This window comes from Chryseobacterium sp. MYb328 (assembly GCF_037572595.1).
GTDB lineage: Bacteria > Bacteroidota > Bacteroidia > Flavobacteriales > Weeksellaceae > Chryseobacterium > Chryseobacterium pennae.
The window spans coordinates 115343-173013 of sequence record NZ_JBBGZQ010000008.1; the positions used below are offsets into that span (position 1 = coordinate 115343).

Here is a 57671-nt window from a genome sequence, read left to right on the forward strand (position 1 = left end):
ATATTGGAATAACGGAACAGAATATGGAGGCTATGTTGGCTCTGCTGGAAATGCATCTGTGATTCCTGTCGGAGTATGGGGTGGTTTTAGAGAGTCAAATAATTGGTTTGCAGGTTCTTACTGGGGAAATGAAGGGATATTAGATGCGTCGAATGGCGGTCCTGAATATAGAAGGTATTCCTGGATTGATGATAGCAGTGATTCAAAAGTAGAATACTCTGCATTCATAATGGCTGGTGCCCCTACTAGTGGATCTTCAATCCCTAATTCTACAAAAGTCTTTATAAAAATAGAGCAGGTAACAGCTCCTTAGCCTACTATTTATTATATAATAGATTTTAAAGATATTTATATAGGACAATTAATTGAAATATGGTTGCAGAAAACGAGATAGAAATATCTCGTATCTGTAATTTTATGGGCTGTTCTAAAGATGAAATAAATAAAATGTATACACTAAAAAATTTGGATACTCATGCTCTATTAGGTTGGAGCAAGCTGCTGAAATATGATTTTTTTAGAATTTATAGTCAACGTCTTATCTTGTATGTGCTACATAAACTAAATATTGAATGAGCTTCAATTCCGGTTTCTTAGGTTTTTATACTGTGTAAAGTCCCTGCAATTCCGTACTTTTGTACTTATCAAAATGACATACAATAAATGAAGCCAAGTTTAGCAAAAGGAACGAGAGATTTTACAGCACAGGAAGTATCCAGAAGAAAATATATCATCAATATTTTACAGAATAATTTTGAGTTATTCGGTTTTCAGCCTTTGGAAACACCAAGCTTTGAAAATCTTTCCACTTTAACGGGAAAGTACGGAGAAGAAGGGGATCGTTTGATTTTTAAAATCCTTAATTCAAGTATTAACGAAGCAAAGGATGAGAAAAAGGATCAGATGCTTAATGATTTCCAGAGAGCATTGGAAAAACCTTTCAGTTCAGAAAGCTTAACAGATAAAGCGCTTCGTTATGACCTTACTGTACCTTTTGCAAGATTTGTGGCGATGAATCATGGAAAATTAACGTTTCCGTTCAAGCGTTTCCAGATCCAGCCGGTATGGAGAGCAGACCGACCTCAGAAAGGAAGATACAGAGAGTTTTATCAGTGTGATGCAGATGTGGTAGGAAGTGAAAGTTTACTACAGGAAGTAGATCTGGTTCAATTGTATTTGAAATCATTTGCTGATCTGAAAGTACCTGTTACCATTCACATGAACAATAGAAAAATTCTTTCCGGATTAGCTGAATATGCAGGAATTACTGATAAACTGATCGATTTTACAGTAGCTTTAGACAAGCTGGATAAAATTGGAAAAGAGGGAGTTGTTAAGGAATTATTGGAAAGAGAAATCTCTCAGGAATCTATTGATAAATTAGACTTTTTATTCAGCCAGTCTGATGATGCTTTGGAAAGCTTACTTCAGTTGAAAGAAAAATTTGTAGGTAATGAGATTGGACTGAAAGGAGTAGAGGAATTAGAGTTTGTTCTTACACAATCTCTGAACCTTGGCGTTGATATGCAGAATCTTGTATTCAACATTACTTTAGCCAGAGGTCTTGATTATTATACCGGAGCTATTTTCGAAGTGAAAGCGGATGAAGTGGCAATGGGTTCCATTGGTGGTGGTGGTAGATACGACAACCTTACAGAAGTGTTTGGGGTGAAAAATATCCCTGGAATTGGTATTTCTTTCGGATTAGACAGGATTTATCTGGTGATGGAAGAACTAAATCTTTTCCCTGAAGAAGCTGCTTCTAAAATAGAATATCTGTTTGCTAATTTCGGAGGTGAAGAGACTACAGAAGCTTTGAAACTAATCATGCAATTAAGATCAAAAGGGATTTCAGCAGAACTGTATCCTGAAAATGCAAAAATCAATAAGCAGTTTACTTATGCAGAGAAAAAAGGAATTAAAAACCTTGTTTTCTTGGGTGAAGAAGAACTTAAAAATGGTACAGTAACCTTTAAGGATCTTGTAGCTGGAGAACAGAAAACGCTTTCTTTGAACGAATTTTTAGGATAGTATTAAGCAAATCGAAGTTCATTGTGGAAAAATGCATAGGCTGTCTTGCTCCGTTTCAAAATACAGGTTTTTTCTCTACGAAAGAAGAGCTGGCGGATCATACTTATGTATGTAATAGCTGTGGAGAGCAAGCGCGTAAAGCTCTTGCAAATATGTATATTAGTACCACTATATTTTCCAGTTGTACTGCTTTTCAGGTTCGGGAGCTTTTGATAAAAGGTGAGCAGTTTGAAAAATTTTATTGTCAGATTGTGAATGATTACACTAGTATTTCTCTTTTCCAAAGCTCATTAATTAATAAATTGTTTATTTCTCTTTTGGAAGGAGAAAAGATAGTGATTGGTGATAAAGCTGTATATGAGAATAAATCCGGTGCTTTGTTTGTAACCAATAAAAGACTTCTGTTTGTGACGGAAAGCTCACCTGTCGGTTTTCCTGAAGTCATTGATTATCATGATATCGTTTCAGTAGATATGATTAACTCCGATAATGAAATAAGAATCATTACTTCAGACAATGCTTTGCGATTTTTGAAAATTTTATGGACAGAAAAATTTCAAAAACAAATAAAAAAACAAATAGAGTTGTCAAAAAAAAGTAAACAGGAGAAAGTGATACCTTCACAAAATAACAACGACTCTTCACTTTTTGATATCCTTGAAAGGCTTGGCAGCTTCAGGCAAAATGGTGTGATCACTGATGTAGAATTTGCTGAACAAAAGAAAAAATTACTTGAACGACTTTAAACCTTATAATTGTAAAAATGAGTAGTTGTGCTATTTGTAATAATAAGATTTCATTTTGGGGTGGGAGTAAACTTTTAAATAAGATTGAGATTTGTGAAGACTGTAAATCCAAAATGAATAAAATATATCGTGAATTTTCTTTATACAGCAATGAATTTAGCCTTTATCAGGTCAGGACTTTGTTAAAAAAAGAATCTCAATTTGAAGAATTCAAAACCGTATTATTCAGGATCAATCCAAGCCTTTCTGATTATTCAGATATAGCATTACGAAAGATTTTTAGAATGGTCAATGATGAACGGTTTATTCACGGAATATTTGGGAAACACGATCAGCGAGGATATGGAACACTTATTTCAACCGATAAAAAATTGATTTTCATTGATGCCGGAAATGATTTTAGTTTTGTATTTAAAGAAATTATTCCTCTTAAAAATATTACATCCATCGATTTTTCATCTTCAAATAATTTAATAACAATAAGTACTTCTGAAAAGAATATTATTGTTGGGTCTGAAAATCAAGGATATGGAGCTGATTTCTGTGAAGCAGTCCAACAGCTTTTGGGTAATTCTGATGAGACAAAACCTCAGGAACAATCAGCCTCAGGAATTTTGGATATGATAGAAAGGCTCGGGAAATTGAAAGAAAACGGTATTCTTACCCATGAAGAATTTAGCGATCAAAAGAAAAAATTATTGGATAAATTATAATTTGCCTGAAATCCATATAAGAAATAATCAGCCACAAAAATATTTTTGTGGCTGATTTACTTGATGAATCATAAGTTTTGAATACTTTGCCCTCCAGAATCGGTTTAGAATTTGTAATTTGGGGCGATTAATAGAACAGTAGAATTACCTTCTACCTATATGAAACTTTTAAACATAAAAACCAAATGAATACTATTTGTGCATTGTGCGGAACTCCGCTGACGTCTACGGATATGCTTGTTGGAAAAAATAAACTTGCAGATGGCGGCTATTTGTGTGCTGAATGTTTTAATAAAGCCATTACAATCAATAGAGATCTTATCAATAATTTGCATCAGTTTTATTTTGCTGAAATAACAGGAATGTTCCTTAAAAGCAAAATTGATGGGAGCCAGAGTCCAGGAACTTCATCTTCAGGAACAGGCAACTATGAATATGATGCTCCCACCAGATTAGACGAAATAAAAGATCAGATTGTAGCGCTGAAAGCGAGATTGAGCGTTTTAGCCAATGAAGAAGTAAATGAACTGGATAAAGTCCTGGATCCAAATGAACGATTGATTGCTATTGCAGAATGTATTAATCTTCGTAATAACAGGGAAGGAATTATTTTCTCAACCCAATGGAGAGTAATTTTCATGGATAAAAAATTCTTGGGTGGTGTGGTAAAAAATGAATATACCCATAAAGACATTACCGCTCTGGATCAGGTTGAAAACCTTCTATATTCAGTATTAAGAGTAAATACAAGCGGTGGTGCTGTAGAGTTTAAACTGCATAATAAAAGTGATGGCAGATCATTCTGTGATATTGTAAACGGTCAGATCAGAGGATCCGAAAGACAAACATTTCAGAAACCGTCACAAACACAGTCATTTTATCAAAATACTCCAAGCCCAGCACCTCAAAATTCATCCAATACTCCAAAAGGATCTACAGAAGATATTTTTGAACAATTGGAAAAGCTTGGTAAGCTAAGACAGATGGGCGTTTTAAGTGAGGAAGAGTTCTCATTACAGAAAGCAAAACTATTGGAAAGACTTTAAAAAAGATAAGTTAATCCAGAAAAATATCCTTATTTGTAATTGGGATGGATACAAAACAGAACAATAGGAATTGTCTGCTCTGATGTAAAAACTTTTAAACATAAAACTAGAATGAACACGAATTGTGCTCTTTGTGGAACCCCATTAAGCCTTATGGATACCGTTCTGGGTGAGAATAAGCTCTCAGATGGTGGACTCTTATGTAATAAATGCCTGAATAAAGCAACGGCTATTAATAAAGATCTGGTGCACAGTCTTATGAATTACACTTTGGCGGAGATCAGAGACTTGACTTGGGGTGAAAGTATTGAAGAAGTGGAGGAAATTGAGGAAGAAACTGTAGTAGAGACTTCAGTGTCCCATACCAGCATAACATTTTCCCATACGTCTGTGCGATTTTCCATTGACAAAACAAACCCTACAAGATCTGACGAAATTCAAGAACAGATTCTTGCTTTAAATACTAAACTCAGTTCTTCTGTGAATGATGAAGTAGATGAGCTTGTGAAGGTTCTGGATACAGATGAGAAAATTGTTGCAATCGCTGATGCCAGGTATTTACACAATAATACGAATGGCCTTCTGTTAGCAACACAACGGAAAGTGCTTTTTCTTAATAAGAAGTTTTTTGGAAACATATATAAGAAGGAATTTCCACATCAAAATATCAATACTGTACTGGATGATACAAGGGGAAAAGATTCTACACTAAAGATATTAACGCATGGACCTACGGCTGATTTTATTCTTGATGGCAGTAATTCAGCGCAATTATTTTGTGAAGCTATAGAAAGGTATATAAAAAGTTCAGAAAACAAAGAAAAACAAAAGTTAACTCAACCTGAATTAAAGGCTTCTGCATTTCAGCCATCTCAACCGATACAGGAAGAAGATCCGTCAGTAGTTTTTGATAAGCTCGAAAAATTAGGCAGATTAAGAGACAATGGAATTTTAACAGATGATGAATTTGCAGAACAGAAGAAAAAACTGCTGGATAAATTATAAAAAATAAAAGAATGAGTAATATTTGTTCATTGTGTAATACAGAATTAACCTCTATGGATAAGCTTTTGGGAGAAAATAAACTTTCAGATGGCGGAGTATTATGCAATAAATGTTTAGATAAAATAAGTTACATCAATCAGGAGGTGCTGTATAACCTTAATCAGTTCAATATTGAAGATATTCAGAGGATCATTCAAAATAAAGATACAGAACAGAATCCGCCTGCTGTAATACAGGAAAATCTCCCTATGGCTATGGAGGAAGAGCCTCAGAATATTTCTAAGGAAGTATATAAAATAAGAAAGCAGAAGATAAAAGCAGAGCTGGAAAAGCTTAATGCCAGTCTTTCCGTATTTACCAAAGGTGAGATTAAAGAACTTCCTTATCTGATTTCTGAAGATGAGAAGATCATTGGTATTACAGATGCTCAGTTTGTGAATACCCTGGCTGCAGGAATATTGGTGGCAACCTCCAAAAGAATGATCTCTGTTTCAAAAGCAATGTTTGGAGATGCTAAAATCAATGATTATCCTAATGAAACCATCAGGTCTGTAAGTTTTGTAACAGATCCGAGGTCACCTGTCATTAAACTCCATCTTGATGAAAGAGTGGTAGAGTTTGAATGTTTTATGGATAAAGAAGATGCAGAAAAGTTCTACGGTATTATAAGTCCTATTTATAACAATCCGGTACAGCAATCTCAGCCGGAGGCAAGTCCTGTAAATACTAATATGGATACAGCTGTAAGCGCAGCACGTTCCCTTGAAATTCTCGAACAGTTGGAAAAACTGGGTAAATTGAGAGAAGGTGGTATTCTTACCGATACCGAGTTTACAGAACAAAAAAGAAAATTATTAGAACAATTAAAATAAAAATTGTTTACCCCAAATCATGAAGGATAAAACGGAAATCGTAAAAAGCTGGCTTAAAGGATGGTGCTTATCAAGAGAAGTAGCCTTTCCTGTGCAATATAAGTCTGGATTTAATGTATTCGTGGGAGACGAAAAACAAAAAGAGCGTTACGTATTTCCTGACCTTAATGAAGACTTTTTTCAGCTTGCCCGGTCAATTGATGAACCCTGGGTTTATCTGAAAGTAAGTACCTCTCCTGATCAGTTTATAGGAAGTATTCCTGAAAAATGGCAGCTGCAGGCACAAGGATATCTGATGACTTGTTTTCATCCTATGATTTTTCCGGAAACCAGTCTGGCAGAAGGATATCATCTGGAATTTTCAGAATACAATACAACATTTGTTGTAAGAATTGTAGCGGAAAATGGGGAACAGGCTTCAATAGGACGTGTATCTTTAATAGATGATGCTGCTGTTTATGACAGAATCATTACCGAAATAGAGCATCAAAGGAAAGGGTTGGCGTCTTTTTTACTGAAAGAGCTGGAGAAGATCGCTTTATTGAAAGGGTTTCATAATAATCTTTTGGTAGCTACAGAAGAGGGGAAGCTATTATATGAAAATTTAGGCTGGAAAGTGTATGCTTTGCATTCCTCTATTGTTATTCCTTCTAAAGATTAATATTTTTATTGAATTAAAAGAGTAGTAATTTAGACTTATAAGCTATAACCATGGGATCAAGACTTGACGAAATAAAAGAAGAACTCGAAAAACTGGATATCAATCCTACCATATTTGCCAGAAAAGAGATTCGTGCTTTGCCGGATATTCTTTCAGCAGATGAAAAAATTGTTTACCTCGTTGAAGGTAGAAATAAAGTAAACAATCATCATATCATTTTAGCAGCTACAGACAGAAGATTGATCTTTGTAGATAAGGAATTCATGTATGGATTAACCGTACAGGATTATTCCTATACTAAAATAAGCTCTATACAATATGAAACTGCAGTAATGTTGGCCTCTATAGATATTCAGGTTACAGATGATATCGTAGAGATTGATGGGGTAGGAAGATACCATGCTGAGCTGTTTTGTGAAAAAGTAAGAGACTTCATGTCCCGTCCCAAAGAAAGTTTCCATAAGGCAGAACCTACTTCTTTAGATGAGTTGGAACAATTGGGACGATTAAAAGAAAGTGGAATTTTGAGTGAAGAAGAATTCAATGAACAAAAGAAAAAAATTATGGACAAATTATGATAAAAGAAGTTGTTTTTAGAGCATTAAACTGGAGATGGTATTTTACCTCTTTAATCTCATTATTTATAGGTGTTTTCTGCTGGTTATTGATCCTTATTTTACCTATTAGCAGTTTTACATGGAATTTTTTCACGGCCATCCCATTTCTGGTTGTGGTAGTAAGCTTTCTATTGGGAATTTCGAGGATGTTCAAAAAAGATGAATTTAAAAACGGTCTTTGGCAATGTTTTTTAAGCATTATTATCCTTTCTATCCTTGGTATACTGTTTGGTCTTTACCCGCCTAAAAGTCCTTATAAGCCTTATAATAACGATATTAAAAACCCAAAGAATGCAAAGTTTTCAATGCCTTTAAAGATATTTTCAGATGAGAAAGAACTCGTAGAGGTTACTCAACCTGATATCCTTATTTATGATTACTTACAGCCGGGAACTTATAAATACGATGTTTTTCTGAATAAAACAGAAAAAGGGAAAGTGTATTTAAAAGTATATGATTTCAATACCAACAGGATTCTTTCTGAAAAAGAAATTAAAAAAGAATCAATGAGAGTTGTCTTTAATCCCAATGATGAATTGAAAGAATTTTCAAGTGGTAATGATGGTTTTACAGTGAAAGAAGGAGATTGGGGAGATTATTATGGAAGCAGGATCGAAGTTTGGTTTAAACCGGATAATTCCAACGAGTCTGAAAGAAAATTAGTGGAAAAAAATTATATTATTCAGGGAAATTAAAATTTTTCTCCTATATAAACAAAAAGTCATCGCAAACTACTACGATGACTTTTTCTATATATGAATGTTAAAAAAAACTACTGTCTGTTTTTAGTTTAAAGAATCTTCGGCTTTTGTTTTTACCTCATCTACTTTATTTTGAACCTGAGAAGCAACATCATTCGCTTTACTCTTAAGGTCATTTCCCCATTTGTTAAGATTATCCTTTGCCGTATTTAGCTTATCTTTTACCGCTTGTTGATCTTCAGGGCTTGAATTCTTATATTTCCAATAAGCTAAAGCACCTAATCCTAGTAAAGCTAATACACCTTTTGTTTTGTTTCCCATGATTTCTATTTTTAAAAGATATTAATATTAAAATTTGTTATTAATACTTATGTAAAATACGTGCCAAAAAATTAAGTTGAATGATAAAAAAATGTTAAAATTAAGAAAAGATATCAAAATTTTCTCCGTCAAAACTGGCGAAAACCATAGTAGGATAGGAGTCCTGATGATAGATATTTCCATCTTTATCAATAGCAATAGCACCCGCAAATCCGTCAATCGTTTTAAGTTCGTCAAAAGTTTTAGTGAAAGCTGCTTCAAGGCTCATCCCATCCGTTACGCGGGTAACAATTTTTGCAGAAGTAGCATTGCTTACAATATCTTCACCTACTCCTGTACAGCTTACTGCACAGAAAGCATTGGCATAATTTCCGGCCACAGTGGCAGAGTCTGAAATCCTTCCCGGAATCTCAAAACCTTTTCCCCCTGTAGAAGTAGCAACAGCCAGTTTTCCATCCTTATCGATGGCTACACAGCCTACCGTACCCTTCCCGCCGTTGCCAAGCTTCGCTTCGTATTCTTTTCTTCTCTGTGGAATTTCTGTAGAAAAATTTTCAAATCCGTTTTCTGTGGCATATATTTTTGCGCCATGTCCGCCTAAAACCCTGTCATCCTCTCCGATGAGGTTCTTTGCCACAAAAATAGGGTTCTTCACATCCTGAATATTGATAACACCGCTTAGTTTTTGCGTTTCACCATTCATGATGGCTGCACTCATACGGATGATACCATCACTTTGAATTTGCGAACCTATTCCTGCATTGTATAGAGGATCATCTTCCAGCAAAGAAACTGCATAGGCCACTGTATCAAAAGCAGAATGCGTCTGAAGATAGTCAAAGGCTCTTTGAGCAATTTCCTTTAAAGAGTTTTGTTTCGCTGTTTTTACTTCATGGCTTTGGTCACTTTCCGAAAAAAAACCGCCGTGGATGATGAGTTTCATAAATAAAGTTTAGTTTTTAAATTATTATTTGTTCTGGAATGGTGCTGTCCTTCTGAAATGAACCTTTAATTCCTGACAGAGTTTCGAAATACTTTCCAGATTGTGCTTTTCAATAATTATCAGCTGTAGTTCATCGGAATAGCTATCTGCAAGCTCAATAACTTCCAATGGGGGGTCTTCCTGATTAAGCTTAGGCTGTAACCATACAAAATAATCCGGTGCATATCTTACCCCTGCCGGGAAGTCTCCTAGCGTATTATTCAAGCTTTCATCAATGAGTTCATGAACCTCATCTATTTTATCTCCGCGGATCAGAAAATTAAAAAGTTCATTGGTCACAGAAAACTCAAATGCTCCATCCTCGTCACCTTCAATTACCCATTCTGCTTCATTATTGGCTATATATTGATCCGGATTGGTATAGCAAAAAGAACAGTTCAAAATGATTTCCTCTTTATTGCTGACGTCATAACCTTCCAGAAGAAGATTTATAAGCTGTTCAATTTTTTCTTCTGCCATTTAGCTGTTTATTTAAAAACTAAAATAAGAATAACTTTCGAATTGAACTTTTAAAACTATTTGTCCTGAGGAATTGGATTGAATTGTGAATTTTCAATGGTAAGAGCTTTGGTCGTAAGATCATAATGATCATTCATAGACATTACGTGAACCGTTAAATTATCAATAGAGATAGGCTCTCCAAGGTTAATATTGGTAAGGTTAGTATCCTTAATAAATCTTCCGTCTACCAGAATCACCAGCCCGGAACCTACAGCGGTCATCACATCATTATGAATGAAAAGTCCAGTATCTTCCCCAAGGCCAATTCCCAGTGTTCTTGGATTATTCACCACAGCCTGGAAAAGACGCCCGATTCTGCCTCTTTGTACAAAATGGGTATCAATGATAACATTATCAATTAATCCCAACCCTTGTGTTGTTTTAATTTCTCCCTTTAATAAAGCTTCAGAGCTGCTTCCCTGATAAATCATATTTTCAGAAGCTGCTGCAGCACCTGCTGAAGTTCCGGAATAAATAAAGTCCTGTTCCTGATATTTCAATAAAATGGTATCGTGAAATCTGGTTCCTCCAAGAATAGAGGTTAGTCTCAGCTGATCTCCTCCTGTAAACATCATGACATCTGCAGCATTCGCTCTGGCTACCATGGCGTCAGAGTTGGCTTCTTCACGGTTATGAATATCAATAACATTTACATTTTTAGCACCCAGAAATTCAAATGCTTTTTTGTATTCAGAACCTACAATCTGAGGAATTTGAGAGGCTGTTGTTACGATTTCAATGACAGAATCTTCCTTATATTTAGATTCGTTGATGATCTTTCGCAGAATCCCCCGCTCAAAAAAGTTAAGATTCTTTTCAATATTCTGATCGTAGTCGGTTTCTGCAAAACTTCCTTTATTTACAGCTCCTCCGATTACTATTAATTTTCCAGTAGGTTTAGTCATGGTACAAAATTAAAAAATAATTAACATATTTGGCGAATTTCGTGCCATCTTTAGTTGATTTTTAATGTTTTAGAAATGTGAATAAAAATTATTTTTTTTTTGATAAATCTTCAAGTGTGCTATAGTTTCGTTTAGGGTTTTATATTATATTTGATTATAAAATAAGTTATTATTAACTGTTAAAATGCCAATAGACTATGAAAATCGAAAAGATTCAGGCACTACGCGGTCCTAATATCTGGAGTATCAGAAGAAAGAAGCTGATACAGATGAGGTTGGACCTTGAGGAAATGGAGAATTATCCTACCAATAAAATAGATGGATTCAGGGAAAGAATAGAAAAATTAATCCCGTCACTGATTACCCATAGGTGTTCAGAAGGAGTGGAAGGTGGTTTTTTCCATAGGGTGGAAACTGGAACCTGGATGGGACATGTCATTGAGCATATTGCTTTGGAAATACAGACCCTGGCGGGGATGGATGTTGGCTTTGGAAGAACCCGGGAAACCAAATCACCGGGAGTGTATAATGTGGTATTCAATTACCTTGAAGAAAATGTAGGAATTTATGCTGCTGAAGAAGCCGTAAAGATTGCAGAAACATTAATTGAAGGAAAAGATTATGACCTGAATGCCTGTATTCAAAAGTTAAAAGAGATCAGGGAACGTGTTCGTTTGGGGCCATCAACCGGAAGTATTGTAGAAGAAGCTGTTTCCAGAAAAATACCATGGATCAGATTGGGAACAAATTCATTGGTGCAGCTTGGATATGGGGTCAACCAACAGCGTTTTCAAGCCACAATTACGGGAAAGACAAGTTCTATTGCGGTAGATATTGCCTGTAATAAAGAATTAACCAAAAGAATGCTTCATGATGCAGCCATTCCGGTACCCATCGGTGATCTTATTGTAGATGAAGAAGGTTTAAATACAGTAATCAAAAGAATAGGATATCCAATTGTTTTAAAACCTTTGGATGGAAATCATGGAAAAGGGTCATCCATCAATGTCAATGACTGGGAGGCTGCTAAAACAGGACTGGAACACGCCCAGAAATATTCCAGAAAAGTAATCGTTGAAAAATACATTACAGGTTATGATTTCAGGGTTTTGGTGATCGATAATAAAATGGTAGCTGCGGCAAGAAGAGTTCCTGCTCACATCGTTGGAGATGGAGAACTGAATATCCAGCAACTTATTGAAAAAGAGAATAAAGATCCGCGAAGAGGCTATGGTCACGAAAATGTCCTGACCGAAATTGAAGTGGATAAAGATACTCTGGAGTTGCTTGAGAAGCTTCAATATACTCTGGAAACTATTCCGCAAAGGGGAGAAATTGTTTACCTGAAGTCTACCGCTAATCTTTCTACGGGAGGAACTTCAATTGATGTGACCGATATGGTACATCCGGAAAATATCACAATGGCAGAAAGAATATCCAAGATTATTGGCCTTGATGTCTGTGGGATTGATATTATGGCAGAAAACCTTACACAGCCATTAAAAGAAAGTGGCGGAGCCATTATAGAAGTTAATGCTGCTCCCGGATTCAGAATGCATCTGGCTCCAAGTGAAGGGCTGCCAAGAAACGTTGCAGCTCCGGTTGTCGATATGTTATATCCACAGGGAAAACCTTTTACTATTCCGATTATTGCAGTCACAGGTACAAACGGGAAGACAACCACAACAAGACTGATCTCGCATATTGTAAAAAGCAATGGATACAGGGTAGGGTTTACTACTTCAGACGGAATTTATATCCAGAATACCATGTTGTCAAAAGGGGATACTACAGGTCCGCTTTCAGCAGAATTTATTTTAAAGGATCCTACCGTGGAATTTGCAGTTTTGGAGACTGCCAGAGGAGGGATTCTTCGTTCGGGATTAGGATACTCGCAGTGTGATATTGGGGTTTTAACCAATATTGAGGAGGATCATTTGGGAATGAATGATATTCACAACCTAAGAGACCTTACCAAAGTAAAGCGGGTGGTATTAGACAGTGTGAAGAAGACAGGATGGAGCGTTCTGAATGCAGACAATAAATATTCTATGAAAATTGTAAACGATCTTGATTGTAACGTTGCGATTTTCAGTATGGATGAAAATAACCCACATATTGTAAAATTTGCCAAAGAGGGAAGAATCACCTGTGTTTATGAAGAAGGATTTGTAACCATCAAAAAAGGCGACTGGAAGATCAGAATCGGTAAAGCAAAAGATTTCCCGATTACGATGGAAGGAAAAGCCAGATTCATGATTGAAAATGTATTGGCAGCCAGTTTGGCAAGTTATCTTCATGGATTTGGGATTGAAGATATTTCCAATTCATTAAGAACCTTTATTCCAAGTGCGCAGCTTACCCCGGGAAGATTAAATGTCTTTAAGTTTAAAAGCTTTAAAGTGTTGATTGATTTTGCCCACAATCCATCCGGATATGAAGCCATTGAAGATTATCTTAAAAATGTTGAGGCAACAAAGAAAATAGGAATTATTTCCGGTGTTGGAGACAGAAGAGATAGTGATATTAGAGAATGCGGAAAGATTGCAGGAAGAATGTTTGATCATATCATCATCCGAAATGAAAAACATCTTCGTGGGAGAACAGAAGAGGAAATCAACGGATTGATTATCGAAGGAATGCAGTCTTCAGGAAAAGATGTCAGCTACGAAATTATTCCTAAAGAAATTGAAGCATTGAAGCATGCCATGGGCATGGCTGAAGACGGAACATTTATTACCGCTTTAAGTGACGTAATTTCCAATGCTATTGATCTTGTTCAGGAATATCAGGCAAGAGAGCTGCTGGAAGACGATAAAAACGGATAAATAAAATTTTTATAAGCTTATTAAAATTGCAATACGAAATCTATAAAACGTATTGCAATTTTTTTATATCATAGTATAGAGATGCTTTTTAAGAGGAAAATATTTTTAACTTTTCTTTAAAAGTGATAAAAAATAAAAATTATTAACTTGCCATACGATCAGTTTTTATGAAAAAGGTATTCTTTATTTTCTTTCTTTACTTTTCTATACAGTCTTATTCTCAAAACTATACCCCGGCAAAGTTAGATAGTATTACGAGTATTTATAAAAATAAAGGAGAGTATGAAAAGGTATTTCAATATAATATAGCTGCACTTCGATATTATAAAGAACATGATAATGCTGAAGGCAGTGCTTTAGCTAATATTAATATTGCCAATGCATTTTCTACATTCGATGAACACCAGAAAAGCCTTCATTATCTGGATGAAGCAAGAAAGCAGCTTAAACATATTAGCAACAATGGGCTGAATGCCAGATTATGCAATGAAATTGCCAGAAATTATGCTTTTCTTGGTCTTTATAACCAATCCAATATTCAGTTGAACCAATCTGTAAAATATCTTAAACATGCTCCTGATACAAAAGAGAACAAAAATTCTTTATTTTTTGTTTATCTCTGGAAGTGGTCCAATTTTGAGGATTTAAAGCTTCCTGATTCTATTAATGTGATGCGTAAAAAAGGATTGAAAACCTTTCCTGATGAACCTAAAATTTATGTAAGAATTGCAGAACAGTTTTTATCACAAAAACAACAGCTGGACTCTGTTGAATATTATCTGAATAAAGCATCGCTGTTAGCCATGAAAAATAACAGCTCTCTTCATACATATGGAGCTATTGCAACAAGGCGTGGAAATTTATACACCCTGAAAAAAGAGTATACAAAAGCACTTACCTATTATCAGGAATCTTTACCCATCTATCTGAAAATAAACCGTGGCGCAGATATCATAAATACGTATAAAAAGATTTATGAAACTTATCTGGCCTTACATGATATTCCAAAAGCGAATGAATATCTGACAAAATATACTCAACTCAATGATAGTGTTCAATCCGGGGAAAGAAAAGCAGTTGCTTCTGTGATTAATAATCTGGCTATTGAGCAGGAAAAAGAAAGGAATGACCTCTATGTCATTATTTCTGCAATTGCGGGCATTGCTGCGGTATCTCTTCTCGCTGTGTTTATGATTAGGAAACGGAATAACAACAAAAATAGAGGAAGAGATCAGCTGCTTGAAAAACAGAAAAAAATAATTGATGAAAAAACAATAGAAACAGATAAGCTGAAAAAGAAAGTAGATACTTCCATTAATGATTTATCTAAGATGGCAACATCAAATAACCCCTTTTTTATTAGCAAGTTTAAAGAAGTTTATCCGGAATTTCATGAAAGACTTATTTTACAATATCCTGAACTTACCAATCATGATATAAAATTTATTGCTTATTTGAGGCTTAATCTTACCAATAAAGAAATCGGGCAATGTGGAAATGTGACAGTAAGAGCTGTTGAAACCAAAAAATACAGACTTAAAAAGAAGCTCGAATTACCCGCTGATGTAGATTTAGGAACCTGGGTTTTAGAATTGTAATAAAAAATACCTCAACTCTTGCTGAGGTATTTTCAATTCATTATAAACTCATATTCTTTTCTACATAAGATAAAATTTTATATGCAATGTCAATCCTTTCAGAATTAGGATAATTTTTATTGGCAAGAATTACAATTCCAATTTTTTTTGAAGGAACATACATCACATAGGATGCGAAACCATTGGTAGCTCCTGTTTTATTTATCAGCACATCAGTTTGTGGTTTTTGATGGGGTATTATTTCACTTACAGGATTGGGTTTATAGATCAGGTCATAGGAATTTCCTTTTTGAAGCTGTTCCAATGTTACCGGATAATTATATTGTTCCCAGATAAGGTCCTGAGTCATTTCTGAAGTGTTAAAATAACCGGTATGGGTCTTCATTAACGCCGCAGATAACTTACTGTCTATTTTTCCAATTCCCATATTGGCATCTACAAATTTGATCATATCCTGTGTACATGATTTTACCCCATATGCCTCATCAGCCAAAACTCCTGGATTTAAGCGTATCGGTTTGTCATTATTATCATAACCCCATGCGTAATCATTCATGTTTTTGGCAGGGATTTTATAAAATGTATTATTTAAACTCATTTTAGCAAATACATTTTCAGTCATGGCTGCTGTGAAGGGCTGTTGCATTGTTCTCCCGGCGATAACCCCCAATAAACCTATACTTGGATTGGTGTACATCCTTTGAGTACCTGCTGGATAATCGGGTTTCCAATTTTTATAGTACTCGATAAGCTGTTCGTTATTGGTGACTTCATCAGGCAGCTGCAAAGTGAATCCACCTGCAGTATGTGTTCCCAGATTGTACAGTTTTATATGATCAAAAGCTGTGTTTTTGAGTTCAGGCATATACTTACTCACGGGATCAGAAAAATTGAGCGTTCCGTTAACCTGTGATAAACTAGCTAGGGTAGCCGTGAATGTTTTACTTACGGACCCCAGTTCAAATAAGGTTTTATTGGTAATTTCTATATGGTTTTCTTTTGAAGCTAATCCGTAATTGAAAAATGTATGTTTACCCTTTACACTTACAGCAATACTTATACCTGGAATTTTATTTTTTTCCATGACAGGTTTTACCAAAGTATTTAAATAGTTAGTAAAGCCTGACGTATTTTCTTTTTTTGAATGAGTGCAGTTTGATAAAAAGGATAGACATAATACCGCAACAGATATACTTTTTAAACTTTGCATATTTTAAGATTTTATAATTGAACTTTTTACTAATACTTATTTCGAAAAATTGTTTAGCAAAAGTAAAAGAAATTTGCAGATAAAGCTTTACTACAATTCTACTACAATAATTTAAGTTGTTTAAAATCAGTGCTATGTGGATTGTAAAGAAGAGCTCTTGAAACGCGTATAAATAATATTACAGAACCATTTGAAGTGATTTTATCAGAGTTTTATCCTAAAAAGGACAGGTTTTTTTGTGAAAAATAATCGGCTGAACCAAAAGTTCAGCCGATTATTTTTATTGCGTTTAAAATGTATTGATCTGTTAGATAATCGTACTCAATGAGTTTTTATCCTTCCGCAAAAAAAGCATTAGAACTTCCAATCCAGATAGCATCTTTCTTATTGAAATCTACATTTACCATGGCTGCTTTTGTCATTCTTCCCAGATTTTCCAGAAGGATAGGGCGTTCATCATTTTCTTTCCAGATATACAATAAACGGATCTCTGTTTTTGAAAACTGACCATTAATATCTTCAATAGCATCAGCTATTTAATTTACATCTTCAGTAATATTTTTGCTTGGTGAAGTACTGCATCCTGATCTTCGGAAAATGTTAGAAAGTACTTCGTTTGCCAGTCCTGCGTTTTTTGAGCCTGTTTACTTTCTGCTTTATCCCAGGCCGGGTAAACTCGGATTCCCCGTTTTCCTATCTTTTTTCCATGAGATAGAATTCCTTTTTCCGCTAAAATATGCGTAGGGAAAATAAATATCCCTGAAAGATTATTTTTAAAAGCTGCAACGAGATAAAAGTCAATGTCATCTGTACTATTGAAAGGAGCAGTTTCTCCATTTTCACTTCTTTTCCAGATCGTTACGAACTGACCTGTTTTCGTAGGGGTTATTTTGGAAATGCGGAACTTTATTTTCCAGTCATTCAAAGTAAGGTTAAAACCTGAATATTCTTTGCATTCTAATTCTTCTTCTACATTTGAGCAGCTGAATCCAAGAGGTTGAAACAGTTGTTCTTCTATGGTCTTTAAATTCAAGATTTTATATGTTTAAAGTTCAAGGTTTAAAGTTGGTTTCCATAATTATATTTAAGATAATCTGTTATTTGATGTGTGTAGCTATATTTCACTCCTTTGGAGGGGGACCTAAGATTTGACGGGATAGTTCTGTAATGTGCAATATCAACCTTTATTTATTCCTTTCCAAAAAAAGCATTAGAGCTTCCAATCCAAATGGCATCCTTTTTATTGAAATCTACATTGACCATAGCTGCCTTTGTCATTCTTCCCAGGTTTTCCAGAAGGATAGGGCGTTCATCATTTTCTTTCCAGATATACAATAAACGGATTTCTGCCTTTGAAAACTCTCCATTGATATCTTCAAAAATAGGTTCATAAGTTACTTTTCTTTGCAGAATATAATTTTCTTTGTCTTCAATAGCATCTGTAATCTCCTTTGTTGGGTTTAGATTAACACCGCTTCCCGCAAATGAGAACAAGGGTTTCAGTACAAATTCTTCCAGGTTTTCATTTTCCGGAAACTCATGAAGGAAATAACTTTTCGGAACAAATTGATGTTTTAATAAAGGTAAAAGAAATTTAGATATTTTAAAGAACCAGTTCGGATGAGTGATCCATTTTACATCAGCTTCTTCACGGAAATCAAATTCGGTTTTAAGATCCGGAATTCTGTCCAGTTCATCAAATATCACACGATTGTAGATTCTTTTGATTTCAACAACCTTACCATCATTCTCATAATATAGTTTTTTGCCCTCTTTTTTTACTTTTGTAAGACAAACGGTTTTTATTCCTAATAGCTGTTCTGTCAAAACAAAATCAATAGCTGTTTTCTGTTTTTCAGGGAAAATTTCGAGAAGAATAACATTTTCAGGATTTTCATCACCCACAATCAGATCTTTTAAATGTTGTTTAAAAGTCTCATGGGGCATAGTATTGCGAATCTCTGAAAGAAAAGGATAAACTTCGCAGAAAGTATCTTCAAACGTTTTTTGGAAGGCATATAATGACGGAAAAGCCTGAAGCTCGATCAGTTGTGGTTCGATTTCTCCATTTTCACTTTTGCAGATTCCAAAATCAATGGTAAAAAAGTGAGGCTGATCTGTATCATTGGGAACCCGGCAGTTGTCTGGGATTGCTTTCTGAAGAGTCTCTGCAGGAAGCGCCTTGATCTGGTTGATGATACTTTCACTGGCATCAAGCAATTTACCTTCAAATTCTTTGGTAAGGAAAATCGGACTTTCGGAAACCCTGAAACCTTGCTCCACACCTCCTGTTTGCGCTAAAACTTCCTTCAGCTTTTTATATTTTTCATCTGAAAACTCCTGGTTAAACTGTTTTCTGTATTTTGGGATCATATTTTTTTTCTTTTGTGATGGTAAAAAATCGAGCAGCAATGCCCGATGCTTTATAAGATGGAAGCTAGAAGCTGGAGGATGGAAGTTTTTGAAGCCGGAATTTTAAAATAAGTTCAATTTTACTTATACCTAATTAAAATAAAGAGTTTACTAGAAGTTTAATCACTACTAGTAACTTCCAGCCTCCTTCTTCCCGCCTTTTTAAGCCAAAGACTCAACTTCTTTCAAAATGTTTTTTTTTGCGAACTGAAGAAATCTAGGAAGGATCTGGTTTCTGGTAAGGATGATTTTATCTTCATCATCTATCCTGTCCACCGTTTCAAGATATTTTTCCATGCCGAAGTTTTCAATCATGGCTTCTCTGTTCTTATCATCTTTAAGGTTTTCGATTAAAGCCTCAGGGCTTGCTTCCGGATGAAACTGGGTTCCAAATATCTCATCAGAAAAACGAACAGCCATTACTGCTCTTTCCAGGTTGATGTGCGGACGGAATTTTTCAATTGCCATTACAGTCATTCCCAATTCTTCAAACCGATCATGATCCGGCTCAATGAACTGATACGCTCTGGAATCTACTGCATAAAAAGGATCCTGAAGATTCTTGAATAAAAATTCTTCTCTGCCTTCCTTTGTTTTGTGTACCGGCATTACCCCAAAAGAATAGGATTTTCTTTTACAGATATTTCCTAATTTCCAGTGAATACTTGCCAATTGGAAGGAATGGCAGATCAGGAAAAGATACTTCTTATCTTCATTATATTTGTTGTGTTCAAAAACTGAATCTAAAAAATGAGCAAACCTGTTTTCCCACTCGAAACCTTCACGGTGTGGAGTACCTGGCCCCCCTGAAGAAATAAAAATATCAAAGTCTCCAATCTCCGGCATTTCATCTTTAAACCTCACATCAAATGTCTGGATAATTACATTTTCTTCAGAGTTCTGCTGAAATGTTTCAGAAATTTCTTTAATGTTTCTAAAGCCTTGATTGACATGGTTGTTGTTCATGTCCAGCAGAGCAATTCGAATATCTTTCATTACATCATATTTTTTGTAAAGTTACCAAAAATATTATGAAGCAGTTTCGCCATGCGTTATGCCATACTCTGTTTCTGAAATCATATAATCCACAACCTTAGTAAGATCGCCGGTTTCCTTAAAGATCTGAAGCTGCCTGTCTGCACCGGTTCCGTTTTCAAGGATTTTCCAGGCATATTCAACCTCCTGACGGCATCCTAAATCGTCTACCACATCATCAATGAATTCCAAAAGTTCTTTTAATAAAATAGGATAAGGAACAGATTCTTCTTTCCCAAAATCAATCAGATGGGCCTCGATGCCGCTTTTGGAAGCACGCCATTTATTTTCATTCAATAAGAGTCTTCTGTAACTTCTGAAGCTAAGGTTTTGCTGGTGAAGCTTATAAATTTTAGCCACTAAACTCTGCATAATGGCTGCAAGACATACGGTTTCATCAATTCTTAGGGGCATATCGCAAATCCTGAACTCAATGGTAGGGTAGAATGGGTGGACTCTTAAGTCCCACCAGATTTTCTTAGCATTATCGATGGTTCCTGTTTTTACCAGAAGATCAACATAGCTGTCAAACTCAGCCAATGAGTTGAAGTAACTCGGAATACCGGTTCTCGGGAATTTTACGAAAATTTCCTGTCTGTAAGATTTAAAGCCTGTATATCTTCCGATCCAGAATGGTGAATTGGTAGAAAGAGCATACACGTGTGGCAGAAAATAGCGCATTACATTCTGAATTCTTACGCCTTCCTCACGATTGGGAATTCCAATGTGTACGTGAAGTCCAAAAATAAGGTTTTCACGGGCTACATCACCCATATCATCAACAATTTTGATGTATCTCTCTCCTTGAGTAATTGTATTGTCAGACCAATGAGAAAAAGGATGGGTTCCGCCACCGGAAACACGCAGTCCCTGTTCGTGGGCGGTGTTGATCAGGTGTCTTCTTAAATTCGTTAATTCTGCTCTGGCTTCCTGAATATTCTGACAGATTCCGGTTTCCATCTCGATCATGGATTCGTGCATTTCGTGCTTTAGATTTTCACTCAATACCGCTTTTCCGCCTTCAATGATTTTGGATACATGAGAAATCAGATCTCTGCTTTCAACATCAATGATCTGATATTCTTCTTCGATTCCAATAGTAAACTGATGATGCATTGTCTTGTGTTTTTTTATTCTTTTTCAATATTATTTTATGGAATCTTTCACAAAGGTTCCCCAAGTGATATTTGGTTTCCCGGGAGTATATTCCTTCGCTTTTTCAATAGCCAGCTTAGCAGCATGCTCTATGATCCATGCAAAATTTTCTTCTCCTACAGAATTTTTGTCCGCATCCGGAGCAGGATTGCAGAAATCGATAGCATAAGGAATACCATCTCTTACAGCAAATTCCACTGTATTGAAATCATATCCTAGTGCTTCATTCATTTTGATCGTATAATCATGAATGGTTTTCAATAATTTTTCAAGTTTTTTGCCTTGTGTCTGGTGAGTAGTGGCATACCTTAGGTGAGGCGCATTTCTAGGCTCATACGGCATGATGTGAACATATTTTCTACCTAGGCAATATACTCTGTAATAGTCATCAAAGATAATTTCCTCCTGAACCATCATCACCAGCTGTTCCGTTTCCCCAAGTTTGTTCCAGAGATCATCAGGGTTTTCCACTCTGTAAACACTCTTCCAGCCACCACCATCGTGAGGTTTCATATAGGCAGGGAATCCAACATAATTAAAAATATATTCCCAGTCATGTGGAAATTTCAGGTTTCTGAATGAAGTTTCCGAAGTATTGGTTGGTCTCTCATGAGATGGAAGCAATACAGTTTTCGGTAATGGAATTCCTAATTTGCTCATGAGGGCATTATTGAAAAATTTTTCATCAGCACTCCACCAAAACGGATTATTGATTACATAAGTTCCGTTAAGTGCTGCATTTTTCAGATAGGCTCTGTAAAAGGGAACATCCTGCGAAATTCTGTCGATGATTACTGCATAACCATAATCTGCTCCTTGTTCTAATTTGTCAATAGTAACAGGTTCAGCCACGATATCTCCACCTCCCAATTTATTTACTTTATCTATAAATGCCCAGGGAAACGTGTCTTCCATACCGAATAGAATTCCTACTTTTTTTGTCATAATTTTTGTTTTTAAATGGGTATATTATTTTTCAGCAGAATCAGTGATTCTTCAGATTTCTTAAAACTTAAGCGTTAAAACATTGATTCTCTTTTTAATTTAAAAATCGTTATTTTAAACACTTAAGCTATTTTATCAACTATTTTTTTTATTTGGAGGCTTTTTAAGAGAAATAAGTTCCTATAAATGTGGGGAATACCATTCTCCATAATGGCCAGTCGTGGCCGATCCATTTTCTTTCATCATACCAGAAATCAATGCCTTTTACTCTTAGAATTTCTGCCATTTCAATATTTTTATCCTTACAGATATCCTGGTCAGAAGTACTAAGCACAATATGCATATGCTTATACTTCCAGGCTTCATCATTTCTTATAAATTCCCTTGGACAGTTAAAATACACCAGGTCATCGGAATATCCATCCATAAAATTTCTTATACTGAAAGCCCCTGAGAGACAGAACAGATGAGAAACTACATCCGGAAACCTAAAAGCAAAATTAGCAGCATGATAGCCTCCGAAACTAGCTCCCGCAACGGCTACACGATGGGTCTTATGGATTTTCTGAATGTATGGAACAAATTCCTTGATCAGGAACTGAACATACCTTTCATAGTTTCTGATTCTTTGTTGTGGTGATATTTTTTCATCATAAAAACTCCAGCTGTCAATGGTTTGAATATTATAGAGTTTTATTTTTCCCTGCTCTATGAACCAATTGATACTTCCGTTAAGGTGAAAATCATGGTTTTGGGTATATTGTCCTTGGGAAGTGGGGAACATGATGATAGGATAGCCGGAATGTCCCGTCACTTCTACTTTAAGACTTGTTCCCAATAGGTTGGAATAATAATCAGTATGTTCTATATGAGGCATTTATATTCTACTTTTATGTTTGTGTATAATTAACTGCTCAGTTTGCCGGCTTTAGGAGGAAGAACATTCAGCATTTCTGCATTGATCTTTTCCGCAGCACTGTCCAGTCTGTCTTCTATCACTGAAGCATCACTGGATTTGTAAACAATTCCGGCATGGTAGTCTATAGGAAGAAATTTTACAACTTCCTCACATTCAAACTTAGTATAGTCCGGTTCTTTATCTTTAATAAGAGCAATAATAAGCCCTGCGTAATATCCGGTAGGTGGGGAGACGCTGTAGTTGTTGTTTCTTAAAAGAGCATCTTCGATCTTAGCCCATTCTCTCCATATATTAATGTTGCTTGAAGCTTCCACCAAATCAGGAATATGGGCACCGCCTACTCTTGAGGAGGTTTCCAGAAAATACCATTTTCCATCTTCCTTGCCACGGATGAATTCCGTATGGGTAGCTCCATTGAGGAGTCCGAAGTTGGAAAGTACTCTGGAATTGATCTCTTCCAATGCTTTGAACTCATCGGAATATCTTCCTAAAGTTTTAGATCTGAAAACACCTCCTTCATGAGAAACCTGCATGGGAGGAGCCAGATATTTTGATGCAGAAGTAAATATAATTTCTTTATTGAATGTAAGGCTGTCTACATGATAAACATCCCCTGGTTTAAAGCTTTCCAGCAGGAAAAGATGGCGCTCTTCCCCAAGCACTTCAAGGGCTTCATGAAGCTGCTCTTTGGTCATGATTTTTTTAATTCCTGATGCTGATGCTTCTGAACGGGGTTTCAATACCCATGGTGCAGGAACTCTGTCTACGAATTCATTCACGGTATCATCATTGAAAACAGCTGTGAATTCAGGAACACTGATCCCGGAATCTTTTGCCTTTTGGCGCATGGCCAGCTTATCTCTGAAATAACGGTGGGTAGTTTGTCCCATACCCGGAATACGAAACGTTTCCCTGATCAGGGCAGCCTTTTCCACATCGTAGTCATCAAGAGCGACTACAGCATCTACTTTTCTGGTTTTCATCAGGTGTGAAAAACCTTGGATCAGATGCTCCAGATCCCATACGGAAGGTTTGATTTCAGGCATATAAAATACCTCATCAATGGCATGCCAGGGCCAGTTTTTTTCTTTAAGATTTTCTGATGTTACTAAGATGATTTTATTACCAAGCCTCTTCATTTCATCCATGAAGTCATAGCCCTTGTAATAGCACGAAATACATACTATAATTTTCTCCTCCATATAATGTTTTTTAAGTTTTAGTGAATTTTCAAAAATAAATGCAATTCTTTATTGTTTGATTAATATCAAAAATTGGAATATGATGCGCTTTTATGAATCACTAATCAAGTATACAGAGAATTTTTGTAATAAACTAATTTTTAGTGATAATTTTCGATTAAATCCGAGAGCAATTGAACCCCATAACCGGTAGCTGCTTTTTCTTTAGCATATCCTACATTTCCAAAAGCTACACCAGCAATATCCAAATGTGCCCATTTAGGGTGATTTTCAGTGAAATGCTCTAGGAATTTGGCTGCAATAATGCAGTCTCCAATAGGCTTTAATGACATGTTTTTTAAGTCGGCTACATCAGATTGTATATCATCTTTCCAGACATCCCACAACGGAAGATTCCATAGTCTTTGGTTGGTGTGATCTCCGGTTTTAATCAAAAGCGTTTTCAGCTCTTCATTATTGGAAAACATTGCTCCGCAAGTGTCACCAAACATTCTTACTGCACTGCCCGTTAAAGTAGCCAGGTCAATAAGGAAATCTGTTTTGTAGTTTTTGACTAAATAAGAAAGTCCATCGGCAAGGATCAATCTGCCTTCTGCATCGGTATCCATAACTTCAATAGTTTTACCATTGTAGGCTGTGATAACATCACTTGGAAGTAGGGCTTTTTCAGAAATAGCATTGTCAGTAATCGGGAGTACGGCTATGATATTAACGGGTAAATTCATTTCAGCAGCATAGATTAAAGTTCCTAAAACAGCTGTTGCCCCACCCATGTCAGATTTCATATAATGCATATTGGTAAAGGGTTTCAGAGAAATTCCTCCAGTATCAAACAATACACATTTTCCAACCAATCCAAATGTTTTGGCGTTCTTCACTGTAGTTTTATATTCTAAAATAGTGAAAGCTGCATCATGGGCACTTCCTTGGTTAACGGCAAGATAAGCTCCAAGCCCAAGCTCTTCGCATTTCTTTCTGTTGAAAACCGTATATTTTAATTCATATTTTTTGGCCAGATTTTTAAGGTACAGACTGAAAATATCAGGCTTTTTAAGATTGGCCGGTTTATTCATCCACTCCTGGCAGGCGATTTGCCCGTTGCTTAATGCTTCAGCCTTCTGTTCAATATGGTCTAACTTTTTCTGGCTTAAATTTTCAAAATGAAGCTCAAATTTTGTATTCCAGAAAGGATGGTTTTTTTCAAAAGGATAGTGATAGGTTCCTATAAGCAGTCCTTTTACGAATTCCTCAAACTGTTTTTCATTAAGAAAATCGGCCAATAGCAAAGTAGGAACTGTATGTAATTTTTCCTTTTGGGTTTGTGAAAACTTTAAGGCAACCTGCTGAAGCTCGAAATTTTGCAGGGTTGATTTTCCAAGGCCGATAAAATAAGTAATCCCTTCTTCATGGGCATTCACAAAAACTTCGTGTTTTTTTCCGGTGAAGAATGTAGCTATATTTTTATTGAAATTCTTACTTGTTCTCATCCATTCTTCTTCAGTGAATAAGTGGAAAACCTGAGTGTAATTTTTATTTTTTTTGTTGATTAGTTTCATAAATTTAGTTCTTAATGCTTTGTTGTTGTGGTTTTACTTCTACAGGGTTTTCAGTGTTGTCATAATACAGCCATTCGATTGCCCGCGGAAATTCCTGTGACCAGTAAAATTCACTGTGGGTTCCTTCTGGATTGATGTTGGTCCTGAACTCAAAGTCGAAAAAACTCTTTTTTTCCCATCTTTTCAGATATTCTTCGAAAATATGAATTCTTTTAACCATTTTAGACCCTTCCTGTCCGCCACCATATAAGTATATTTTGGTCTTAAATGGAACCCGGAAGTTCATCATTGGAAAATTATTGTTAGGCTCTACCCATAGGGAAGGGGAGAAAATTAATAATTTAGAATAAACTTCGGGATAAAGAAATCCACTGTAGATGCTAATCAGAGCCCCTAATGAACTTCCTCCGATTCCTGTATTATCCCTATCTTTTTTGGTGCGATAATTTGCATCTACATAAGGTTTTAAAGTGTCTGTGATAAAACGGATGTATTTCTTCCCTTCGGAGCCATTGGCGACGTTATCATTATCGAAGATGTACTCTTTGATCCGGTCTTCACTTCCATGTTCTATGGCAATGACGATAATGTCTCCCCGTCCGTATTCTGCAAGAATAGAGAGCTTTTTATCGATTTCCCAGTTCCCGAAGCCGCTTCCTTCATTAAAAAGGTTTTGAGCATCCTGAAGATATAAAACGGGATAGCTCTTATCTGAAGTATGATAATCATAAGGAAGCACTGCCCATATTTTACGGTAACGATCCAGTTGCGGGATATAGAATTTCTCGGAAATCACTTCAGCAGTAGGAAAGAATTCTTCCTTGAAAGGGCCCCAGTTTAGCCTCCATTTTTCAACTGTATCAGACGTTTTCTGTAGTGTTTTTTTTGTTTTCCGGTTAGGAGTGATATTTCCGTATTTATCCAGCTCTACATTTTCCCAGCCTCCTTTGGTGAATTTGTATTCAATTTCATCAGCAAGTTTTTCATCTTCAATTTCTATGAAATAATGAAACGAATCTGATAGTTTGAGCTGGTAATTATAGTCTTTTGGATTCCAATTGTTGAAATTTCCGGTGATAAATACTGGTCTGTCATCTTTTTCATCAGTATAAAGTTCAAACCTCATCATAAGTGTTTAATAAATATTAGTTGGCTAAATTTATAAAAAAGATTGTTTTGGAATCATAAAAAAGTGAATTAAAAAATGATATATTTGATAGGAAACGAAAGAGGAAAAGGAACTTGATAATTATTTGATGAATAATTCATCGCTGTTGCCAGTATTTTTCGTAGTTTCAGGCAAAATATAAATACAAACTGATTTTGATGAACTCTGTTAAAACCTATACGCTTTTCACCGATCATGATGTGTACCTTTTCAAAGAAGGCAGGCATTATAAGCTGTATGGTAAGTTTGGGGCGCATTCTGTAGAGAAGGATGGAGTAAAAGGAGTTTATTTTTCAGTTTGGGCGCCCAATGCTAAAAAGGTTTCCGTGATAGGAAATTTTAATAACTGGAACCATAAAGACCATATTCTGTTCCCAAGATGGGACGGATCAGGAATTTGGGAAGGTTTTATCGAAGACTTAACCTGGGGAACCTTATATAAGTACGCTGTTGAAACGGCAAGAGGAGAAATCCTGGAGAAAAGTGATCCTTATGCATTAAGCTGGGAACAGAATATTCAGGCTGCTTCATTGGTGTCTACAACCTGGTATGAGTGGAATGACAAGGAATGGATGGAAAGCCGCGGGGCGAAAAATAGTCTGGATGCTCCTATATCTGTTTATGAGCTGCATTTAGGCTCATGGCTAAGGGATGAAAAAGATCCTGACCGATTTTTAAATTATCGCGATATTGCTAAAAAACTCATTCCTTATATAAAAGAAATGGAGTTTACTCATGTAGAGTTCATGCCTGTAATGGAGTATCCGTATGATCCAAGCTGGGGATATCAGATCACTGGATTTTACGCAGCAACTTCACGTTTCGGGTCACCGCAGGACCTGATGTTTCTTATCGATGAGCTGCATCAAAATAATATTGGAGTTATTCTGGATTGGGTACCTTCACATTTTCCGGGAGATGCTAACGGACTTCATCGTTTTGATGGGTCTCACCTATATGAACATGAGGATCCGAGAAAAGGATTTCATCCCGATTGGAAGTCACATATTTTCAATTATGGAAGAAATGAAGTGAAATCTTTCCTGATTTCCAATGCAATGTTCTGGCTGGACCGTTATCATGCTGATGGACTTCGTGTAGATGCGGTAACCTCAATGCTTCATCTGGATTATTCAAGGAATGAAGGTGAATGGGAGCCTAATATATATGGAGAAAATGTGAATCTTGAAGCCAAAGCCTTTCTGCAGGAGTTTAATACGGCTGTCTATAAACAATTCGGGAACAGTATTATGACCATTGCTGAAGAAAGTTCCGATTTTCCGATGCTTACCAAGCCCGTTCATGATGGTGGTGTAGGATTTGGAATGAAGTGGATGATGGGCTGGATGCATGATACACTGGATTACTTTAAAGAAGATTTTGCCAATAGAAAGTTTCAGCATCATAAGCTCACGTTTGCCTCTATGTATATGTATAATGAAAATTATATGATGCCTTTATCACATGATGAAGTGGTACATGGAAAAGCAAGTCTGATCTATAAAATGAAAGGTGATGAATGGCAAAAGTTTGCCAATCTTCGTACCCTGTATGTATATATGTATACCCATCCGGGCGCCAAGCTGCTTTTTATGGGGGATGAATTCGGGCAGACCAGTGAATGGAATTTTACCCAAAGCCTGGATTGGCACCTGTTGAAATACCCTGTTCATAAAGGATTACAGGATCTGGTAAAAGAACTGAATCATTTATATAGAACGGAACCCGCTTTGTATGAAAATCAGTTTGATAAAAACGGTTTTGAATGGGTAGAAGCAGATGATCTTGAAAACTCAGTTTATGTTTATCTTAGAAAAGGTAAAAAACATGATGATATTCTGATGACAGTGCTGAATCTGGCGCCGAAGGTACTAGACTATAAAATAAAGGTTTCAACCGGAACCCATTGGGAAGTCATTTTTAATTCTGATCATAAAGAATATAGCGGAAGCGGGGTAGAAGCTGACCTATTGGAGGAGAAAGACGATAATGGAACAGAACATGAAAAGTTCATAACGATCAAATTGCCACCTCTGGCGGGGGTTATTTTGAGACAGAAAAAAGATAAAAAGTATAAATTACACAGAATCAAACACAGAAGATAAAAAATGGTTATTTATCATTTAAGTACAGAATGCTATCCTGTAGCAAAAGTAGGGGGGCTGGCAGATGTTGTTGGGGCACTTCCGAAATATCAGAATAAAATAAAAGGAATAGATGCCAAGGTGGTAATGCCGTGGTACAATAAACCCTTTGTTTATGATCATGAATTTGATGTCATTTTTGATGGATTCATTCATCAGGGATTCAATATGTTGCAGGTTCAGGTCATGAAAGAGAAAACAAATGTGTTGGGATTCGAACTTTATATGGTGAAGATTCCCGGGTTGCTGGATAGAGACAATCCTTACGGTTATCAGGATGAAAGTTTCCAGTTTTTAGCCTTTCAACAAGGAATACTACACTGGATGTGTGCTATGGAAATCAGGCCGGATGTATTGCACTGTCATGATTATCATACCGGATTGGTTCCTTTTATGGTACAGCATTGCCCCGAATTTAATTTTCTGCAGGGGGTAAAAACGATTGGAACCATTCATAATGGTGAATATCAGGGGATGATGAGCTGGAATATGGCGAATAATATGCCTTCTTTTGATGCTTATAAATGGGGTTTAATGGATTGGAACGGGTTCATAAATCCATTGGCAAGTATGCTTAAATGTTCTCATGCCTTTACTACAGTTTCCGAAGGATATCTGGAAGAACTTTTTATCAGCTTTCGCGGACTCGAAAGTCTGGTCCGTCAGGAATTCGGTAAAGCTTATGGGATCATCAACGGAATTGATACTGAAGTTTGGGATCCTGAAACCGATCCGATGCTGGATTTTAATTTTAACAGTAAAAATGCTGTAGTCCAAAAGAAAAAGAATAAGGAGAAACTTTGTAAAGAATATGGTTTAAAACCTGAGCTTCCTTTATTTGCGTTCATTGGTAGATTTGCAACAGAAAAAGGAGCTGACTTCCTGCCGGATGTAGTCTGGCGAAGCATCAAGCAAAGTTATGGCGCTTTAAATATCATGATCCTTGGATCTGGAAATACTTATATTGAGAATAAGCTGAAGGAATACGATTATACTTACACCAACTTTGCTTTAGATCTGGGATATAAAGAACATCTTTCTCATAAGATCTATGCCTCGGCAGATTTTCTGCTAATGCCGTCAAGAGTAGAACCATGCGGCTTGAACCAGATGTATTCTATGAGATACGGAACCGTTCCTGTAGTAAGATATACCGGTGGATTGAGAGATACAGTGGAAGATATTTCAACAGGCGGAGCAGGACTGAACTTCACCTATCCCGGTGTAGATGATATTGTACATGCGATGAACAGAGCCCTTGGAATCTACAATCAGAAAGGAATGATGAAAGAACTTATTCATGCCAATATGAATTTTGACTTTGCATGGGAGAAATCTGCAGAAAAATATATAGCTTTATATAATAGCTGATATGACACGAGTTTTTTCTTTTTTATTGATCATAATAATGCTGTCTTCCTGTAAAAAAGAAGATGGTAGCCTTCATAATGGGTATTTTTGGATCTATGGATCTGGCCTTATAGATATGTATGGCCAAGAAGCAACTAATGCTATATCTGAAAAGTGGAAGATAAAACAAGTGCATGTCGGAGGTTGTGTGATTGATAATGAAACAGAGAAAAAGATAAGGGTTGCCAATAAAAAAACTCTGGCAGCTATTGCAAAGAAATATGGTAAAGGCTGGGAGGCACAATATGATAAGGATATAGAAGATTATGCTGTGAAAAGAGACAATGTAACGGATGTCCTGCTTGTGAATAAACGATTCCAAAACAAGCTTAGCAATTATAATGTTTCATTTGATGATGTAAATAATGAAATAACAGTACTGAATGATCCTGAGCAATATGAAGTAACTGTAGTAAATCCGAGATTGAAATATGAAAATAAAATTTGTTTCAGGGTAAAGGTAAATACCCAAAACAGAACTGTAAACTTAATAAAATAAAAAACGCAATATATTTATGAACCGAAATGTAATCTCTATTGTATTGGGTGGCGGCAGAGGAACAAGATTATTCCCGTTAACGTATACCAGATCAAAACCGGCAGTTCCTATTGCTGGAAAATACAGGCTGGTGGATATTCCGATCTCAAACTGCCTGAACTCTGGCCTGAATAAAATCCTGGTACTTACTCAGTTTAATTCAGCATCTTTAAATTCACATATCAAGAACTCTTATCACTTTGATATCTTCAGCAAAGGTTTCGTAGATATTCTTGCTGCTGAGCAGAATGTGGAAAATGAAAGCTGGTATCAGGGAACAGCAGACGCCGTGCGCCAGTCTATGAAACATCTTGAAAAATATGATTATGATTATATCTTAATCCTTTCCGGAGATCAGCTTTATCAGATGGATTTCAGGGAAATGCTGGATTTTCATATTGAAAACGGAGGAGATGTAACCATTGCAACCATTCCGGTGAATGCCAAAGATGCAACCGGTTTTGGGATCCTAAAATCAGATGATGAAGGAAATATCACATCTTTCTATGAAAAACCGGATTATGATATGCTGGAAGGTTTGAAATCTGAAGTATCAGAAGAGAATAAGCATAAAGGAAAAGAATTCCTGGCCTCTATGGGAATCTATATTTTTACAAAGACTATTCTGAAAAAAATGTTTGATGAAGGAGCTGGTGATGATTTCGGGAAAGATATTATTCCAAGCTCTATTGGGAAATATAAGACATTAAGTTATCAGTACGAAGGATATTGGACGGATATTGGAACGATAGAGTCGTTTTATGAAGCCAATCTGGATCTTTGTCTGGATCTTCCACAGTTCAACCTGTTCTCCTCCTCTCCAATCTATACAAGAGCGAGAATGCTTCCGCCATCTAAAATCAACGGTTCTTATGTAAGCAAGGCTGTATTTGGAGATGGATGTATCATTATGGCAGATAAAATTGAAAACTCTGTGATAGGAAACCGAACCAGAATAGATAAAGGCAGTACTATCGTTAATTCCTACGTCATGGGAGCTGATTTCTATCAGAATACGACAGAAATCGTTCTGAACGACAGAGGGGGCCGTCCGAATATGGGAATCGGAAAATACTGTTATATTGAAAAAGCAATCCTTGACAAAAACTGCTCCATTGGAGATAATGTAAAGATCATCGGTGGAAAACATATTCCGGATGGTGATTATGGAACTTATTCTGTACAGGATGGTATCGTAGTCGTGAAGAAAGGAGCGATACTGTTGCCGGGAACACATATTGGGTAAGAAGGAAGGAAGAAGGAAGCTGGAAGCTGGAAGTTATTTAGGTCGAAACAATGACTCTGCAACTTTTTTATTGAAATATAAGTTAGTTTATATGATAAATCCAATCAAGAGATTATCATTAATTATTCGAATAACAGTGGCTTCCAGCTTCCATCACCCGGCTTCCAGCCTTTCACTAGGTTAATTATTGTTAAACATATAATTAGAGTGATCAGCATATTGGTCACTTTTTTTATTATAAAAAATATTACAAGCATTCTGCTGAGATGAATGAAGGTATGTAGTGATATTACCTAAGCGGTTTGATAAGACATTTACTTCATCATAGTCAATGAACCTGACTTCTTTCTTCTCTTCTAAAAATATAAGATTTAGAAACTAAAAAAAATCTTGATCAGCTATCAGGTTAGTTATTAAAATTTAAAATCACTGTAATGTGATATTTTAAATTTTAATATATTAGCAACTCAAAAAAACATTTATGGTGAGAAAAAAAAATCTTCAGTTTGCGCTTTTATCAGTGCTGACATTTTCTATGCATTCCTGTCGGACGGAAGATGAAGTGCTTCCTAAAGAAGAACAGTCCCAATTCAGGGTTCCTATTGAAATGTTCTTGAAGTTTGAAGAGAAAGCTCAATCTGATCCGGAATTCAGAGCGCAGAATAAACAGGAAACCGGACAGGTTACCCAAAAGAATGGCACTTACAATACCACTGTAAATATTCCTATCTCTCAGGTGAGCTATAAACTGCCATTCAGAGAAACCATAGAATCATTTTTCCAAAACAATCCTGCTTTAGGGCTGGAATTTTATAAAGATTTTGGAAATCCTTTTTATAATGTATCTACCTATACTTATGGAGATAGTTCCAAGGCTATTGCCTTTCCTATTCTCCAGGGAGATCGGGTAACGGCTTTTATTCATGGTATTGTTACCCCAAACAGAGATTATGTACAGTTTACTATTGTCCAGAATAATGATCCTGTAACGCTGAGAGTATTAGCCATTCTTCAGGATGCGGTAGATAACCTATATCCCAAAAATCCTACTCCAATGGGGAAATTTGCTAAAGAGCAAAATATTAGGATTAACGATATCGAGGAAATCACCATCATTAAATTTAATGTTTTTTCTGGTGGCGGAGGCGGTTTTGGATATATGTTCCCTGGAAGAGAGTGGTGGAAGGACTCTCCATGGAAAGAAGCTAATGGAGCACATCTGGGCAGTGGAGGAGGAAAAGCAATGTCTGGAGATGGCTCTAAACATAAGTTTCCGGATTATCTGGATCCTAATGATAATCCATGTGTAAAATTGAGTGAGAAAAATGAAGCAGCTAAAGCAATTTCTGGAAATTCAGATTTTAAAAATAAAAAAACAACAGTTACTAATGGAATTACTAATTCCGGCCCAGAAAAAGGATATATCTTTGGAAAAGATACTAGCGGAAATATAAAAATAGGAGATGTAAAAACCGGAACAGATTCAAACGTTAGTTTACCAGCCACTGATCCGAACTTCACGGTAACTGGAAGTGCACATACTCATACAGGAATAGACAGCTTCGATAGTTTTTCTCCATTAGATTTTTACGCAACAGGAAATAACCTACAGACTAATGCGAATTATAGTATGATGTTTGTTTTTGGAGCTACAGGAGAAGAATATGTTTTGAATATTATTGACCCTATAAAGATAAAGAATTTTATGAATCTTTATAAACAATCTACAAATATAGACGAAAGTAATGGGTGGATGAAACAATCTGCTCTTGGAGAGAATTTTTATAATGCTTTAAAACAATTTATAAAGCAGGGCAAAACTGATGATGAAGCTTATGTTCTTGCCAATGCTTATGTACTGAGAAAATATGATACTGGAATGGTAATAAGTAAGAAGGATCCTGTTGGAAGATTTAACACTTTATTTGTTAAAGAAGTTAAAAACTCAAGTAATGCTAATGAGACTAATTATGAACAAACAGACAATTGTAATTTGTAAATTTATTGTTATGAAAAATATATTTAAATTGATTATCCTTTTTGCATTATTTTCGTCTTATACTAAAATTAATGCTCAATTGGATACCTTAAAATACTTAAAGCAGTTTGAGGTAAATAAAACACAATATATTAATAAACCTTTTTCATTTTTATTGGATAAAATGACTCAGATTCAGCCCAAAACAGTCTGGCCAGTTCTTATTACTAATAAGAAAAGTGTCATCAGAGAATCTGAATTCAATTTTTGTGATAAAGAAAAAAGTTTTAATAATGTAATTAAGCTTTATATAACCTGGCAGGAAGAAATTCCAAGAAGTGATATAAAATATTATGAACAGAAAAATGGTTTTTATTTCACGGAAGAAGAACGCGTATTTTATGGAAACAAAATTGTGAAGGATATCTTAGTTTATCGTTGATAGAAAATTTTGTTCATGAAAAAAGTATTTAAGCTTACCTCTCTTTTTGCACTATTCTTATTTTACACTAAAAGTAATGCTCAACTGGATACATTAAACTATTTAAAAGCGTTTGAAGCGAATAAAGCTCAATATATAGGAAAACCTTTTTCAGGATTGCTTAATGATATGACAAAAATTCAGCCCAAAGCGATGTGGCACAATGGGCCTTTTAACAATAAAAATATAAGAACATCTTCTGATTTAGGTTTTTATGATTTGTCAAAAGGCTATGAATTTAATGCTATTACTTTTGTTGTATACTGGCAGGATCCTGTATCTGCAACAGATGCTAATTATTATAAAATTAAGAATAAGAATAACTTTACCTCTGAAGAAAAAAACTTCTTTGGTAACAAAATAATAAAAGATATAATGGTTTATCGTTGAGAATAAAGAAAACTAATAATAGATCTAAGGTATAGTATCCTGCATAAGAATTAAACAAGTTATGCTAAATAGTATTTTCCTGCTTCCAGCCCTTAATCAGGTTAATTATTGTTAAACATATAATTAGAGTGATCAGCATATTGGTCACTTTTTTTATTTGTATTACTTTTGTGCGATGCGTATTTTTAAATATTTAACGGTAGTTATTGTTCTTTTGGGAGGTGCTTATGCTGCTTCCATGTATTATTTTGTAGATGAAAGCAAGAATTTTACAGTTGAGAAAGAAATTGATTATCCGGTAGATAAAGTTTTTGGACAGTTCAATAATCTCCAGAATTTTACAAGATGGAACAACTTTTTTACCAGTTCACAGTCTATGGATATAGATTATTATACACCTTATGAAGGGAAGGGAAGTGCCATCAGTTACGTAGATAAAAAAAATGATACGGATGGCGAAATGTTCATTCGTTATGAGAACCTGAATAAGACCTTAAGATATCAGCTTTTTGAAGATGAAAATGAAAATCCGACCTTAGTTGATGTGAAATTCAAGCCTGTTTCTGCAGAAAAGACAAAAATTACCTGGTACGTACACACTCCTAAACTATCTGTCTGGAGAAGAGTAGAAAACTTCTGGACAGAGGACCGTTTTGCCGAAAATATCAACAAAAGTATGGTCAATCTTAAAAATTCATTAGGAAATAAGGTTGAAAAAGACAATCAGATGGCAGCGATCAAGTATGACAGTCTAGTCGTGGAGAATGAAGAAGATAAACTGTTGTTGGGGATCAATGTGAGTACCGCCAATAAAAAAGATGCCCTTTACAAAAATATCGTGATGAATTATAACAAAGTCTATAATTTTGTATCGATGGACCTTGGTAAAAAAGATGATGAATTTGGGTATCCGGTTCTGATGACTGATGCAGATAATTACAAAGACAAAGAAGTTTCTTACTTCCTCGGAATTCCACTTTCCAAGAAAATTGGAGTGTCTGACAATAATTTCAATTTTAGGTCTGTAAATCCATCACAAAACTACGTAATGTACTACAAAGGGAGCTATGAAGGCCGAATAAAAGCTATTCAGCAGTTGATTCTGAAAGCCAAAAAAGATGAGATGCGCTTCGGAGATATCCGTCAGACCTTTATAGAACGTCCGATGGAAGGTCAGGACGTGAACATGAAGCTCTCATTATCAGTGTATAAGTGATTTTTTTTTAATTATTTTTTTCTTAAGTTTTTTTAACGGTTTCAGACTGTTCTAACTCGGTTTTTTTTATTAAATTTGAAGATTAATTCTACAAATAAATTTTAATAAATAGATAAACTGTAATAATGGACAGATTTTCATTCCTAAACGCAGCTCATTCTCAGTTAATTGAGGATTTATACCAACAGTACTTAAAATTCCCGGATTCTTTAGAACCATCATGGAAAGCCTTCTTTCAAGGCTTCGATTTTGCTTTGGAGAACTACGGAGATGACGATAACATTCAATTTATTCAGGCCCCGGCCAACGCTGCTCCGGCAGTACAACAAATTTCTCAGGCAGTAACAAGCGGAGAAGTTCCTGAACACATCAAGAAAGAATTTAAAGTCGTAAACCTTATTGAGGCTTACAGAACAAGAGGGCACCTGTTTACAAAGACAAACCCAGTTAGAGAAAGAAGACACTATACCCCTACTTTAGATATCGAGAACTTCGGTCTCTCTACAGCAGATTTAAATACAAAATTCAACTGTGCTGTTGAAACAGGGATGAAAGAGCCTGCTACTTTAGCAGATCTGATCAAGCATCTTGAAAATATCTACTGTGATTCTATCGGGGTAGAATATACATACATCAACAACGTTGAAGAAAAAGATTTTATCAAAAAATGGCTTCAGGTAAACGAAAATCACCCAAGCCTTTCTGCGAATGAAAAAACAGAAATTTTATTAAAATTAAATCAGGCAGTAGCCTTTGAAAATTATCTTCATACAAAATTTGTAGGTCAGAAAAGATTCTCACTGGAAGGTGGGGAAACATTAATCCCAGCTTTAGATCAATTGATCTCAAGATCTTCTCAATTGGGAGTAGATGAAGTGGTATTAGGTATGGCTCACAGAGGAAGGCTAAATGTATTGTCAAACATCTTCGGAAAATCTTACAAGCAGATCTTCTCAGAATTTGAAGGAAAAGAATTCGAAGAAGATGTATTCTCAGGTGACGTTAAATATCACTTAGGATCATCTAAAAAGATCAAAACTGCTTCAGGAGAAGAAGTGTGTATCAACCTGACTCCGAACCCGTCTCACCTTGAAACGGTAGCAGCTTTAGTAGAAGGAATCTGCCGTGCGAAAGTAGATGATAAGTATAAAGACTATTCTAAAGTATTACCAATCATCATTCATGGTGACGGTGCTATTGCAGGACAGGGTATTGCTTATGAAGTAGCTCAGATGATGACTCTTGAAGGATACAGAACAGGTGGTACAGTTCACATTGTAGTAAACAACCAGGTATCTTTCACTACGAACTTCCATGATGCAAGATCTTCAACATACTGTACAGATATCGCAAAAGTTACAGAATCTCCTGTAATGCACGTAAATGCTGATGATGCAGAAGCAGTAGTTCACGCGATTCACTTTGCAGCAGATTTCAGAGCAAAATTCGGGAAAGATGTGTACATCGATTTATTAGGATACAGAAAATATGGTCATAACGAAGGGGATGAGCCAAGATTTACACAGCCTAACCTTTACAAGGCGATTTCTAAGCATCAGAACCCAAGAGAAATCTATAAAGATAAATTAATAAACGACAGCGTTATCTCTAACGATATCATCAAAAAGATGGAGGTTGACTTCAAAGCACTTTTAGATAAAGACTTTGATGCTTCCAAAGAGATCGAGAAAAACGTAATGGATCTGTTCATGGCTGAAGATTGGGTGGATTATCCAATCGGAAAGAGAGGGGCAGTCCAGTTACCTGTTGATACAAAATATGACTTAGCGAAGTTGAAAGAACTGGCGCTTACAATGTCAACACTTCCGGCTGATAAAAAGTTCATCAACAAGATTACAAGACTTTTCGAAAACAGAATCAAGGCTATTGAAGGAAACTCATTAGACTGGGCACTAGGAGAGTGGTTAGCCTATGCTACACTACTTGTAGAAGGTCACAATGTAAGAATCTCAGGAGAAGATGTAGAAAGAGGTACATTCTCTCACAGACATGCTGTTGTAAAAACAGAAGATACAGAAGAAGAATATATCCCGTTAAGACACGTCTCAGAAAGCAGATTTGACGTATTCAACTCTCACCTTTCAGAATACGGTGTTCTAGGTTTCGACTACGGATATGCAATGGCTTCTCCAAATACATTAACCATCTGGGAAGCTCAGTTCGGAGATTTCGTGAACGGTGCTCAGATCATCGTTGACCAGTACTTGGCAGCCGCAGAAGAAAAATGGAAAATCCAGGACGGATTGGTAATGTTATTGCCTCATGGTTCGGAAGGTCAGGGTGCAGAACACTCTTCAGCAAGATTGGAGAGATTCTTAACACTTTGTGCTAATGAAAATATGGTAGTGGCAAATATTACTTCCCCTGCCAACTACTTCCACTTATTGAGAAGACAGTTGAAATGGGCGTTCAGAAAGCCATTGATTGTAATGAGTCCTAAATCTTTATTGAGACACCCTAAAGTAGTTTCTCCACTTGAAGATTTCGCAACAGGTTCATTCCAGCCAATCTTAGATGATCCAACTGCAGATCCTAAAAAAGTAGAAAAATTAGTTCTTTGTTCAGGTAAACTGTACTTCGAATTATTAGCGAAAAAAGAAGAATTAAACTGTGAAAACATTGCATTAGTAAGATTCGAACAGTTGTATCCACTTCAGACAGATGCTATTGAAGCGATTTTCAGTAAATACGAAAACAGAACACAATTGGTATGGGCTCAGGAAGAGCCTGAAAACATGGGAGCTTGGTCTTATATCCTGAGAAACTTCAGAGATACAGGAATCCAGGTAGTATCTCCTGTACCAAGTGGTGCTCCGGCTCCAGGTAGCCATAAGATGTTTGAAAAAAATCAAAATGCAGTGATCAACAGAGTTTTCGACAGAGACGATGCTCCTGCAAAAAGACCTGTTACAGCTTAATTTAAATAATATCCAATTAAAAAATAAAAAATACTCGATATGTCAGTTTTAGAAATGAAAGTTCCTTCACCGGGCGAATCAATCACAGAAGTTGAAATTGCAACTTGGCTAGTAAAAGATGGTGATTATGTAGAAAAAGATCAACCTATCGCTGAAGTAGACTCAGACAAAGCAACTCTTGAATTGCCGGCAGAACAAAGTGGTGTTATCACTTTAAAAGCAGAAGAAGGTGAGGTAGTACAAGTAGGTCAGGTAGTTTGTTTAATTGATATGGATGCTGCAAAACCAGCTGGTGGTGCACCTGCTGCTGAAGCTCCAAAACAGGAAGAAGCTCCAAAAGCTGCTGAACCTGCTAAACAAGAAGCTCCTAAACCAGCTGCTCCGGTTGCTGCTCCACAAACTTATGCTACAGGAGCTCCTTCTCCATCTGCTAAGAAGATCCTTGACGAAAAAGGAATGGATGCTGCACAGGTTTCAGGAACAGGAAGAGACGGAAGAATCACTAAAACTGATGCTGAATTAGCTGCAGTTCCTGCATTAGGAGGAAACTCTCTTACAGGTGCTAGATCTACCACTACAACTAAACTTTCAGTTTTAAGAAGAAAAATCGCTCAGAGACTAGTTTCTGTGAAGAATGAAACAGCGATGTTAACAACTTTCAACGAAGTTGACATGTCTGAAATCTTCAGATTAAGAAAACTATATAAAGAAGAATTTGCTCAAAAGCATGGAGTTGGACTTGGTTTCATGTCTTTCTTTACAAAAGCGGTTACAAGAGCATTAGAAATGTACCCTGATGTAAATGCATCTATCGACGGAGATTACAAAATAAACTATGATTTCTGCGATATTTCAATTGCAGTTTCAGGCCCTAAAGGATTAATGGTTCCTGTATTGAGAAATGCAGAAAACATGTCTTTCAGTGCAGTTGAAGCAAACATCAAAGATCTTGCTACAAAAGTAAGAGACGGTAAAATTACAGTTGACGAAATGACTGGTGGTACTTTCACGATTACAAACGGTGGTACTTTCGGATCTATGTTGTCTACACCAATCATCAACCCGCCGCAATCTGCAATCTTAGGAATGCACAACATCATCCAGAGACCAGTTGCTGTTGACGGGCAGGTAGTAATCAGACCAATGATGTACGTAGCAATGTCCTATGACCACAGAATTATCGACGGAAAAGAATCTGTAGGATTCCTGGTAGCGGTAAAAGAAGGTATCGATAATCCTGTTGAAGTATTAATGGGAGGTAACGAAAGAAAAGGCCTTGGGTTATAGTTTTTAATAAAATTATAATGTAAATATATAATCTCGCCTTAAAAAAGGCGAGATTTTTGTATCTATTAAGAAAATACTACAATGATGTTTTCAAAAATGACTTCCAATATCAAAGTTTCAGTAATACCTGAATATGATAGTAAAAACAGTTATCCATCTGAAAACCGTTATGTTTTCAAGTACAATATCACTATAGAAAATGACGGAAGCTTTCCTATAAAAGTACTGAAAAGAAAATGGCTCATCTTCGATGTAGGATTCGGATTCACAGAAATTATAGGTGACGGGATTATCGGTCTGACTCCGGAGATCGGAACAGATGAAAATTTTGCCTACTTCTCTAATGTAATGCTTCGTTCCGGAGTAGGAAGTATGAGTGGGAAATACCTTGTTAAAAACCTTGAAACACAGGAAACTTTCGAGATTGATATCCCAAAATTTAACCTGCTTTCAGAAGTTTTAAGTAATTAAAATTATTCTTTAATAAATTGATGTCTGCTAATACCACTTTGAGATTTTACTTCCATAAAGTAGCCCCCTTTCAGCAGGTTAGAGACATTGATTTTAGCATCAGTAGAATGATTCTGAAGAATTAATTTTCCTTCTGTATTATACACTTTTATCCACTCAATACGTTCTGCATTTTTAAGATGAACAGAGCCCTCTTTTACAGGATTAGGGTAAAGTGCTATTGCTTTACCAGACAGGGGTAAGTAGGTGTTATTTGTCCCCAGAGTACCATTTTCGTAATATGCCTGATCCCCGGCATCGTTGATTATAATAAGCGTTTTTACTCCATTGGCAAAGATAATCTGATAGTTAAAGGAGGTAGTTCCCATACTGAAATAACCTGTATATTGATTATTAAAAGCTGTGTTTTCCGGCATTGTACAGTTTGGTGTATTGCCACCACCGGCACCAAGAGTCCAGACATTGAAGCTGCTGGCCGTTATTTCACTGTCATAAATTAATGCCCATATACTTCCTCCACAGATAGGACTCATCATATTTGTTAATGCATTAGGAGCAGATGGAGAGTTGGGGGAAGTTGAAAAAGTTAAAACAGGGCTTCCCATTTCACTGTTTTGTGGAAGATTGTAAGTAATGTTATTTCTTACTACTTTCTTTAAATTCCAGTCTATATTATGGAGTTGTGTTTGTGCATACGTAAAACTACCGACAATCGCGGTAAGAGAAAGTAAAAGTCTTTTCATGGTTTTTGTTTTAAAGTTACAGTTTTTTGATATATTTTTTCAATATTGATTCATCTATTTCTTCATTTCTTGTGATAAAGAGTCTTTCAAAAGCCAATAAGGATATTTTTGCACAAACTTCAGCATCAGCACCTGCTCTATGATGATTAAACTGAATCTGATGATATTCAGCCAAAGGCTTTAAGCCATATTTTGGAAGGTAATTCCATGATTTTTTGGCCAGCTGTATACTGCACAGATAATTCAATTTAGGAGTAAACATTCCATAATGTTGAAAGCAACCTCTTAAAACAGATGCATCAAAACTTGCATTATGGGCAATCATCAGTGTTCCATACATCAATTCCTGCGCTTCATGCCAGATCTCATCAAATGTAGGAGCATCCTGCACATCTTCAGGCTGGATTCCATGCACTGCGATATTAAATTTATTGAAGTAGGGGAAACTTGGTGGTTTTATCAGCCATGTTTTGGTCTCTACAATTTTGGAATCCTGCACTACACAGATTCCCATCTCACAAGCAGAGTTTTTTTCATGAGTAGCTGTTTCAAAATCTATTGCGCAGAAATCCATTTAGATAATTTGATATTTAAAATTTGAAGTTTGAAGTTTAATATTGGTAAGTGATAACCCTTCCGATCTAAAAATACTCTGAATACTGAGAGCATTTCTATCGTATTTATTATTTTTTATTTCCGCCCAAAAAATGGTTAAATATTAGCCATTTCGACTGATAGAACTGATGTTTCTGATTTTTCTGGCGAAGTTTCCAGGTTCCGGGAAGCTGCCCGTAGAAACCAAAATGTGCTCTTACAACTGCCCAAAGGTGAGGAAATCCATGTTTTAATCCAAAATAAATTCCCGCGACACCATCCAGACACAGCCTGAAAAAAATGAGCCAGATCAGTTTGGGAAATGGCAGGTTTTTCAACATCATAGACAGGTTGTTTCTGATATTTAAATAGGTTTTCTGAGCGCTCTGTTTATTCAACGTTCCACCTCCTACGTGATATACCTTAGATTTTCCGGTATAAAAGATTTTTTTATCAGAATTAATAAGCCTCCAGCAAAGATCAATTTCCTCTTGATGGGCAAAGAAACGTTCATCAAATCCCTTCTGTTCCCAAAAATCTTTGGAACGTATAAAAAAGCAACATCCTGATGCCCAGAAAATTTCTGTTTCATCATCATATTGTCCCTTATCTTCTTCAAGATCATCAAAAACACGTCCTCTGCAGTAAGGATACCCCAGATTATCGATCAAACCACCTCCGGCACCTGCGAATTCAAATTTTTTTTTGTTATCGTAGGATAAAATCTTAGGTTGAATAGCAGAAATTTCAGAATCCTTTTCAAACAGAGTCAATATAGGCTCTATCCAGTTTTCAGTAACCTCTACATCAGAATTGAGAAGACAGTAATATTCATTTGTTATTTCCTTTAATCCTGTATTATAACCACCGGCAAATCCATAATTTTTATCGTTTTTAATGATTTTTACTGTTGGAAAATTGGTATTGAGAAATGCTATAGAATCATCTGTAGAAAGATTGTCAATAACATAAATATCTGCATTTTGAGAAAACTGTACTACACTTGGAAGAAATTTTTCCAGCCAGTTTTTCCCATTCCAGTTTAAGATGGCAACCGCCAGTTTTTTCTGCATGTACATCTAATTGTTTTCAGGATCAAAAAATTTGATAGAATCCTGGTACTTCCACTTTCGGTGAGACCAAAGATAATTGTCCGGATGCTTATGTAAGGTATTTTCAAGCATTTTGTGGAATTTTCTTACCACTTCATGTTCAGAGAATTTTTCCTGATCCGGATAGATCCTGTAGTAATTGACCTGGTAATACCCACGTTTTACTTTTTTCATTTCACAATAAATAAAAGCAAGATCCATTCGGGTCGCCAGTTTATCATACCCTATGAAAGCAGGGGTTCTCTGATTCATAAATTCTAATCCGTAGGTAACATGGGAAAAATGCGGAGTCTGGTCTGCTACAAACATATAGATAGAATTTCCGTCATTTTTATTTCTGAAAATATTAAGAATGACTTCGTTTGCTTCCAAAGCCTCATTTCCGAATTTGTTCCTGACTTTTTTCATCTGATTTTCCCAAAAACTGCTATTCACCTTTCTGTATACAGGGTGACAGTGTTTTTGAGGGACAATTCTTGCCAAAGCATTAATCCATTCCCAGTTAAAAACATGACCCGCGAGAAGAATGATATTTTTACCTTCCTTTTGCACTTCATGAAATACATCCTGATTAATGTGTTGCATTCTTACTCTGGATTCCGTTTCAGAGATGCTGAATGATTTGATGGTTTCTACCAGATAATCAGAGAAATTGCGATAGAATTTTTTTCGGATTTTCCGAATCTCCTCTTCAGATTTATCAGGAAAGGAATTGATAAGATTTTGGGTAATTACCTTCTTTCTATAGCCTACCAGATAATAATTTAGGAAGAACATAACGTCCGAAAAAATATATAATATTCTAAGCGGAAGTTTTGAGATGAAATATAATATTTTAATTAAGAAGCTCATAAAACAGGCAAATTTAGTAATAATAAAATTATGGTTCTATTTTTGTAGGGAGATAAGTATTATTTTTTTACTTTTATGTTATGAAAAAATTGACATTGATCGCTTTTCTGGGATTAAGCACTTTTGCTTTTTCACAGGATGTAAAGAACTTACCCGATAAAGGAAAGCAAAAAACGGCTCTTATTGTACCGACCGAACAGAAAGAACTGGACGCGAAGAAGAAAGCTGCTGAAGAAAAAGCAAAACTTCCTAAGCCCTATAATCCAAAGGCTGATGCTCAGGCAGATATTAATAAATTGGTTGCTCAGGCTAAGAAGGAAGGGAAAAATATTATGATCCAGGCAGGTGGGAACTGGTGCATCTGGTGTCTTCGATTCAATAATTTTGTACAGGAAACTCCTGAATTGAAACAGCTCGTAGATAAGAACTACTTATATTACCATTTGAATTATTCTCCGGATAATAAAAATGAGAAAGTTTTTGCTCAGTACGATAATCCTGGTGAAAAATTCGGGTATCCGGTGTTTATTGTTTTGGATAAAGACGGAAAGATGATTAAGGTTCAGCAGAGTGATGTATTCGAAGAAGGAAAAGGATACAGCAAGGAAAAGGTAAAAGAATTCTTCAATACCTGGAAGCCTAAAGCATAAAAATTCAAAAGGTTGTTTCTACTGGAAACAACCTTTTTTATTTTGTATAATAAATAGACTTAATTTGTAAGCTCTGTGAGAATTATAAAAATCTTTTAATCCAGCTTAATTTCTTTTCAGAATAAGGCGGATATTTAATATTAGGTTCACCCCATGTTGCTTTTTCAAGAACTGCTTTTTGATGAGAGAAAGTCTCAAAGCCAAATTTACCGTGATAATTTCCGATTCCTGAACTTCCTACACCTCCAAAGGGTAGATGATCATTGCTTAAATGCATCACAACATCATTGATACATCCGCCTCCGAAAGACAATCTTTGTGTAAAGTTTTCCTTTTCTTCAGTATTATTAGTGAAAAGATAAGCAGCCAGAGGCTTTTCCAGTTCCAATACTGAATTCAGAGCCATATTGTAGTTTTTAAAACTGATAACAGGTAAGAGAGGCCCGAAAATTTCTTCCTGCATGATCTGATCATTCCCATCTATATGATGAAGAATAGTAGGTTCTATATATCGTTTTTCTTCATCATAATTACCACCAAAATATATTTTTTCTTTATCAATAAGATTGATTAACCGCTGAAAATTTCTTGTATTGATGATCATGGTATATTGTTCTGAATCAGGATCGTATTTGAATTCTTGAATGTATTTTCTCAACATTTCCAGAAATTGTTCCTGTATGGATTCTTCCACTAATAAATAATCGGGAGCAACACAGGTCTGTCCGGCATTCAGAAATTTTCCCCAGACAATTCTTTTGGCTGCAATTTCAAGATTGGCATTTTTGGTGATAATGGCCGGTGATTTTCCGCCCAATTCAAGAACAACGGGTGTTAAATGTTCTGCGGCAGCTTTGTATACTATTTTTCCCACTTTAGTACTTCCTGTAAAGAAGATTTTGTCAAATTTCAGTTTCAGAAGTTCTGTAGTTTCATCAATTCCACCTTCATATACATACAAATATTCAGGAGGAAAGTTTTCATTGATGATCATGGACATTGCTTTCATGGTATTTTCTGCGATCTCACTTGGTTTCAGAATACAGCAGTTTCCGGCAGCAATAGCAGCTATAACAGGAGATAGGGATAATTGATAAGGATAATTCCATGCTCCGATTACCAGAATATTACCAAAGGGTTCAGAATGGATCTTACTTTTTCCAAGCTGATTCACCAGATTAGTGCTTACTTTTTGAGGTTTGGCAAGCGATTTTAAATTTTTCAGATAATATTCAATATCATTCAGAATAAAGGAAATCTCTGTAGTGAAGGTATCGAATTTAGATTTGCCGAAATCTTTGTAAATCGCTTCGTAAAGCATATTTTCGTTGGAAATGATAAGATTTCTGAGCTTTTCAAGATACATTTTTCTAAAGGCAAGACTTTTCGTTTGCTGTGTTTTGAAAAAGTCTCTCTGACTCTGTAAAATTTGTTCAATTTCCATACGTAAGTTTTTTCTGTTGAATGTAAGTACTGATGTAATACTGTAACGGAAAACAAGCAACAATAAGCTGGCCAAAGTAGGGGTTGGGCTGGAAGTTGGAGTACTTTTACACGTTTAGGAAATGATCTTTATTTTTATTAGAATTAGCTATTAAAATAAACTACAGTTATTCTTTAGTGTTGCAGAAACTTGCTTTCTTTCTGCCTCCAGTTTCCTCACTTTTTCCTTACATAATATTCCTTACTGCTATTTTCACCGGATGATAAAGAAGCAAAAGGAGAGCTGTAATAAAAGCCAGCCAGAATAAGCCTGTAAATATCTCCATATTGGAAAGCAGAATAGATTGAGCTGTTATTTTTACTTTAAAAGCTCCTGCAGTCAGGGAAAGGGATTCATTAACCGGAATTTTTGAGATGTTAGCTCCAAAAATTTGGTTCCATTGGCTGTAGAAAACAGGATTGGTGTCTGTAAGATTGAAACTTAGAACATCCGAATGCTTTAACGTTAAAAATAGCATTACGTTTTGCATTAAGGCATATCCACTGGCAGTGGCCCAGAAACGGGTAGTGGTTCCCATTGCACTGGCATTGGCCACATATTTCTCCGGCATTCCTGAAATTAGAAAGAATACCAAAGGAGTAAACAATAGACCTTGCGCCACTCCCTGCAGGAATAAAGGTGGACAGATGGTGGCAAGTGTAGTATCCGGATAAAAGGTATAGGTAAACCATGCACAGTCAATTGCCAATAAAAGGAATCCTGTAAAAAAGACGATTCTGGAAGAAACACCACGAACCAGGCATATTCCTGATAAAAGTACACCGATAAGTGTTCCTACCACATTCCAGTACTGAATGTTGACAATATAATCCCATGGCCATTTCCATACAGTTGCCATAATACTGTACACATTATTTAATCCGGAACGGATGAGATAAAAAATGAAGAACAAGATCATTCCCACAATTACATTTTTAGAACTGAAAACTTCAAAATGAAATAAAGGACGTTTTGAATTCCTCTGTTTCAATATAAATAAACCACCGGAAATTAGAAATATACACAAACAAATAATGATGGAATCAGATTCAAACCACATCAGTCTTTTCCCATAGATGATGGCATAGGCTCCGGCCTGAAGGCAAACCCAAAGCAAAAACCAACTTGGAATATCCATTTGATATAATGGCTTTTTAGGAAAGAAACGGTTTCTGTTAAAAATGACAAAACCCAGAATCAAAACGAAAACATGGAAATATGCCATCATTAAAATCATATGTCGGTAATCATAATCCTGAATGCTTGATTTAAGTAAGGTAGTAGTCACTGTTCCTCCCGTCAGCATAAGCGCATACATGAAAAGATAGGCAATAACTTTGGCATGTTTTGTTTTTAATTCAGCTATGATTAACGGTAGAAAGATAGCTCCTTCCAGTAATCCAAAGAATCCCTCTAAAAAGCGGATCACCAAAATCACATGATAATCATTGGTGACAGATAGGATATACAGAAGAATCACTGAAACAGAAGACATCAGCAGTACATAATACTTTACGCTGAAATAAGACATAAACCGCTGTAAAACTAAAAGGGTAACTACAAATGTTCCATACATCAGCATCATCAGGTATTGAATGTCATCCGAATCTACATCCATAAAAGAAGAAGTGAAGGCACTATTGGAATGTAGCAATGACAACAACATGATGTGGGGAAATAATGCCAGTATAAGAAGAGGCAATTTCAGCCATTGAGGCAGCCATTTATGATAAACTGTATTGTGTTGCATAGTTGTTGAGAAGCTGATAAAGTCTATGAATTAGCTTTTCAGCTATTTGGTATAATAAAAGTGCGAAAAGACAAAAGAGCAAAGGGTGTAAAAGGTAAAATGACAAATATGTTTAAAGAAAAAATTGAACAGATCTGTATTTTGCGGTCTTGCCTTTTCGCAGAAAAATAATATTAATTTGAAGATTTGGAAATGAGTTAATTTGGAAATGATAATAAACCGAATATTTTTGTACTCTAATACTCTAATACTCTAATACTCTAATACTCTAATACTCTAATACTCTAATACTCTAATACTCTAATACTCTAATACTCTAATACTCTAATACTCTCAAACCTAAATCTTCTTAGCACTCACCAGAACATTCATTCCGGAAAGCAGTTTCTCATTGTCTTTGCTGTGATCAAGTATGATTTTTACTGGAAATCTCTGTTCAATTTTTACAAAGTTTCCTGTTGCATTATCTGGTTTTACGAGAGAGAACTGAGATCCTGATGCAGGAGAGATAGAAACGATTTTTCCTTTAAATTCAACATCGGGATAAGCATCTGCCGTAATAATGACTTCCTGGTTTTGATCAATCTGGCCAATCTGGGTTTCTTTATAATTGGCAATAATCCATTTTTCTTTACTTACCATCTGAACCAATGCCTGTCCTTCTTTAATAAGCTGCCCTTCCTGAATCGTCTTTTTTCCCACCCAGCCATCATAAGGGGCAGTAATAACGGTGTATGAAAGGAATAGTTTAGCATTATTCAGGTTGGCTGAACTCTGCTGAATCTGGCTCTTAGCAGGAGCTACTTTTGTTTGTTGTTCATTAGCTCCAGCTTTAACAGCATTTTTCTGCTGTTCCAATGCCAAAAGATTGGCTTTTGACTGTTCGTAAGAAGCCTTTACGTTTTCAAACTCCTGTTCTGTGGCAGCATCTTCAGCCAGTAGATTTTTATATCTTTTATAGTCCTGTTCCGTTCTCCAGATATCAATTCTTGCAGATGCAATTTTAGCATCAACGATTTTTGTATCACTTTCCTTTGTACTGACACTGCTTTGAATCGTTGTGATATTTTCAGTAGTAGTATTTAGATTGGCTTCAGCCATATGTACCTGATTAACGAATTCTCTGTTGTCAATAACGATTAAAGTGTCTCCTTTGCGTACAAACTGATTTTCATTAAACTTTATAGTCTTGATGAAGCCTGATACCTTACTGGAGACCGGTGTGATATACTGTTCGATCTGTGCATCGTTGGTAGTAACATTTTTTCTCGAAAAAAGATAGAAGCTTACCATTCCTGTGACGCCGCTGATAATGAGGATCCAAGCCAGTAAAGTGATTGTCCTGTTGATTCTTTTTTCCTTTTGTGTCAGTTGTTTCTGTGCCATAGTTTTTATAAGTTTCCAATCGTATATTGGAGTTGATAATATTTTAATTGTCTGTTGATTTTTACGGAGATAAGATTGGATTCTGCTTCCAGATAAGTATTGTCAGCATCAATAAGTTCAGTGATAAGACTTAGTTTATTCACATATTTTGTTCTTACAATACGGTAGTTTTCCTTAGCCTGATCAATAGCTTCTTCAGCGATTTTTACTTTCTGATCAGTTTCTTCAAACTTTTTATAGGCTTCATACACATTGTGTCTTATCTTTTCCTCATTTTCTTCGATCTGAAGCTTGGCCAGATCAATATTTTCTCTGGATTCCTGCATTTTGTATTTGTTTTTATACAGGTTTTCGATAGGATAGGTAAGGTTCAGCCCGATCATTCCTAAGCGGTAAGCATAAGGCTCAGGCGGAAAGAACATCATATTCGGATACTTCAGAAAATATTCTCCACCGGCAGTCACTTTGGGTAAATAACCAGCCTTAGTGATCTTCTGGTCCAGTTCCTTTAATGAAAGATTTTTATGGGTAATTTCAACCGATTCATTTTTGTTTAAAGCGGTCTCCGTCAGATCATCAATATAAGGAATTGCTGCCTTATCCGAGATCAGATCCTCTGTATCTACATGCATTTCCTGAGACTCAGGCAGTGAAAGAAGGGTTTTAAGCTTATGTTCTGCAATCTGTATGTCATTATTCAGTTCTGTCCAGCTCATTTTATGGTTGGAAAGCTGTAATGAAGTTCTTAACACTTCGTTTACTGTTACCACTCCGTTCGCTTTAAGGGTTTTTACCTGTTTGATGTTAACTGAATCTTCCTTCATTTTGTCATTAATAAGACTTTGTTGTTCTTTCAAATGATGAATCTGAAGGAATCCTGTAATCACTTCCATTGTGAGCTCTCTTTCATCCAGATGCGTTCTTAAAGCTGAAATTTCAGTGTCAATGGCTGCTTTTTTCTCAGTATTCTTTATTTTTCCACCCATATAGACTGGAATAGATGCTGATAATGTGAAATCATACATCCCATTGATGGCATCATATTTTGTGGGTTTATTCAATACACCATCCTGATACTGAAAAAGATTAGTGACCTGATTATAGCTGGTATGAAATTCAATATCCGGGAGTTTTTCCATTTTCAGGTCTTTTTCCTTTGTAGTGGACATTTCCTGTTTTAAATGGCTTATCCGGATATTTTTGTTGTTTTTTAAACCTATTTCTATAGCCTGTTGAAGGCCAAGGTGCTGGTAATCTATCATCTGTGAGTGTAAAAGGTTGCCCAATAATAAGCACAACGCTATGCACTGATATCGGCATGCGTTTAATATCATATTCATAAATTAATTAAAGGATTTTTGCTAAAATGATTTTGATACTGCAAATTTACGACGATGGTCAGCAGACACGATTTGTGAAACCAGAAAAAGATTTGTTCATTTACGCCATTTTAAAAATTATTCCTATCTTTATTTCATGAATGACAGTCATTTTAAAGCCGTAGAGGATGATGATGCCGAATTTTACGTGTATCATGTGCTTACCGGAAATATCACAACCGATATTCATTATCACAGTTCTGCACAATTAGTCTATGCAGAAGGAGGTATTGTGCATGTTTTTACCGATTTAAAACATTGGTATCTTCCGGCAAGATGTTTTATGTGGATTCCGGCCGGAACGCCGCATTATCTTTTTTCTACCAGCCCCAAAGTGGATTTATATAATTTTTATATAAAAAAAGAAGAAGGCGAAAATAGCTTTTTTGATGAAATTAATATTTATTCAGTCAATGAATTACTTCGGGAGATGATTTTATATACCAAAGACTGGAATGGGAAAATCACAAAAAATGATCATTCTAAATATTATTTTCTCAAAGCACTTAAAGGGGTTTTACAGGAAAAGAAACATAAACATTTAGCATTTCCGATACAGCATCCTTTTCCCAAAGATGAAACTTTACTGAAGATTGCAAGATATATTCATGCTAATCTTGAGAAGCCTCTAACGATTGAATCTACGGCCAAAGAGTTCGGAATGGGAACAAGAACCCTTTCCAGGAAATTCAAAGAGATTTTGGGCATGAATTACGTCCGTTTCCTGAGAGCTTTGAGAATTACCCGTTCTTTAGAGTTAATGCTGGAAGGGAAATATAATATGTATGAGATTGCCATGATGGTGGGGTACAATAGTTTGTCTTCTTTCAGTAATATTTTCAAAAAAGTAATTGGAGTTGCCCCAACTGAATACCAGCAGAAATTAAGAGGAGACAGGTAGTTGGATTAGAATATTTGAGAGTTTTAGAGTAGGAGAGTGTATGGTGAATGTTTCAAGTTGTAGTATAATGCAGTTATGACAATGTTACCAGTCGTATAAATTAGTTATATAAGCTAAACAGAGCACTTTGACAAAAATTTATTAAAACACGCTATATTTCCCTTCTCTGAAGGAGTGGCTTTTTGCAAAGCAAAAAGGCGGGGTAGTCTGGGCAGTAGCATTATTTAATCTAAAACCACAAAAAAACCACCTCAAATAAATGAAGTGGTCTTGTATGATGAGAAAATCTCAGAGGCTTATTAAGCTTCTTCAGATTTAACTTCTTCTTTTTTTGCAGCAGGTGCAGCTACAACTGGAGCGTCAGATACGATATCGAATTCGAAATTGTACTCAACGTTTCTGTGTAATCTGATGTTTGCAGTTACTTTACCAGTTCTCTTAATAGTGTTCCCTGGAATTTTGATGTATTTCTTCTCTACAGAAACTCCAGCTTTAGCAAGAGCAGCAGAAAGATCTGCATTGTTGATAGATCCGAATAATTTATCACCAGAACCTACTTTTGCAGGAATAGTAATAGAAGTTTTCTTCAATTGATCTACTACAGTGTTAGCAGCAGCGATTAATTTAGCTTCTTCTTCTTTTCTAGCTTCCAAAGTAGCTTCAAGAGCAGCTTTGTTTTTAGGTGTAGCTAAAAGTGCAATTCCTTGAGGAAGTAAGAAGTTTCTTGCATAACCTGGCTTTACACTTACTGTATCAAACTCAAGTCCTAAGTTTTCTACGTCTTGTTTTAGGATAATATCCATTGTTGTTGTCCTTTTTTTAGATTTTAGAATGCTCTAAAATCAAGTTAGAATTAATTATTTATTCAGCAACAAAAGAAGAGATTGCTCTCTTCTTTTATTTATTTTTTGTCTTATTTCAATAAGTCAGCTACGTAAGGTAGTAAAGAAAGGTGTCTTGCTCTTTTGATAGCAGCAGAAACTTTTCTTTGGTATTTTAAAGAAGTTCCAGTGTATCTTCTTGGTAAGATTTTACCTTGCTCGTTTACAAACTGTAATAAGAAATCAGCATCTTTGTAATCAACGTGCTTAATTCCGTATTTTTTGAATCTACAATATTTCTTTTCAGATTTTGTATTGATATCAAGTGGAGTAAGGAATTTTACTTCTGATTCTCCTCCAGCTGAGGCTTGTTTAGCCATTTCATCTATTGCCATGTCTTGTCTTTTTTAAAAAATAGGGTTAATAATTAAGCTTTAGCTGCTTTTACTTTAGTTCTTCTCGTTACAGCGTACTCAATAGCATGCTTGTCTAGTTTTGTAGTAAGGTAACGGATTACTCTCTCGTCACGCTTAAATGCTAATTCTAAATCAGCAACTACAGTACCTTCACCTTTAAACTCGATTAAAGTATAGAACCCATTCTTTTTCAATTGGATAGGGTAAGCTAATTTTTTTAATCCCCAATTTTCTTTAGCAACGATTTCGCAGTTCTTTTCTTTGATAAGATCTACATACTTGTTCACTGCTTCCTCTACCTGTGACTCAGATAGAACGGGAGTTAAAATGAAAACAGTTTCGTAATTGTTCATAATGTTAAAATATTTGTTAATTATTTCGAGGTGCAAAATTAGATAATATATTTGTAATATGCAAGAGTACTTATGAAATAATGGAGTGTTAATAACTGAATTTTGAGCATTGATGGTATTTTGTGTACTTTTGCCGGAAGAATTTTTTATTTCATGAAAACTAAAATTTATACGCTGCCGTTGTTGCTGTTGGGAGTTATCAGCTATTCACAGGATAAAATTTCCAAGAAAAATGGGACCTCTTTTGATGCTAAGATTATTGAAGTTGGGGGTTCAGATGTTACTTACAAAGAGTTGGATTATCTGGATGGGCCTGTTCATTCTTTAAAGAAATCAGAAATTTACAAAATCACCTATGGTAATGGTAAAGAAGATCTTCTGGGTAAATACCATAATGTTGATGAAGTGAAGACTTTTATTGCTGATAAAATTAAAGTATTTGGGGCAGACCGGGATAATGGGATGCTAAGGCTTGCTGCTGAATTCGAAGGAAATAATATAAGAATAAATTCAGTAGATAAAAATGGAAAGCTTTATTATGAAGGAGATTTGTGGGACCTGAGCAAAGTAGTGGAATTTCACAAAGTATCAAAAAGAAAAAATGGTGATGCATTTTTAAATATTGTAACCTATAAAGTGAAAAGATCAAGTGAAAAACTGGATAAGCTGGTCATTAGAATCATTAATTATGGAATTGCTGAAGAACTATCAGAAGCTTTTAAAGATTTAAATATAATGCTTAAAAAAGACCTGTAACAGGTCTTTTTTTATTAAAGAGTTTCGTCTTTTCTTATTTCTGTTAAAAAATTCACTTTCAATACATCATACAAAGAATGTCGGCTCACCAGAATAGAGGCAATAGAAGAAACCATACCGGCAAGCATCAGATGAAAAATTAAAGAATGCCTATCGGTCATTTCTAAAACAATGATCGCTGATGTAAACGGAGCCCGTGTAATTCCGGTAAGAAAAGCAACCATTCCACCAAGAACAACAACATTGGTTTCATTAGGGGTTAAATGAATAAGCCCTGAAATAACAGAACCAATACTGGCTCCTGCAGATAAAGCAGGGGCAAAAATACCACCGGCCCCCCCGGAAGTAAAAGACAGGGCAGGGCCCAGCATCCTTAAAACAGGAACATACCAGTCCTCATGTTTATTCTTTGTAAAAAGAACCCGTTCCATAATCTCTTTCCCTGATCCTAATATTTCCCGGTTAATAAAATAGGCAATTGATGCAATGATCAGGGCACAGATAACCAGAAATACTACATTGGCCTTATCCGTTTTCAGAGTTCTCTTTTTCCAGCCATTGATCTTAAGCATAATCACAGAAAGCTGACTCGCCAGAATACCTGCTGCAGCAGCTACAAGTACGATGGGAAACATGACCATCAGGGAAACATCATTGGTTTTGGGATACCCTAAATACAAGTAGGATCCTGCTAATGTCTGAGCCGTTAAACCAGCGATGATGACGGCCGTAAATAAAGCGGTTTTAAAATAATTAATGTGCGTTTTCGATAATTCTTCTACAGCAAATACAATTCCGCCCAGAGGAGTATTAAAAGCGGCTGCCAGTCCGGCTGCAGCTCCGGTCATGATCATATTTTTTTTGGAAATCTTTGGCCACCAATCAGGAAGATACTCATTAACTTTCCTGAAAACAGAACCTGCAATCTGAATGGTAGGTCCTTCACGTCCTACAGCGCCGCCGCCAATAACCAATACAACAGATGAAGCAATTTTAAATATAATAATTTTCAGACTTAAAAGGCTTCTAATCTTTTTATGTTCTTTAGGATTAGCAAGTTCCACTGCTGCCATTACTTGCGGAATTCCGCTTCCTTTGGCATTGGGTGCAAATTCTTTAACCAGCCACCAGGAAAGAACGAATCCAACGGGGGCAATAATGAAGATCATCCATGCATGCCAGTCAAAGATAAAATTCATGAGGTTTTCGCCCCAGGCAAAGAGTTGGGCATATAATACGGCAAAGAATCCGGTGATCACAGAGCCGATCCAAAAGGGAATAGCCTGAAGAAGATTGTATTTCAGCTGCTCATTCCGGATATTGTCAAAGGATTTTTTAACAGATTGACGAAGAATAGCAAAGATTTTCAGCATTTGTAGGTTTTGAAGGATGAAATTACGGCAAAAAAACCGAAACTTATATTTCTTCTAAAAATTTTGAAATAATTAAAGCATTCTCAAGACTCAATGCCTTTGGTATTCTCAAGCCTGCAATGTTGTTTTTAATCTCTATTTTAAAATCCTCATCAGCAATAGATTTTATGATTTCTTTTCTGTCAAGGCTCAGGAATGTCATCGTTTTGGAAGGATCACTGCCCAGAACATAGAAGTCTTTAAAGTCTTTGTTTTCTTTAGAATTGATGGTTGAACTACTGAATATTCCAGCGATTCTGTCTGCCAGTTTTTTCTTATTGATAGAAATAAAACCAAAGTCTTCATTTATTTCCTTTAAGCCCCAAACTTCCAGTGAATCATACTTATCCGTCATACGGGCCCCTCTGATGGATGTTCCTACCAGATTAACAATGAAAAGGTAAAAAGTAATGGTTTTACTTTTGGTTGTAATTCTGTAACAGAGTTTAGGTTCCTGCAAAAAGTTTATATCCTGGGATTTGAACTTACTGTATGGGGAATTTTCAATATCTACCACTGAAATATCATAGAGTGCAGATAACTGCTCATAGATTTCAAAAATTAGCTCTTCGTCATTTTTGGAAAAATCAAATAATTTGGTAACATAGAGTTTTCTGAAATCAAGTTCCATTTTGTAATAGTTTGTTTAAAGGTAGAATTATTAAGGCAGAAATCCAATAAAAAACCTCCAATAAAAAATCGGAGGTTTTATATTTTAAGATGCACCCATTCTGAGATAGTGATACAAAAAACAATCGTTATGGAAGAGCTCTTATTTCTTTTTTATCAGATCTTCTATTGTATGAATCATTTTTACGGCATTGGTGTTTTCTGGATTTATAGCTAATGATTTTTTATAATTCTCTAAAGCCAAAGCATAATTCTTTGCTGCAAGATATGATTCACCTAAACTGTCAAAAGCATTTGCTGATTGTGGATTTTCCTTAACGTTTAAAGCGAAAACCTTAACAGCTTCATCAATTCTTGAATTTCTCAATAAAATATAACCTATCTCGTTTAAAGTGTTTTCAAAATTCCATTTTGGATCTTTTGCCTTCATAGAATAATAAATTCTCTCTGCATCAGGATTGTTTTTTTTAGAAAATTCAGAAATGATGGTTTCATCTGCCAATGAATATTCATCTGTTAAATTTTTATCAATCATCGCAGCAATATGATTGATGATCTGATATTGGATAGGGAATAAGCTATATCCATTAGACATCATGACGATTGACATATTATTGTATGGGTAAATTTTATAAGAGCTTACATTTCCACCTGAAAAATTGTAAGAGGCTATATTATTCACTTTACTGATGTCCCATCCGTAGGCAAAAACATCTTTCTTATTACCAAAACCGAATGGTTGCCACATCATCTCTTTCGTTTTTTGATCTAATAAATCATTTTTGCTAAGATGAATGCTCCATTTTAAAAATGCAGGAAGTGTTATCGCCACCCCGTTGGCAGAATGGGCTTTTATACCATTAATATCAGTAGATTTATCATATTGTTTTCTTTCAGAATTGTAATTGTATTTTACAACACGGTTAGGTATTTTTTCGAGAGCATTTGAAGAAAAAACAACCTGGCCTTTAGAATCGGAAAACTGATTGTTCAGGATGAAATTTTCAAAAGACTGCCCTGTGATTTTTTGAATAATCAGGGTAAGAAGAAAATAATTTGTCTGATTATATCTGAATTCATTTCCTGTTTTAAATTCCATTTTTTCTCTGGACAGCCGTTCGATAACTTTGTCATTAGAATCATCTGGCAAAATATCATTAAAAGCAATAAGATTAGGAATTCC

General features: G+C 35.7%; 55 protein-coding genes (2 of these 55 running past the window's edge). 26 read left to right on the plus strand and 29 right to left on the minus strand.

What is annotated here, in order from left to right; genetic code table 11:
- The 10 genes from WH267_RS10335 to WH267_RS10380 all read left to right on the plus strand — a co-directional run.
- Nucleotides 1-313, plus strand: partial view of a hypothetical protein gene (locus tag WH267_RS10335; protein WP_340007970.1) — the final stretch only. The gene continues 944 nt to the left of window position 1, outside the view; 313 of the gene's 1257 nt are visible here — the last part of the coding sequence; its start codon lies beyond the left edge, outside the window; its stop codon occupies nt 311-313.
- Nucleotides 314-663: 350 nt separating this feature from the next.
- Nucleotides 664-2031, plus strand: a complete 1368-nt coding sequence (gene hisS / locus WH267_RS10340) for a histidine--tRNA ligase (RefSeq protein ID WP_340007972.1) — start codon at nt 664-666, stop codon at nt 2029-2031.
- A gap of 23 nt (nt 2032-2054) precedes the next feature.
- Nucleotides 2055-2777, plus strand: a complete 723-nt coding sequence (locus WH267_RS10345; RefSeq protein ID WP_340007974.1) for an SHOCT domain-containing protein — start codon at nt 2055-2057, stop codon at nt 2775-2777.
- A 113-nt stretch (nt 2778-2890) separates the two neighbouring features.
- Nucleotides 2891-3490, plus strand: a complete 600-nt coding sequence (locus tag WH267_RS10350; RefSeq protein ID WP_340007976.1) for a PH domain-containing protein — start codon at nt 2891-2893, stop codon at nt 3488-3490.
- A 185-nt stretch (nt 3491-3675) separates the two neighbouring features.
- Nucleotides 3676-4536 carry a PH domain-containing protein gene (locus WH267_RS10355; RefSeq protein WP_340007978.1) on the plus strand — a complete coding sequence of 287 codons (861 nt, stop codon included), beginning with the start codon at nt 3676-3678 and terminating at the stop codon, nt 4534-4536.
- 111 nt (nt 4537-4647) lie between these two features.
- Entirely contained in the window at nt 4648-5541 is an 894-nt protein-coding gene (locus WH267_RS10360; RefSeq protein ID WP_340007980.1) for an SHOCT domain-containing protein, read from the plus strand.
- Nucleotides 5542-5552: 11 nt separating this feature from the next.
- On the plus strand, nt 5553-6413 hold the full coding sequence (locus WH267_RS10365; RefSeq protein WP_115973351.1) for a PH domain-containing protein: 861 nt from the start codon (nt 5553-5555) through the stop codon (nt 6411-6413).
- Between the two features lie 19 nt (nt 6414-6432).
- Complete coding sequence (locus WH267_RS10370; protein ID WP_340007983.1) at nt 6433-7074, plus strand: GNAT family N-acetyltransferase; 642 nt, start codon at nt 6433-6435, stop codon at nt 7072-7074.
- 50 nt (nt 7075-7124) lie between these two features.
- Entirely contained in the window at nt 7125-7652 is a 528-nt protein-coding gene (locus WH267_RS10375; RefSeq protein WP_115973353.1) for a PH domain-containing protein, read from the plus strand.
- Nucleotides 7649-8386, plus strand: coding sequence for a hypothetical protein (locus tag WH267_RS10380; protein WP_115973354.1), 738 nt, complete (start codon nt 7649-7651; stop codon nt 8384-8386). Before WH267_RS10375 ends, WH267_RS10380 begins: the two co-directional genes overlap by 4 nt.
- A 90-nt stretch (nt 8387-8476) precedes the next feature.
- Here the strand turns inward: WH267_RS10380 and WH267_RS10385 are convergent, their stop codons facing one another.
- From WH267_RS10385 to WH267_RS10400, 4 genes are all read right to left on the minus strand, one after another.
- Nucleotides 8477-8713, minus strand: coding sequence for a YtxH domain-containing protein (locus WH267_RS10385; protein ID WP_115973355.1), 237 nt, complete (start codon nt 8711-8713; stop codon nt 8477-8479).
- Between the two features lie 100 nt (nt 8714-8813).
- A complete protein-coding gene (locus WH267_RS10390) occupies nt 8814-9656 on the minus strand; it encodes an isoaspartyl peptidase/L-asparaginase (protein ID WP_340007986.1) in 843 nt (280 codons plus the stop codon).
- Between the two features lie 24 nt (nt 9657-9680).
- Nucleotides 9681-10175 carry a hypothetical protein gene (locus WH267_RS10395; protein WP_340007988.1) on the minus strand — a complete coding sequence of 165 codons (495 nt, stop codon included), beginning with the start codon at nt 10173-10175 and terminating at the stop codon, nt 9681-9683.
- A gap of 56 nt (nt 10176-10231) precedes the next feature.
- Nucleotides 10232-11122 (minus strand): cyanophycinase, encoded by an 891-nt coding sequence (locus WH267_RS10400; RefSeq protein WP_340007989.1) that lies wholly within the window; start codon nt 11120-11122, stop codon nt 10232-10234.
- Nucleotides 11123-11319: 197 nt separating this feature from the next.
- Between WH267_RS10400 and cphA the strand changes: the two genes are divergently transcribed.
- On the plus strand, nt 11320-13950 hold the full coding sequence (gene cphA / locus WH267_RS10405; protein ID WP_115973359.1) for a cyanophycin synthetase: 2631 nt from the start codon (nt 11320-11322) through the stop codon (nt 13948-13950).
- 167 nt (nt 13951-14117) lie between these two features.
- Entirely contained in the window at nt 14118-15548 is a 1431-nt protein-coding gene (locus WH267_RS10410) for a tetratricopeptide repeat protein (protein ID WP_340007993.1), read from the plus strand.
- Between the two features lie 40 nt (nt 15549-15588).
- Here WH267_RS10410 and ampC read toward each other — a convergent pair whose 3' ends face one another.
- The 11 genes from ampC to WH267_RS10465 form a co-directional block, all read right to left on the minus strand.
- Complete coding sequence (gene ampC / locus WH267_RS10415; protein ID WP_340007995.1) at nt 15589-16758, minus strand: class C beta-lactamase; 1170 nt, start codon at nt 16756-16758, stop codon at nt 15589-15591.
- A gap of 332 nt (nt 16759-17090) precedes the next feature.
- Entirely contained in the window at nt 17091-17237 is a 147-nt protein-coding gene (locus WH267_RS10420) for a hypothetical protein (RefSeq protein WP_340007997.1), read from the minus strand.
- Between the two features lie 62 nt (nt 17238-17299).
- Nucleotides 17300-17791: a MepB family protein gene (locus WH267_RS10425; RefSeq protein ID WP_340007999.1), complete on the minus strand. Its 492-nt coding sequence runs from the start codon at nt 17789-17791 to the stop codon at nt 17300-17302.
- A gap of 155 nt (nt 17792-17946) precedes the next feature.
- Nucleotides 17947-19131 carry a hypothetical protein gene (locus WH267_RS10430; RefSeq protein WP_340008000.1) on the minus strand — a complete coding sequence of 395 codons (1185 nt, stop codon included), beginning with the start codon at nt 19129-19131 and terminating at the stop codon, nt 17947-17949.
- A gap of 201 nt (nt 19132-19332) precedes the next feature.
- Nucleotides 19333-20166, minus strand: a complete 834-nt coding sequence (locus WH267_RS10435) for a type 1 glutamine amidotransferase (protein WP_340008002.1) — start codon at nt 20164-20166, stop codon at nt 19333-19335.
- A gap of 33 nt (nt 20167-20199) precedes the next feature.
- On the minus strand, nt 20200-21321 hold the full coding sequence (locus tag WH267_RS10440; protein ID WP_340008004.1) for a carboxylate-amine ligase: 1122 nt from the start codon (nt 21319-21321) through the stop codon (nt 20200-20202).
- Between the two features lie 30 nt (nt 21322-21351).
- Complete coding sequence (locus WH267_RS10445; protein ID WP_340008006.1) at nt 21352-22305, minus strand: ATP-grasp domain-containing protein; 954 nt, start codon at nt 22303-22305, stop codon at nt 21352-21354.
- A 163-nt stretch (nt 22306-22468) separates the two neighbouring features.
- Nucleotides 22469-23182 (minus strand): alpha/beta hydrolase-fold protein, encoded by a 714-nt coding sequence (locus WH267_RS10450; RefSeq protein WP_340008008.1) that lies wholly within the window; start codon nt 23180-23182, stop codon nt 22469-22471.
- A gap of 29 nt (nt 23183-23211) precedes the next feature.
- Nucleotides 23212-24426, minus strand: coding sequence for an ATP-grasp domain-containing protein (locus tag WH267_RS10455; RefSeq protein ID WP_340008010.1), 1215 nt, complete (start codon nt 24424-24426; stop codon nt 23212-23214).
- Between the two features lie 140 nt (nt 24427-24566).
- Entirely contained in the window at nt 24567-25982 is a 1416-nt protein-coding gene (locus tag WH267_RS10460) for a M17 family metallopeptidase (RefSeq protein WP_340008012.1), read from the minus strand.
- 4 nt (nt 25983-25986) lie between these two features.
- Nucleotides 25987-27111, minus strand: a complete 1125-nt coding sequence (locus WH267_RS10465) for an alpha/beta hydrolase (protein ID WP_340008014.1) — start codon at nt 27109-27111, stop codon at nt 25987-25989.
- A gap of 197 nt (nt 27112-27308) precedes the next feature.
- Here WH267_RS10465 and glgB point away from each other — a divergent pair, with 197 nt between their 5' ends.
- The 11 genes from glgB to apaG all read left to right on the plus strand — a co-directional run bounded on the left by glgB (nt 27309) and on the right by apaG (nt 41250).
- Entirely contained in the window at nt 27309-29255 is a 1947-nt protein-coding gene (gene glgB, locus WH267_RS10470; protein WP_340008016.1) for a 1,4-alpha-glucan branching protein GlgB, read from the plus strand.
- Between the two features lie 3 nt (nt 29256-29258).
- Complete coding sequence (locus WH267_RS10475) at nt 29259-30665, plus strand: glycogen synthase (RefSeq protein WP_115973371.1); 1407 nt, start codon at nt 29259-29261, stop codon at nt 30663-30665.
- Between the two features lies 1 nt (nt 30666).
- Nucleotides 30667-31203: an FEKKY domain-containing protein gene (locus tag WH267_RS10480; protein WP_340008019.1), complete on the plus strand. Its 537-nt coding sequence runs from the start codon at nt 30667-30669 to the stop codon at nt 31201-31203.
- 16 nt (nt 31204-31219) lie between these two features.
- Nucleotides 31220-32488 carry a glucose-1-phosphate adenylyltransferase gene (locus WH267_RS10485; protein WP_115973373.1) on the plus strand — a complete coding sequence of 423 codons (1269 nt, stop codon included), beginning with the start codon at nt 31220-31222 and terminating at the stop codon, nt 32486-32488.
- 481 nt (nt 32489-32969) lie between these two features.
- Nucleotides 32970-34487, plus strand: coding sequence for a hypothetical protein (locus WH267_RS10490; protein ID WP_340008021.1), 1518 nt, complete (start codon nt 32970-32972; stop codon nt 34485-34487).
- A 10-nt stretch (nt 34488-34497) separates the two neighbouring features.
- A complete protein-coding gene (locus WH267_RS10495) occupies nt 34498-34908 on the plus strand; it encodes a hypothetical protein (protein ID WP_340008023.1) in 411 nt (136 codons plus the stop codon).
- Between the two features lie 15 nt (nt 34909-34923).
- The gene (locus tag WH267_RS10500) at nt 34924-35337 is read left to right on the plus strand and encodes a hypothetical protein (RefSeq protein WP_340008025.1); all 414 of its coding nucleotides are present in this window, start codon (nt 34924-34926) and stop codon (nt 35335-35337) included.
- A 175-nt stretch (nt 35338-35512) separates the two neighbouring features.
- Nucleotides 35513-36553 carry a polyketide cyclase gene (locus WH267_RS10505; protein WP_340008027.1) on the plus strand — a complete coding sequence of 347 codons (1041 nt, stop codon included), beginning with the start codon at nt 35513-35515 and terminating at the stop codon, nt 36551-36553.
- 125 nt (nt 36554-36678) lie between these two features.
- Nucleotides 36679-39492 carry a 2-oxoglutarate dehydrogenase E1 component gene (locus WH267_RS10510; RefSeq protein WP_115973375.1) on the plus strand — a complete coding sequence of 938 codons (2814 nt, stop codon included), beginning with the start codon at nt 36679-36681 and terminating at the stop codon, nt 39490-39492.
- Between the two features lie 39 nt (nt 39493-39531).
- The gene (odhB, locus tag WH267_RS10515) at nt 39532-40779 is read left to right on the plus strand and encodes a 2-oxoglutarate dehydrogenase complex dihydrolipoyllysine-residue succinyltransferase (protein WP_340008029.1); all 1248 of its coding nucleotides are present in this window, start codon (nt 39532-39534) and stop codon (nt 40777-40779) included.
- Nucleotides 40780-40860: 81 nt separating this feature from the next.
- A complete protein-coding gene (gene apaG, locus WH267_RS10520; protein WP_115973377.1) occupies nt 40861-41250 on the plus strand; it encodes a Co2+/Mg2+ efflux protein ApaG in 390 nt (129 codons plus the stop codon).
- A gap of 2 nt (nt 41251-41252) precedes the next feature.
- Here the strand turns inward: apaG and WH267_RS10525 are convergent, their stop codons facing one another.
- The 4 genes from WH267_RS10525 to WH267_RS10540 form a co-directional block, all read right to left on the minus strand.
- Nucleotides 41253-41993: a T9SS type A sorting domain-containing protein gene (locus WH267_RS10525; protein WP_340008031.1), complete on the minus strand. Its 741-nt coding sequence runs from the start codon at nt 41991-41993 to the stop codon at nt 41253-41255.
- A gap of 16 nt (nt 41994-42009) precedes the next feature.
- Nucleotides 42010-42567: a 3'-5' exonuclease gene (locus tag WH267_RS10530; protein WP_340008033.1), complete on the minus strand. Its 558-nt coding sequence runs from the start codon at nt 42565-42567 to the stop codon at nt 42010-42012.
- Nucleotides 42568-42676: 109 nt separating this feature from the next.
- Entirely contained in the window at nt 42677-43660 is a 984-nt protein-coding gene (locus tag WH267_RS10535; protein WP_340008035.1) for a glycosyltransferase family 2 protein, read from the minus strand.
- A 6-nt stretch (nt 43661-43666) separates the two neighbouring features.
- Complete coding sequence (locus WH267_RS10540; RefSeq protein WP_340008037.1) at nt 43667-44551, minus strand: lysophospholipid acyltransferase family protein; 885 nt, start codon at nt 44549-44551, stop codon at nt 43667-43669.
- An 80-nt stretch (nt 44552-44631) separates the two neighbouring features.
- On the opposite strand from WH267_RS10540, the gene WH267_RS10545 reads away from it, so the two are divergent.
- Nucleotides 44632-45201: a thioredoxin family protein gene (locus WH267_RS10545; RefSeq protein ID WP_115973381.1), complete on the plus strand. Its 570-nt coding sequence runs from the start codon at nt 44632-44634 to the stop codon at nt 45199-45201.
- An 82-nt stretch (nt 45202-45283) separates the two neighbouring features.
- On the opposite strand, the gene WH267_RS10550 is transcribed toward WH267_RS10545, so the two are convergent.
- The 4 genes from WH267_RS10550 to WH267_RS10565 all read right to left on the minus strand — a co-directional run bounded on the left by WH267_RS10550 (nt 45284) and on the right by WH267_RS10565 (nt 51160).
- The gene (locus WH267_RS10550; protein WP_340008040.1) at nt 45284-46645 is read right to left on the minus strand and encodes an aldehyde dehydrogenase; all 1362 of its coding nucleotides are present in this window, start codon (nt 46643-46645) and stop codon (nt 45284-45286) included.
- 226 nt (nt 46646-46871) lie between these two features.
- A complete protein-coding gene (locus WH267_RS10555) occupies nt 46872-48434 on the minus strand; it encodes an MFS transporter (protein WP_340008042.1) in 1563 nt (520 codons plus the stop codon).
- A gap of 339 nt (nt 48435-48773) precedes the next feature.
- Nucleotides 48774-49820 carry an HlyD family secretion protein gene (locus tag WH267_RS10560; protein WP_340008044.1) on the minus strand — a complete coding sequence of 349 codons (1047 nt, stop codon included), beginning with the start codon at nt 49818-49820 and terminating at the stop codon, nt 48774-48776.
- A gap of 5 nt (nt 49821-49825) precedes the next feature.
- Nucleotides 49826-51160, minus strand: coding sequence for a TolC family protein (locus WH267_RS10565; RefSeq protein WP_340008046.1), 1335 nt, complete (start codon nt 51158-51160; stop codon nt 49826-49828).
- 136 nt (nt 51161-51296) lie between these two features.
- Here WH267_RS10565 and WH267_RS10570 point away from each other — a divergent pair, with 136 nt between their 5' ends.
- Entirely contained in the window at nt 51297-52100 is an 804-nt protein-coding gene (locus tag WH267_RS10570) for an AraC family transcriptional regulator (RefSeq protein ID WP_340008048.1), read from the plus strand.
- 299 nt (nt 52101-52399) lie between these two features.
- Here the strand turns inward: WH267_RS10570 and rplI are convergent, their stop codons facing one another.
- The 3 genes from rplI to rpsF form a co-directional block, all read right to left on the minus strand.
- Complete coding sequence (gene rplI, locus WH267_RS10575) at nt 52400-52903, minus strand: 50S ribosomal protein L9 (protein ID WP_115973386.1); 504 nt, start codon at nt 52901-52903, stop codon at nt 52400-52402.
- Between the two features lie 110 nt (nt 52904-53013).
- A complete protein-coding gene (gene rpsR / locus WH267_RS10580; RefSeq protein ID WP_034706728.1) occupies nt 53014-53316 on the minus strand; it encodes a 30S ribosomal protein S18 in 303 nt (100 codons plus the stop codon).
- Nucleotides 53317-53348: 32 nt separating this feature from the next.
- Nucleotides 53349-53690, minus strand: coding sequence for a 30S ribosomal protein S6 (rpsF, locus tag WH267_RS10585; RefSeq protein ID WP_103235592.1), 342 nt, complete (start codon nt 53688-53690; stop codon nt 53349-53351).
- A 153-nt stretch (nt 53691-53843) separates the two neighbouring features.
- Here rpsF and WH267_RS10590 point away from each other — a divergent pair, with 153 nt between their 5' ends.
- Nucleotides 53844-54446 (plus strand): hypothetical protein, encoded by a 603-nt coding sequence (locus WH267_RS10590; RefSeq protein WP_115973387.1) that lies wholly within the window; start codon nt 53844-53846, stop codon nt 54444-54446.
- A gap of 14 nt (nt 54447-54460) precedes the next feature.
- Here WH267_RS10590 and WH267_RS10595 read toward each other — a convergent pair whose 3' ends face one another.
- The 3 genes from WH267_RS10595 to WH267_RS10605 form a co-directional block, all read right to left on the minus strand.
- Entirely contained in the window at nt 54461-55819 is a 1359-nt protein-coding gene (locus WH267_RS10595) for a chloride channel protein (protein ID WP_340008054.1), read from the minus strand.
- Nucleotides 55820-55862: 43 nt separating this feature from the next.
- Nucleotides 55863-56489 (minus strand): hypothetical protein, encoded by a 627-nt coding sequence (locus WH267_RS10600; RefSeq protein WP_340008056.1) that lies wholly within the window; start codon nt 56487-56489, stop codon nt 55863-55865.
- 141 nt (nt 56490-56630) lie between these two features.
- Nucleotides 56631-57671, minus strand: the 3' portion of a protein-coding gene (locus tag WH267_RS10605; protein ID WP_340008058.1) for a serine hydrolase. It continues 390 nt past the right edge of the window; 1041 of the gene's 1431 nt are visible here — the last part of the coding sequence; the start codon falls outside the window, past its right edge; the stop codon is at nt 56631-56633.

Excerpts from the sequence above, each read along its gene's own strand:
- hisS (WP_340007972.1), top strand. The coding sequence starts at position 664 with ATGAAGCCAAGTTTAGCAAAAGGAACGAGAGATTTTACAGCACAGGAA.
- WH267_RS10350 (WP_340007976.1), top strand. The coding sequence starts at position 2,891 with ATGAATAAAATATATCGTGAATTTTCTTTATACAGCAATGAATTTAGC.
- WH267_RS10355 (WP_340007978.1), top strand. The coding sequence starts at position 3,676 with ATGAATACTATTTGTGCATTGTGCGGAACTCCGCTGACGTCTACGGAT.
- WH267_RS10360 (WP_340007980.1), top strand. The coding sequence starts at position 4,648 with ATGAACACGAATTGTGCTCTTTGTGGAACCCCATTAAGCCTTATGGAT.
- WH267_RS10365 (WP_115973351.1), top strand. The coding sequence starts at position 5,553 with ATGAGTAATATTTGTTCATTGTGTAATACAGAATTAACCTCTATGGAT.
- WH267_RS10370 (WP_340007983.1), top strand. The coding sequence starts at position 6,433 with ATGAAGGATAAAACGGAAATCGTAAAAAGCTGGCTTAAAGGATGGTGC.
- WH267_RS10375 (WP_115973353.1), top strand. The coding sequence starts at position 7,125 with ATGGGATCAAGACTTGACGAAATAAAAGAAGAACTCGAAAAACTGGAT.
- WH267_RS10380 (WP_115973354.1), top strand. The coding sequence starts at position 7,649 with ATGATAAAAGAAGTTGTTTTTAGAGCATTAAACTGGAGATGGTATTTT.
- WH267_RS10385 (WP_115973355.1), bottom strand. The coding sequence starts at position 8,713 with ATGGGAAACAAAACAAAAGGTGTATTAGCTTTACTAGGATTAGGTGCT.
- WH267_RS10390 (WP_340007986.1), bottom strand. The coding sequence starts at position 9,656 with ATGAAACTCATCATCCACGGCGGTTTTTTTTCGGAAAGTGACCAAAGC.
- WH267_RS10395 (WP_340007988.1), bottom strand. The coding sequence starts at position 10,175 with ATGGCAGAAGAAAAAATTGAACAGCTTATAAATCTTCTTCTGGAAGGT.
- WH267_RS10400 (WP_340007989.1), bottom strand. The coding sequence starts at position 11,122 with ATGACTAAACCTACTGGAAAATTAATAGTAATCGGAGGAGCTGTAAAT.
- cphA (WP_115973359.1), top strand. The coding sequence starts at position 11,320 with ATGAAAATCGAAAAGATTCAGGCACTACGCGGTCCTAATATCTGGAGT.
- WH267_RS10410 (WP_340007993.1), top strand. The coding sequence starts at position 14,118 with ATGAAAAAGGTATTCTTTATTTTCTTTCTTTACTTTTCTATACAGTCT.
- ampC (WP_340007995.1), bottom strand. The coding sequence starts at position 16,758 with ATGCAAAGTTTAAAAAGTATATCTGTTGCGGTATTATGTCTATCCTTT.
- WH267_RS10430 (WP_340008000.1), bottom strand. The coding sequence starts at position 19,131 with ATGATCCCAAAATACAGAAAACAGTTTAACCAGGAGTTTTCAGATGAA.
- WH267_RS10435 (WP_340008002.1), bottom strand. The coding sequence starts at position 20,166 with ATGAAAGATATTCGAATTGCTCTGCTGGACATGAACAACAACCATGTC.
- WH267_RS10440 (WP_340008004.1), bottom strand. The coding sequence starts at position 21,321 with ATGCATCATCAGTTTACTATTGGAATCGAAGAAGAATATCAGATCATT.
- WH267_RS10445 (WP_340008006.1), bottom strand. The coding sequence starts at position 22,305 with ATGACAAAAAAAGTAGGAATTCTATTCGGTATGGAAGACACGTTTCCC.
- WH267_RS10450 (WP_340008008.1), bottom strand. The coding sequence starts at position 23,182 with ATGCCTCATATAGAACATACTGATTATTATTCCAACCTATTGGGAACA.
- WH267_RS10455 (WP_340008010.1), bottom strand. The coding sequence starts at position 24,426 with ATGGAGGAGAAAATTATAGTATGTATTTCGTGCTATTACAAGGGCTAT.
- WH267_RS10460 (WP_340008012.1), bottom strand. The coding sequence starts at position 25,982 with ATGAAACTAATCAACAAAAAAAATAAAAATTACACTCAGGTTTTCCAC.
- WH267_RS10465 (WP_340008014.1), bottom strand. The coding sequence starts at position 27,111 with ATGATGAGGTTTGAACTTTATACTGATGAAAAAGATGACAGACCAGTA.
- glgB (WP_340008016.1), top strand. The coding sequence starts at position 27,309 with ATGAACTCTGTTAAAACCTATACGCTTTTCACCGATCATGATGTGTAC.
- WH267_RS10475 (WP_115973371.1), top strand. The coding sequence starts at position 29,259 with ATGGTTATTTATCATTTAAGTACAGAATGCTATCCTGTAGCAAAAGTA.
- WH267_RS10480 (WP_340008019.1), top strand. The coding sequence starts at position 30,667 with ATGACACGAGTTTTTTCTTTTTTATTGATCATAATAATGCTGTCTTCC.
- WH267_RS10485 (WP_115973373.1), top strand. The coding sequence starts at position 31,220 with ATGAACCGAAATGTAATCTCTATTGTATTGGGTGGCGGCAGAGGAACA.
- WH267_RS10490 (WP_340008021.1), top strand. The coding sequence starts at position 32,970 with ATGGTGAGAAAAAAAAATCTTCAGTTTGCGCTTTTATCAGTGCTGACA.
- WH267_RS10495 (WP_340008023.1), top strand. The coding sequence starts at position 34,498 with ATGAAAAATATATTTAAATTGATTATCCTTTTTGCATTATTTTCGTCT.
- WH267_RS10500 (WP_340008025.1), top strand. The coding sequence starts at position 34,924 with ATGAAAAAAGTATTTAAGCTTACCTCTCTTTTTGCACTATTCTTATTT.
- WH267_RS10505 (WP_340008027.1), top strand. The coding sequence starts at position 35,513 with ATGCGTATTTTTAAATATTTAACGGTAGTTATTGTTCTTTTGGGAGGT.
- WH267_RS10510 (WP_115973375.1), top strand. The coding sequence starts at position 36,679 with ATGGACAGATTTTCATTCCTAAACGCAGCTCATTCTCAGTTAATTGAG.
- odhB (WP_340008029.1), top strand. The coding sequence starts at position 39,532 with ATGTCAGTTTTAGAAATGAAAGTTCCTTCACCGGGCGAATCAATCACA.
- apaG (WP_115973377.1), top strand. The coding sequence starts at position 40,861 with ATGATGTTTTCAAAAATGACTTCCAATATCAAAGTTTCAGTAATACCT.
- WH267_RS10525 (WP_340008031.1), bottom strand. The coding sequence starts at position 41,993 with ATGAAAAGACTTTTACTTTCTCTTACCGCGATTGTCGGTAGTTTTACG.
- WH267_RS10530 (WP_340008033.1), bottom strand. The coding sequence starts at position 42,567 with ATGGATTTCTGCGCAATAGATTTTGAAACAGCTACTCATGAAAAAAAC.
- WH267_RS10535 (WP_340008035.1), bottom strand. The coding sequence starts at position 43,660 with ATGCAGAAAAAACTGGCGGTTGCCATCTTAAACTGGAATGGGAAAAAC.
- WH267_RS10540 (WP_340008037.1), bottom strand. The coding sequence starts at position 44,551 with ATGAGCTTCTTAATTAAAATATTATATTTCATCTCAAAACTTCCGCTT.
- WH267_RS10545 (WP_115973381.1), top strand. The coding sequence starts at position 44,632 with ATGAAAAAATTGACATTGATCGCTTTTCTGGGATTAAGCACTTTTGCT.
- WH267_RS10550 (WP_340008040.1), bottom strand. The coding sequence starts at position 46,645 with ATGGAAATTGAACAAATTTTACAGAGTCAGAGAGACTTTTTCAAAACA.
- WH267_RS10555 (WP_340008042.1), bottom strand. The coding sequence starts at position 48,434 with ATGCAACACAATACAGTTTATCATAAATGGCTGCCTCAATGGCTGAAA.
- WH267_RS10560 (WP_340008044.1), bottom strand. The coding sequence starts at position 49,820 with ATGGCACAGAAACAACTGACACAAAAGGAAAAAAGAATCAACAGGACA.
- WH267_RS10565 (WP_340008046.1), bottom strand. The coding sequence starts at position 51,160 with ATGAATATGATATTAAACGCATGCCGATATCAGTGCATAGCGTTGTGC.
- WH267_RS10570 (WP_340008048.1), top strand. The coding sequence starts at position 51,297 with ATGAATGACAGTCATTTTAAAGCCGTAGAGGATGATGATGCCGAATTT.
- rplI (WP_115973386.1), bottom strand. The coding sequence starts at position 52,903 with ATGGATATTATCCTAAAACAAGACGTAGAAAACTTAGGACTTGAGTTT.
- rpsR (WP_034706728.1), bottom strand. The coding sequence starts at position 53,316 with ATGGCAATAGATGAAATGGCTAAACAAGCCTCAGCTGGAGGAGAATCA.
- rpsF (WP_103235592.1), bottom strand. The coding sequence starts at position 53,690 with ATGAACAATTACGAAACTGTTTTCATTTTAACTCCCGTTCTATCTGAG.
- WH267_RS10590 (WP_115973387.1), top strand. The coding sequence starts at position 53,844 with ATGAAAACTAAAATTTATACGCTGCCGTTGTTGCTGTTGGGAGTTATC.
- WH267_RS10595 (WP_340008054.1), bottom strand. The coding sequence starts at position 55,819 with ATGCTGAAAATCTTTGCTATTCTTCGTCAATCTGTTAAAAAATCCTTT.
- WH267_RS10600 (WP_340008056.1), bottom strand. The coding sequence starts at position 56,489 with ATGGAACTTGATTTCAGAAAACTCTATGTTACCAAATTATTTGATTTT.